This is a genomic window from Ruegeria sp. CDSC042, from assembly GCF_059610745.1.
This window is the reverse complement of sequence record NZ_JBXWOF010000009.1, coordinates 109,374-166,560: the sequence shown is the minus strand read 5'-3', so window position 1 is coordinate 166,560 and position 57,187 is coordinate 109,374. Positions and strand designations below refer to the sequence as shown.

Here is a 57,187-nt window from a genome sequence, read left to right as displayed (position 1 = left end):
TCCCTGAACTCTCATTTTATCCTCCCACTATTTTACTTTGTGTCTGTACCTAGATCGATCACGCTTGCCCCCTGAAGCCCCAGCCAAACTGCGTCGCCGCGTTTGAAATCTACCGTGTGAAAGTAGTTGGGAACCGAGACCGAGATTGGCTTTTCGGCTCCCGCAACCTGAATGTGATAGTGAATGTTCTCGCCATAGAAGGCGACGTTGCTGACAGTGCCTTGAACCGTTGATGGATAGTCTTCTGGCTTTTCAGCAGCGATTTCCAATTGTTCCGGGCGAATACCGATGTTCATGTCTTTAGAACTGGTCGCAACGTTGGGATTTCTCTCAATCTCAATCCGCCCGAAGGCGGCTGCATCGATCGACAACATATTGCCGGTTTCGCCTGATAATTGGGCAGGCAGTATGTTCATCTCACCGATGAAACTGGCCACTTGCTGATCACAAGGACGGGCGTAAAGCGTGGTTGGTGTATCCACCTGCTTGAGTCGTCCATTGAACATCACGCCAATACGATCGGACATGGTCATCGCCTCATATTGGTCGTGTGTGACCATCACAAAGGTAATGCCAAGGGATTGCTGCAGGTTGCGCATTTCAAACTGCATCTGTTCGCGCAACTTCTTGTCGAGTGCTGACAAGGGCTCGTCCAGCAACAATACTTTGGGTCGCATGATCAGCGCGCGGGCAAGCGCCACCCTTTGCCGCTGCCCACCCGACAATTCACTTGCGCCGCGATCCTGAAGACCGCCCAGCTCGACCATTTCCAGGGCCTCGGCTACGCGCTGTTCGATCTCGGCCTTGGGCGCCTTGCCCCGCAAGCCATAGGCCACGTTGTTCCCGACGTTCAGGTGCGGGAAGATGGCGTAGCTCTGAAATACCATATTCGTTGGACGGTTGTTGGCAGGCACACCTTCCATATCCTGACCGTCGATCAGCACGGTACCCTCGGTCGGTTCCTGGAAGCCCGCGATCATCCGCAATACCGTAGTCTTGCCGCATCCCGAGGGGCCGAGGAGTGAGAAAAACTCGCCCTCTTTGAGATCGAGATCGATCCCGCTGGCCGCCAGGAATGTGCCATAGCGCTTTTCGACGCCCCTGAGTTCTATGATGTTTCTGTCTGTCATCTGACCTCTGATGCGGATGAGCGGCGGCGGAAGTACTCGGCCAGCACCAAAAGCAGAACCGAGGTGAGCAGCAGGATAGAGCCCAAGGCCAAAACGTTTGGAAGCTTGGCGGGGAAACGGATCTGGCTCCAGATATAGACCGGCAGGGTTGGCTGGTTGCCTGACAGGAAAAAGGCCAGGACGAACTCATCGAAGCTGACCGTAAAAGTGACCAGCATGCTGGCTACGATACCGGGGGAAACGACCGGCAGCGTCACGCGACGAAAGGTTTCGAACACGCCGACGCCCAGATCGTAAGATGCCTCTTCCAGCGACGCGTCGAAGTCATCGAACGCGGACTTCAAGATCGAGACGGAAAATGGCAGCGCAAGAAACGTATGGCCCAGAACAACGGTCAGCAAAGACGGCTTGAGACCGAGAAACAGAAACAGGACCAGCATTGACGAGGCCACGATAATGCCAGGTATGACCAAAGGCAGCATCACCAAACCTTCAGCAGCACGCTGACCCCGAAAACGGTATCGAACAAAGGCGCGGGCAGCGAACAGCCCCATAGCAGTGGATAGAAGTGCGACGACCGTGCCGACGCCAAGTGAATTCCAAAGGGCCTGGATCAAAGTATCCTGCTCACCCAGCTTCCGATACCAGTCCAGCGTCCAGCCCTTGATCGGAAATGCAACGATTGTACCGCTGTTGAACGAGAACAACGGTAGGAAAAGAACCGGCAGGTATAGAAACACCAAATACAGGAAAGCATAGGCTGTCAGGGTCGAGGGGCGCTTCATCTGATCCTCCTCCCAAGCCGGGTAGCGGTAATGACAAACACGATGGCGACGAAGCCGACCGACAGCATCGCGATCAGCGAAAGTGTGGCGCCGAGAGGCCAGTTGTTAGCGGCCCCGAATTGCACCTGAATAAGATTGGCAATCATCTTCCCGTCCGATCCGCCGACCAGCGCTGGGGTCACGTAGTCACCGACAGTCGGAATGAAGATGATCAGGCAAGCCGCAATGATCCCTGGGATGGTCAACGGCAGTGTCACCCGCATGAAGCGTTGCAAAGGACTGTTACCGAGGTCTGTGGCGGCCTCTAACAGGCTTGGATCGATCTTCTGCAACGAGACATAGATTGGCAGGATCGCAAAAGGTGCCCAGGCATGAGCAAGCGTCAGCACGACGGCGAATTCATTATAGAGCAAGAAGTCGAGCGGTTCGTCGATCAGACCAAGCATCAATAGTGCAGAATTCATCACCCCGTTGAACCCAAGGATGAGTTTCCAGGCAAATACGCGCAGGAGGTAGCTGGACCAGAACGGAATGGTGATGAGCAGAAGCCAGATGGTCTTTTTCCGGGCCTTCATCGCGATGAAGTACGCGATGGGATAGGCCAGTGCGACAGTGACTACCGTAACTGCTCCGGCAATCCAGATCGACCTTAGCATTAAATGTCGAACCAGCGGATCGGCAAACGCGTCGCTATAGTTTTTCAGCGTCGGTGTCTTGTCGAGCGTTACGTAGGTTTGGGTCCAGAACGAATAGGCGATCAGGATCACCAAAGGCGCCGCCACCAGAAACCCCACGTATGCCGTGGCTGGTGCGCTGAGGGTATAACCCCGGGACGCTTCGCTACGAAAAATCACCCTATCTCCCATCTCGGTACTTACGAGTCTCTAATGGACGATCGTCCATTTAATGTTGCGCCAGAAAGGCCTTTCGTGTCAATCTTCCTGTGAGCCACCCATATGAGAAGACCCTAAGCTGATGGAATCATTGAATAGAGTGACAGAGCCTAAAGGAAGAAAACGTAGCTCGAAGCGCGATCCAGAAGCCAACAGGCAGCTTCTGATCAAGGCGACACTGGATACTATTGCTGATATTGGAGTCACCGATACCTCGGTCAGTCGCATCTGCGAGCGCTCAGGTCTGTCGCGCGGAATGATCCATTTGCATTTCGGGGGGAAGGACAATTTGCTGACCGCAGCGGCCCAGCATTTCAGTACCGAGTATTATGCCGAGATGGACAGAATGACCGATCTGGGCTCGGATGCATCGCCCGAAGAGCGAGTGATGGCTGTGATCGAGGCGGATCTGTCCGAAGCTTTGCTCAATCCACGAAGTACGAAAATCTGGCATGCATTCCGAGGCATCGCGAGCTCACACCCTGGTATTGCCCGATACAGCAGCACTCAGGATCCCAAACTTGTCGAGACTTTGCGGCGTGCGTTCACGGAGATAGCTCAACAAAACGGACATGATCCTAACTTGGTGAATGATGCCACTAGCGGAACGTTGGCCTTACTGGAAGGTATGTGGGTAAATTACCTTACCGATATGCAGGTTTTTTCGCGACGACGCTCTGCTGAACTTATTCGAAGATTTTTAGGCGGACTTTTTCCAGGAAAATTCAAGTTGTGAGCCTTCACGGCGCTCAGGTTTGAGATGGAAACAATGCCTCTTCCTGGAAAGCAACTACTGGTATTGGTGAGGCCTCTAGCGTCCAAGTAGCATCCATCTAGCTATTGAAAAATCTCGACGTCCGCTGTGCGCTATTAGCGGACTTTCACAATTAAACTTTGTAGTCCGAGATGCGCAACAAAGTGAGGTTTCGCAGCATTATTGACGTCGTGGTGTGGCTACGCACCCGTTGGTCCAATCTTCAAGCCGGTCGGGAATAGCAACGACTGACTTCGTTTGGCGCTTGCGATAAATCTCGACATACATGCCTCCAGCCTTTGCCGAAAAGCATACATCATCCAGAGTTTTCACACAGATTCAGTCCAATACACCATCAGCTGAAAGCAAGCATGGATGTTTGCAGCCAGAAGCTACAAGGTAGCACACGATATCCAGGACGCCGAACAATGCCTAATAAACACCAGGGACAAACGGAGGCGATAGATGTAGATCTCGCTGGAGATATTCTTCGAGTGGCGGTTTCTGGTCTTCCTAAACTAGTTTCTAGGAACGCGGCTAGCGCCTTGCTGGAGCTTCGTTCGGATCATGAACAGTTTCGGGGTTTTTTGAACCTCCCACCAAATGGAAACCACCTCATCAACTCTTGCCTACTCTATCCACCCTTTGAGCAAGGTACCGATGGGGCACTTTTTCTAGCCTCTCAGTTTGCATACGCACCATATGCCGGAACCGCACTCATGGCTGCAGCCACCATAATTGCGAGCGCGAAGCGTCAAGCATTAGCCAAAGATCAACAAGTTGTTGCTTTGGAAACAGCAAATGGTGTCATGGAAGTACAAGTAACCCGAACAGGTAGCGTTATGACACATGCCAAGTGGTTTACTGTCAAGCCCAAGCTATTGATTAATAATCAAATATTGAATCTTCCTCTAAGTGGAAACATTCCAGTTTCTCTAGTCGATGCCGGGTTGCCGTATTTGGTTGTCGATGCAGACTATCTAGGTATTTCGCTTAGTGAGCGCCAAAAATTGACCAACGCTGCAATTGAGTTAAGCGGGGCGGCTAGTAAACAATACCCGATGTCTAATTTTGGCATTGGCGGCAGCTACGGTAAATACTTGGTCATGTTCAGTTCGAAATCAGGGAAGAACCATATTAAAACTGTCTGGGCCTCTGAAAAGGGAGAACTGGCAAATTCGGCTGGGGGGACAGGCGCATTGTCTGTTGTGGTGGCGTGCGAGGGCAACGGGTCACTATCTCCCGGCAGGTCCGTGACAATCGAAGCACCGGGCGGGATTTTTGAATGCCAAGTTGTCGGTCAATTCGCCACTGTATCAGCAGAAGTTAGGATCGTTGCAAGGCATAGCTTTCCTTCTTTTTACTACGCTAATCCGTAAGGCAGCTTTTTAAATTGGGTGTTTGGGTGCAGAACCCTAACAAACCGAGCAACTGAATTCCATTCTGCCAGAACCCGTTGTGGCGCCTTAATTGCAACCCAGTGCCTGGTAGGGCCACTGAAAGCTTCGGACATTGCCGACGAGAGTATTGGGCCGACCCCCGACGAATATTCGGAAAGGCCTTCTGCGGGCAAGTTTTTCGCCCATCTTCACTAAAATCTGGGTTTTTTAGCTCAATCAGCCCAAATCGGACATTGGTCGTGGCAGTAAAGAACGACAGGAGTACACTAAAGGCACCAAAATCAGCGTGCTTTCTTGATCTTTATTTTGTCAAGCTTCGCTCTGCTCTTGGTCGATTCCTCAGAGCGCGTGAGAGCTTTGGCAATGGCCTTCAAGCCCATCCCCTTTGACACCAGTAGGTGCAATTTTTGAATTTCCTCTTGTGTCCAAGCTTGACGGTGACGCTCAAATCGTTCTGCCATGGTTTTCGTCTACCTTATCAATGTGTCTGATCTGTCATAAAGCATGGTGGTCGTGTTGACGCCAGCTCAAGCAAAATCACGAGTATCTTAGTGAAGCAGCGGTGATACCAAACGCTACAAATGACAGACCCAGCCCAAAGCGGACAATCAAGACCAAACTTTGCAATTCCGGATAGCGGACCGAACCGGACATCAACGTTTAGCGTGCCAATGTCCGGTCATTGCTCGTCAGCCTTCAAGTGGGGCTCTGTTGATGCGACTGACCTCTTCCATAATGTCGAAAACATGGTCGGCGGTCACTGTGACCCCTATCGCTTCCAGGCGCTTCAGATGCATACTTTTATAGCTTTCCAGGTATTCGCGGTTCCGAAACAGGTATGTGGACCCATAGTGATTGGTTCCATCTTCGACAGTCCAAATCTTCCAGATTATTCCTGGCTCCTCCGCGATACTCTTTGCAAGTTGCTCGGTGCCGGCGAGAAATTCTTCTGTGATCGGACCTTCATAGGTCATATGCAGATCCCAGACTTTCAGTGTACTCATGTTTAGTTTCCTTTGTGAGTTTGGGAAAGTTCAGCGGTTTTTCCCGAGTTGGTAGAAGCATAGGACCGCAAGCAAGGCGAAGAAGATGGGGTCAGACCAGCCAAACCCGGTGAAAACTCCTGTCAGGCAGGCGTAAAGCGTGATGATGACGCCAAGTAGATTGGTCCACATCAATCCTGTGAGAATGGCGATTGCAGCTTCACTGCCATGTTCAACGTCCCGAAACAGAAAGCTGATGATCCCGATGCCGCCCAGAAATATCGAGTTATGCTGTGACAGGAACACAGCGTATTGGTCGTTTAATTGCAGGCCGTAATTTGGCCAGAGGATGGCCGGGGCAAAGAACAGCGCGAGCGCGAACAACATGTAAATCACGCCATGCGCGGTCAGGAGTGTTTTGTTAGGCATGTTACGACTTTCTAAGGTTGAGGCAGTTTTTTTCGGAGTTGGTTGAGTGTCTTGATCGTCTGGCGTTTGTCCTGCACGCTGAGATCACCAAAAATCTGTTCCAGAGCTTGATTGTGGAGTGGCAGGAATTCGGCCACTTTTTGGCGCCCGGCTGCGGTCAATAACAGAACGCGCGCCCGTCTGTCGGTTTCATCGACACTCTTTTCCACCCATCCGGCTTGAACCAGGTTTTTGACAACCACATCCAGGTTGCCGGATGTAGACAGTGTCAGCCGCATCAGATCGTTGATTGACAGCGGACCCTTGTTGCTAAGTGTTTCCAGCGCGTCCCATTGTGGCGCTGTAAGGCCCGCCGAACGAAACGCTGACACCATAGCGCGCATGAACAATTGCTGACTGCGTAGCAGGGCCAGCACCAGGGCTTGGTTTTCTCGGGCTTGATTTTTATGTCTCATGCTGTGCATATATCCCTAGTTAGGGATAAATTCAAGCACTCTCCATAGAATGACCTAATCCACTCATTCGCTCGATGTGCAGCATTTGTTGGAATGACGCATAAAGCGAGCTTTCGCTGCATCTGCGCTAATGTCCGCAATCATTTCATCTCAGTTCATCAAGCAACGTTACTCTGTCACTGGAAATACATTTGTCTTCTTGACAACTCCGTAGACAAAGCTGCTGTCCATGGAGGCAATACCTCCAAGAGGATGCAGCTTTCTGCGAACGAATTTTTCGTAATCTGAAAGATCAGCCACGACCACACGAAGCAGGTAATCCGATGAGCCGGTCATAACGAAACACTCCAGTACCTGGTCAATCCGCGCAATGGCTGCTTCGAATTTCTTTACAGTCGCTTCAGTATGGCTTTCCAGTTTGACGTGAACGAATACCGTTACCGGCAACCCGTAGGCCTCGGCGTCTATGTTGGCGCTATAGCCGGTGATGATTCCATTTTGCTCGAGCAGCTTCAGCCGCCTCAGACAGGGCGAAGGTGACAAGTTCACCTCTGCTGCCAGGTCTTGATTCGTCATTCGGCCATTGCGCTGCAACGCTCGAATGATCTGTTGGTCTTTACGGTCTATTTTTTTCATAGATTAGCATATACTGCTACAAACGAGGTAGTATAAGACATTTTTGGAATATTTTGCCACTCGTGTCGTCATACTCTGCTTCTTGAAAACCAAGGAGTCACCCAATGCGCAACCGCCCCGACAGCTTCTCCACTCTTGCCATTCACCATGGCTATAACCCGATGGAAAACGAAGGCGCGTTGACGCCTCCGCTGCATCTGACCTCGACATTCGCTTTCGAAACCGCGGAAGCAGGCGGTGCGATGTTCGCGGGCGAGCAGGCAGGGCATGTTTATTCGCGCATCTCGAACCCGACTTGCGATTTGCTGGAGCAACGCATCGCGGTGCTTGAGGGGGCAGAGGCAGGATTGGCCCTGGCCTCGGGGATGGGGGCGATCACCGCAACGATCTGGACTCTTCTTGCCCCGGGGGATGAGGTCATTCTCGACAAGACGCTCTATGGCTGCACATTTTCCTTCATGCGGCACGGGCTGGCAAAATTCGGTGTGACAGTGACCCATGTGGATCTGACGGAGCCGGAAAACCTGACAGCGGCGATCAGCGGAAAAACCAAGGTGGTCTATTTTGAAACACCCGCCAATCCGAATATGCGCCTTGTAAATATCCAGTCTGTATCAGCCATTGCCCATGCCAACGGCGCCTACGTGGTGGTGGATAATACCTATGCCACGCCCTATCTGACCCAGCCAATCAAACATGGCGCAGATATCGTTCTGCACTCGGCGACGAAATATCTAGGCGGTCACGGAGATGTTGTTGCAGGGTTGCTGGCCGGATCGGCCGAGCTGGTGACTGAAATCCGCCTCTATGGGATGAAAGATATGACCGGCGCGGTCATGGCCCCGTTTAACGCGATGCTCATACTGCGCGGCCTCAAGACACTGGAATTGCGCATGGATCGGCATTGCAGCAGCGCTGCGACCATCGCCGAATATCTGGAGCAATCCGCCGGTGTGCGAAAGGTCTGGTATCCGGGACTGAGCAGTTTCGAGCAGCATGATGTCGCGCAGCGGCAGATGTCCAAATTCGGCGGCATGATTGCATTTGAACTGGATGGCGGGCTGGAAGCAGGGCGCGCGATGATGAACAGACTGCAAATGATCACCCGCGCCGTATCATTGGGAGATGCTGAAACACTGGTGCAGCACCCGGCCAGCATGACCCATTCGACCTATACGCCTGAAGAACGCGCTGCACACGGCATCAGCGATGGGCTGGTGCGATTGTCCATTGGCCTGGAGGGGATCGACGACGTGATCCACGATCTCGAACAAGCCTTGCCAAGACCCCCTGTCCGCAGCGCAGCTTAAGGAAATTGACCATGTCCATTGATCTCAAAACAATTGAACAACGTTTGCTGTGGCTGTCCCACTGGATGATCCACCATGCGAACCACATTCGGCCCAAAGCTGACGGGATCAAGGTTGGCGGGCATCAGGCGTCTTCGGCGTCGATGGTATCGATCATGACCGCGTTATTTTTTCAGACCCTGCGTCCGGAAGATCGCGTAGCAGTCAAACCGCATGCCTCGCCGGTCTTTCACGCGATTCAGTATCTGATGGGCAACCAGACCCGTGAGAAGTTGGAGAACTTTCGCGGATTTGGCGGCGCGCAAAGCTATCCTTCCCGCACGAAAGATATCGATGACGTGGATTTTTCGACCGGGTCGGTGGGTCTTGGCGTTGCTATCACCTCGTTTGCGTCACTTGTGCAGGATTATGTACAGGCCAAATCCTGGGGCGATACGCAAAAGCTTGGACGCATGATCGCATTGGTTGGCGATGCTGAGCTGGACGAAGGCAATATCTATGAGGCCCTGCAAGAGGGAAGGAAGAACGATCTGCGTAATTGCTGGTGGATCATTGATTATAACCGCCAGTCATTGGACGGCGTCGTGCGTGAAGGACTGTTCCAACGGATTGAGCAAATCTTCGACGCCTTCGGATGGGACGTTGTGCGGGTTAAATACGGCGCTTTGCAACGCGCTGCGTTTAAAGAGCCGGGCGGAGAGAAGCTGCGTCAATGGATTGATCAGTGCCCCAACCAGCTCTACTCGGCACTGACTTTCATGGGGGGCGCGGTGTGGCGCGAGCGACTGATGGAAACCCTCGGCGATCAAGGCGACGTAAGCGCGTTGCTTGATGCGCGCAGCGATGACGAACTGGCCGCTCTGATGGAAAATCTGGGTGGGAACTGCGTCACCACCATGGCAGATACCTTCGCCGCAATAGATCACGCCCGCCCGGTCTGTTTCCTTGCCTATACGATCAAGGGTTGGGGGACGCCGATTGCTGGCCATAAGGACAACCATGGTGGGTTGATGAACAAAACCCAGATGGCAAAATGGCAGAAATTCATGGGAGTTGCTGAGGGTGATGAATGGGAGCGCTTTGCCACCATCGCAGACCCGGCAGCGTTTGAAGAAATGCTGGCAAAGACGCCCTTCTTCGCCAGCGGGCCGCGCCGATACTCAGATGACGTTATCGACGTCCCCTCAGTTGAGTTGGATCCGGGTCGTGAAATCTCGACTCAAATGGCATTCGGCAAGATTCTGGATGACCTGTCCAAAGGCAACAGCGCGCTGGCCGAGCGGATCGTGACGACCTCTCCGGATGTGACCGGCACAACCAATCTTGGCCCTTGGGTCAATCGCAGGAAACTGTTTGCGCGCACCCATCAATCCGACACTTTCAAGGCTGAAAATATCCCCTCCACCGCGAAGTGGGAGTTTACACCAGATGGTCAGCATATCGAACTTGGCATTGCTGAAATGAACCTGTTTTTGCTTCTGGCGGCGGCAGGGCTTTCGCACTCGGTTTTTGGCAAAAGGCTTATTCCCATTGGAACGGTCTATGATCCTTTTGTGTCCCGTGGCTTGGATGCGTTGAATTACGCCTGTTATCAGGATGCCCGTTTCATGATCGTGGGCACGCCCTCTGGCGTCACTTTGGCGCCGGAAGGCGGGGCGCATCAATCAATCGCTTCGCCGCTGATTGGCATGTCGCAAGACGGGTTGGCCGCATTTGAGCCCGCCTTTGCGGATGAATTGGCGGTCATCATGGAATGGGCCTTTGCCTATATGCAAAAAGATGGCGAGGGAGATCCCGATGAACGCACGTGGTTGCGCGACGAGACCGGCGGTTCGGTCTATTTACGTCTGACGACCAACCCGATTGAGCAGCCCGGTAAACGCGTGGATGACGATTTCCGTCAGGGGGCCATCGACGGTGCCTATTGGCTACGCAAACCGGGACCGAACTGCGAAGTTGTCATTGCTTATCAGGGCGCGGTTGCCCAGGAGGCCATCAGGGCAGCGGGCCATATCGCCCAGAGGCGGCGGGATGTTGGCGTTCTGGCAGTGACCTCTGCCGACCGGTTGAACGCCGGCTGGACTGCAGCGCAACGGGCGCGCACAAATGGCATTCGGGGCGCTGAGGCACATATCGAAACGCTGCTGGCAGATGTGCCGCGCGACTGCGCATTGATCACAGTGATCGACGGACACCCGGCAACTTTGTCCTGGTTGGGTGCTGTTCATGGCCACAAAACGATTCCGCACGGTGTGGAGCATTTCGGCCAAACCGGGTCTATTGCGGATTTGTACCGTCATTTCCGCATTGACGCCAACGCGTTGATCCAATCAGCTGGCGAATTGTCCCATGGTCGTAAAATCCCTCCGATTGTGGCTATAGCATAGCAGCAGCAGACATTGGTTCACGTTGCTGCGTCTCTAACTATGGGCTCTCCTGTCGCCACTCTCTGCGGAGCACTTCAACTGGTGGTAAGAGCCCATTTTGCCAATTTTTCTGCAACGCGGCGTAAGTCAGCTTCCGCAAAATCGGATGCAGACTAACCGCTTGACGACAGAAAAATATCAGATTAGCCAACGTACAGGCTGTGGACGCCTGCCTCCCGCTGACTTTTGTCTTGGTTAAGTTCTGCGACGTAATTCTCTATCTACCTCTTTCCGCATATCGCGCGGATGGTAATGCGGGTCCCATCTCAAATTGCGCGATCAGGCAAGAGAGATATGGGACATGACTGATACCCCCACCAATACATTCACCGATGGGCCGCTTGGCACCATCTACTTTAGGACCGCACTCCCGATCATTTTCGTGATGGGGATGAATGGGCTTCTGTCTGTTGCAGATGCGCTGTTTCTGGGCATTTATGTAGGCCCTGATGCGCTGGCTGCGGTCACGTTGATGTTCCCGATCTACATGTTGATTGTGGCGCTTTCCACGCTTGTGGCGAACGGCATGTCGAGCCTTCTGGCGCGATCCCTTGGCGCGGGTGACATGAACGGCGCGCGTGCCACGTTTGCTGGCGCACATGGGCTGGCAATTGGATTGGGCGCAGTTCTGATAGTGTTGTTCCTTCTATTGGGCCAGCCAGTTGCATTGCTGGCCGCTGGTGGGTCAGAGACTTTGGCGCAAATGGGGTTGGTCTACCTGCGGATTACGGTGTTCTTCTCACCGCTTTTGTTCGTGTTGTCGGTAAATTCTGATGCGCTGCGTAACGAAGGGCGCGTGGGCTTTATGGCCGCGATGAGCCTGCTGGTTTCGATTGCAAACATGGGGTTCAACTACGTACTCATCGCCGTTCTGGACATGGGCGTAGCTGGGTCAGCCTATGGAACTGCGGCGGCACAAGCGCTCGCGTTTGCTATCATTTTTGCGTACCGATTGTTTGGGGAAACATCGCTGCGTCCTGCGACCTTGCTGTCCCATTCCGTATGCGGAAAATGGGGGCGGATCCTCGCACTGGGTGCACCACAAAGCCTCAATTTCATTGGACTAGCTCTCGGGTCGGCCGCGATTATCTCAGCCCTCCAATGGATTGGTCGCCCGGGTTACGCCGACACAATTACTGCTTACGGGATCATCACGCGGGTCATCACCTTTGCTTTCCTGCCACTTCTGGGCTTGTCGTTTGCAATGCAGACGATCACGGGCAACAACTATGGTGCTGAACTTTGGCAAAGGTCAGATGCAAGCCTGCGCATGGCACTTTGGGTCGCGTTTGTTTATTGCGCAATCGTGCAGGCCGTTGTGATTAGCATGCCTAGCCGGATCGCCAGCGCGTTTGTAGACGACACGTCGGTCATTGCAGAGGTTGCGCGCATCTTGCCGGTAATGACATGTGTCTTTTTCCTGTTGGGCCCGTTGATGATGATTGCGACCTATTTTCAGGCGATTGGATCTGCAGGAAAGGCAGCCCTTCTAGGGCTGACAAAACCTTATGCATTTGCGATCCCGTTGACGTTTCTGTTGCCCTTCTGGTTTGGCGAAGTTGGCATCTGGTATGCGGGTCCGCTGGCCGAAGTGATGATGTTGGGTCTTACTGTTGTAGTGCTTTGGCTCTCCGCCCAAGACCCAGAGCTAAAATGGGGCATTTTCCACACCAAAAAAGGAGTGGCGTCATGAACACGCAATTTCCGTCAGCTACGCAAGCTAAGGATCAAGCTAAGCGTTTGCGCACAAAATTGACCGAGGAAGGTGCATCGATTGGCCATGCCAAGTCCCTCGAGTTGGTCGCCCACCAACACGGGTTCCGCGATTGGAACACGATGTTTGCAGCCATCGGAAACGGACCACCCAAGGGATGGGCCATCGGTGACAAGGTCAGCGGAACGTATCTATCGCAACCGTTCACGGGGCATGTGGTCTCTATTTCGATCATGAAACCAGGATGGTTCCGGTTAGAGGTGCACTTGGATGAAGCCGTAGACGTTGTCACATCCGAAGGCTTCTCAAATTTCCGCTCGCGCATTCGTGGTGTAATTGGTCCCAAAGGACATTCTGTTGAACGAACAAGCGACGGGCAGGCGCACCTTCAAATCAATTTATGCTGACAGGGAAATCCGGTTCTTAAATTTGTCAGCGGCTGTTGGCGCGATTGAAGCCGATGGCTGTCTTGTCTTGCAACCTGTGAATATGTCGTATTAAAAATTCTGCGCAATCGACGAATGGCAGATTTTGCCGCTGCCCTGCGACGGCGGAACCTGACCTCTTACGGCGATTTTCGTGCTGCGAGCGCGCGCAGCAAAAATACTGAAGGTACAGGTTGGGCTCAGTACCGACCTCAGATGCGGCGCGGCATCTGCCAGATCCGCAGAGCTAGCATCGTAGCAGATGGCCCAAAGGAGACATCCATCTTCCTCGACGGCGCCGCAATGCAGCTTCATCAGACCGGCCATTCGCTGCGCAGCAACATCAACTGGCGGATTAAGGATCAAGTCGCGGGACAAAGCGGTAATACGTCTCATGGTACATGCGTGACTGAGTTGGGGACAAAGCCTGATATGCAGGTCGTGCCTGCGGTATTATCCTAACGTCCCGCGTAAGTTTCCGGCGGTAAGGAAATTGACCATGGTTCTGAGTTGCCTAACGCGGAATTGAAAGTATATTCTATCTGGCTCTTGTAGAGGCAGCCAAAAGGGAAATTCCTTGTCTGACCGTTTTGTTTTGTTGCTCGCATCCGTTGGGTTGTTCCCGATCGCACTGTCTTATGGCGCGATGCCGTCGGCGAGTGTGCCGATGTTGCTGGGATTTCCAGTCGACACGACAGAGCTCACCCACATCTTCCGGGCAATTATGGGGCTGTATCTGGCGATGTTGATGTTTTGGATTGCCGGGGCATTCAAGCCCGCCCTTACAAACGCCGCCCTTTGGAGCCTGTTCCTCTTCATGGCAGGGCTCGCCGCTGGCCGACTGCTGAGCTTTTTGGTCGATGGCTTGCCAAATTTCTTGCTGGTGTTCTACTTTTTGGCAGAAATCCTTTTCGCAGCTTTGGCTCTGCTTCGTTTGCGTCAACAAGGCGCGGTTTGATCAGGAGGGTCAACTTGGGTATCCGAAACACTCTGTTGGCCGCTGCGCTGGCATTAACTCCGATCTCCGCCGATGCAGATGATACACTGCAAGCCGACACCGATATTTTGTTCGAAGCAGTGGCAGAGGCGGTGACAGATGCCAAAATGGCAAGGGTGATCGAGATAGATCATGCCCGTTTGGCGGCTGTCGAAGGCGTGGAGATGCCACCGTCGAGAGTTTTGCTTTTCTCTGATCCCGGCGTGAACGCTGCCATCCTGAGCGAGAACATTCGTGCGGGGTTGGATCTGCCCTTCAGGGTGTTGTCATACGGCGACGAGGCTAAGCCGTCCTTGTCTTACACGTCCTCTGCATTCATCGCCAAACGTCACGGACTTGAGGGGTCAGCGGCCCTTGCTGCCTTTGATGAGCGCCTGCAAGCGGTACTGCGCGCGGTAGATGGCGCAGATCCGAGCCCGATTCCCACCGATGCTGTCGAGCGTGATTTTGGCATTATTGAAATTGCGTCGGCGTATGGCGTTGCCGAAACGGTTGCGCGCCTCGAAAAAGCAGTGACCGCGCAAACAGATACAATTTGGTTCGGCGAGATCGATTTTATGAAAGAAGCTGCCGCGTTTGACGTTGCCCTTCCCGCCGCAAAGCTGCTGCTGTTCGGGGGGCCAGCGCCCGGTGGAGTCGCAATGGCGGATTACCCGGCGATCGGTCTTGATGCCTTTTGCCAGAAACTGCTTGTCTATGAAGGCACAGATGGCAACGCTGTGGTTCTGTTCAACGACATCGCCGCCTTTGCACAGCTCTACTATGGTAGCTCAATCGAGCCACACGCGATGCTCAACAAACGATTAAGCGCGACATTTTCCGCTGCTGTACAGTAATTACGCGCTTATAAATTTGGGGCTATGAGGACGACCAGACGACCCCGATACGATGCAAGAAAGGATGATTCATGCAGAAACGCTTATCAATCGCGCGCACTTTCGTCGGAGCGGTCGTCGCTTCGGTTGCTGTCGCCGCAAGCGCAGTTGCTCAAGAGGACAAGCCAAATATTTTGGTGATCATGGCTGACGATGTCGGTTGGGCCAGCTTGGGAAGCTACCACCAAGGCGTCAAAAGCATCAAAACACCGAACCTGGACCAGCTTGCCGAAGCGGGAACGCGGCTGACGGACTACTACGCGGAACCGACCTGTACCGCAGGTCGCGCTGCGTTTTTGACGGGTCAGTTTCCTGTACGTGTCGGGATGCACACTGTTGGTCTTCCCGGTGATCCCGTGGGTCTGAGCAATGAAGACCCCACGCTTGCAAACATGCTAAAGGCCTTGGGGTATACCACCGGTCAATTCGGGAAAAACCACTTGGGCGACCAGAACCAGTTTTTGCCAACAACAAAAGGTTTCGACGAGTACTGGGGCTGGCTCTACCATTTGAATGCGATGGAATATACGTCGGACCCTGACTGGCCAGACGATCCCGAATTTAATGCCCAATTCGGTCCGCGCAACATCATACATGCCTTTGCAACCGAAGAACTGGATGAAACGGTGGATCCGCGTTGGGGCGTGGTCGGCAATCAGCGCATCCTGGACGATGGACCCGCGCCGCCCGAGCGTCAAAAGACGCTCGATGATGAGGTGACCGAAAAGACGATCGACTTTATTGATCGCGCTGTCGAAGCGGATACACCGTTTTTTGTATGGATGGCCCCGGCCAGAGCGCATGTTTGGACGCACCTGAGCCCCAAATACGAAGACATGCTGGGCGATGGGCGTGGGCTGCAGGACGTTGTGATGCAAGAGCTTGACGACAATGTGGGCAAAGTGATGGCGCGGCTTGACGAGTTGGGTGTCACTGACAACACAATTGTGGTTTTCACTGCTGACAATGGCCCTGAAACGATGACCTGGCCGGATGGTGGCACGACACCATTTCACGGGGAAAAAGGAACAACCTGGGAAGGTGGTTTCCGCGTTCCGGCGATTATCAAATGGCCCGGCAATGTTCCTGCTGGACGCGTTGCAAACGGCATTATGTCCGGTATGGACTGGATGCCGACGCTGGTGGCAGCGGCAGGTGGCCCTGACAACCTGCCCGAGGCGCTCTTGTCTGGATATGAAGGCTACACAGCACATTTGGACGGATACAACCAACTGTCGTATTTGACGGGAGGTGCCGAAAGCAACCGCGACGAAATCATCTACTACGAAGGCACGAGCCTTCAGGCCGTCCGCTACAGGGACTGGAAAGCCCATTTCGTAATCCAAGAGCATGGCTGGGCCGGACCAAAAGAAGAATTAAATGCGCCGATGTTGTTTAATCTGCGCCGCGATCCTTATGAAAAGGCCGCCGAAGAATCCGGGATGTATACCAAATGGATGGGGCAGAAGATGTGGGCGTTTGGACCTGCTGCGCGACTGGTGCAGCAACACCTTCAGACATTCCAAGAGTTCCCGCCGCGTGGCTCTGAGCTGGCCAATCAAAGCCAAGTTGAGAAACAGGTTTCCAGCGAAGGCGGGATGTCTCAATAACGGCTAGAAATACACAATTCAGCACTTCGCCGTGGTGACGGCGGAGTGCTCCTTCCACTATCTCTCAAGATTCTGCTTTGGGCTCGGTATCGCCGTTCGCTGCTATTCACATCAGGGACTGATTGCAGTCCGAAGCGCGCGTTATCACACGCTTCGAATCAAGCCCTTCGAAAAGGGCCTCAAACTGCGATTTGGTCATCGTCATCACCCCGTCACTGACGCGTGGCCATTCAAAACCTTCACCCCCGATCCGCTTATAGACCAGCACAAGACCCGCCCCGTCCCAAACTATGAGCTTCAGCCGGCCCGTGCGTGTCGAACGGAAAACAAATATGGCACCACAGAATGGATCGAGATCGAATTCATTCAGAACGATCGCCTCCAAACCACCCATGCCTTTACGAAAATCGACTGGCTTGGTTGCGGCGTAGAATTTAAAGTTGCCAGCTGGTGAAATCATGAATGGCTATCCATCGCGAGTGCAATTTTGACCAAACAGTTCACCGGATAATTGGCAGGAAAGGCATGGTGCTTTCCCGGTGCGCCAGAAGATTGCGATTGTCAGTTTCTGGATCACGGCCTGGCTGCGTCTCTTCGTTAATTAGAACCTTCGAAAAAATTTGTTCTTCGTTCCGCGCGACGCTATTGACCCGTGAAGATTTCACGCCTGACCTCCATTTGTAGACGAGGGATTGCGAAACGTTGCAATCCTCCAAGATGTCACCAACAGTCAGTTCACCGAGATCAAGTTTGGTTTTGACAAACCGCTTGAAGCCGGGTGGCCAGACACGGCGTCCTCCCGCATGCACCTAAATGGTGAAACCATAGACTTAGAATGATTGTGGTACTTGCCTCATTGCTGCCGCCTCTCGTTTAGACAATATGCCATGGAAACAAGAGGCAGATCAGGGGCTAATTCGGGGGTCAGTTGCAAAGTTTACGCTCAACGGATTCTACAATCCGGGCCGCCGACATTCAGCACTGAGCGGGAACATCCGGTCGCATATTGAGGGTTCGGGCATCCGTATTGAGAAAAAACCGGCGCAAGCAGCGCCGGTTTTCATAGTCTCATCCTAAGAGACTGCTATCGGTGTCAGCCGAATACACGCCCCAGTGCGCCATCGACAGCATCGGTGATTTGGTCGATGTCATCCGCGGTGGCAATCAGCGCTGGTGAGAAGCACAGAGTGTTGTTCCGACCGGGGACCGAGCGGTTAGTTACGCCGATGATCACGCCTTGCGCCATGCAGTCGGCCACAACGGCTTGGGCAAGCTTCTCATCAACTGGCTCACGGGACGCGCGGTCTGCGACCAGCTCAGCACCCAGGAACAAGCCTTTGCCGCGTACATCGCCGATGACCTTGTGCTTTTCCATCAGCGCCTGAAGGTTGCCCGTCATCCGGTCGCCCATGGCCGTGCAGTTGCCCAACAGGTTTTCATCCTCGATAATCCGCATGTTCTCGATCGCGGCGGCCGGACCGGCGGTGCAGCCCCCAAAGGTCGAGATGTCGCGGAAATAGCCCATCGGGTCCGAGGCGTCTTCTTTGAACATGTCAAAGACTTCCTCAGTAGTTACCATGCAGGCGATGGCGGCATAGCCCGAGGCGACACCCTTGGCCATGGTCACGAAATCCGGCTTCACACCATATTGCTGATACCCGAACCAGGTACCGGTGCGGCCAACGCCACAGACGACCTCGTCAATATGCAGCAGGATGTCGTACTTCTTGCAGATCTCCTGCACACGCTGCCAATAACCCTCGGGCGCTTCGATCACGCCGCCGCCTGCGGTCACGGGCTCAAGGCACAGGGCGCCAACCGTATCCGGGCCTTCGCGCAGGATCACCTCTTCGATCTGATCCGCGGCCCATTCGCCGAAATTCTCTTCGGGCGCACCGTCCAGCTCGTGCTTGCGGTATTCCATGCAATGCGGCACGCGGATGAAACCGGGGGCGAAAGGCCCGTACTGCGCGTTGCGCTCGTCCTGACCACCTGCCGACATCGCTGCCAGGGTCGAGCCGTGATAGTCGCGGTCACGGTACAAAATCTTGGTCTTCTTGCCGCCGTATTTCTTGTGGGCGATTTGGCGAACCATCTTGAACGCCTTCTCATTCGCCTCGCTGCCCGAGTTGGTGTAATACACGCGGCTCATGCCAGGCATTTTCTCGATCAGCTTTTCGGCGAACAAAGCACCTGGGATCGAGCCCGCCGAGTTGGCGAAATAGCACAGCTTCATCAGCTGGTCGTAAACCGCCTTACAGATCGATTCGCGGCCATAGCCGACATTCACAGTCCATACGCCGCCCGATACAGCGTCCAGATGCTCTTTGCCTTTTTGATCCCAGACACGCATGCCCTTACCTTCGACAATGATGCGCGGGTCGTTGGTTTCAAAGGGTTTATGCTGGATCAAGTGGTGCCAAATATGGGCGCGGTCGGCTTCGACGACGCGGGAAAGATCGTTTTCGTTGAACGTGCCGTCCATGACATGTCCTTTCAAAATTAGCGTGTGCACATCTTGCAGAGGCGGTGTCGCCTCGGCTTGTATATTCGATGGCTCAGATCAGCGTGAATGGCCAGTACAAGATAGGGCCAGATCGGGCAGGTTGGTATCGCCAGTCGGGCACAGCACAGTTATTTGGCCGCCTCAGCCCGTATTTCTACGGGTTTGTCATGGGACTATGTTTGTGTTCAATTCGCGCAACTTGCGATTTGGGAGGATCCGCAGATGACAGGGGCCAACATATATGAACGCCACTTGGATCAATGCCAGGCGAATTATACGCCGCTGTCACCGCTAAGCTTTATCGAACGGACGGCGCAGGTCTACCCTGATTACCCGTCAGTTGTTTATGGCGTCCGCCGGTATTCCTGGGCCGAAACCTATACCCGTTGTCGTCGACTGGCGAGCGCTCTGGATAGGCGTGGAATAGGGCGAGGAGATACAGTTTCGATTATCGCAGCAAACATCCCCGAACTGTACGAGGCCCATTTTGGCGTTCCCATGGCTGGCGCCGTGCTGAACGCGATTAACACCCGGCTGGACGCGCCGATCATTGCCTTCATCCTGAACCATGCGGAATCCAAGGTGCTGCTGGTCGATCCGGAATTTTCTGCGGTTGTGCAAGACGCACTTGAACAGGTTGATCACGATATTCTCGTCATCGATATCGAGGATCCCAGCTTTGATGGTGGCGAGAAACAGGGCAGTCTGACTTACGATGCGCTCTTGGCCGAGGGCGATCCCGAGTTCGCATGGTCCCTGCCAGCGGATGAATGGAATGCGATCACGCTGAATTATACCTCGGGCACCACAGGCAATCCAAAAGGGGTTGTGTATCATCACCGCGGTGCGGCCCTGAATGCCCAATCTGATCTGCTGGACTGGGGCATGCCCCGGCATTCTGTCTATCTGTGGACCTTGCCGATGTTCCACTGCAACGGCTGGTGTTTCCCTTGGGCTATGGCGGCAAATGCAGGGGTCTCGGTTTGCCTGCGGGCGGTTCGGGATGAGCCGATTTATGCCGCCTTTCGGGATGAGAAGGTCACGCATTTCTGTGGTGCGCCGATTGTTCTGAACATGTTGGCCAACGCGCCCGATCACCTTAAGGATTTCGATCACGAGATCAAAGTGATGACCGCGGGCGCTCCACCTCCGGCGGCTGTAGTTAAGAAGATGGAGGATATGGGGATCGAAGTTACCCATGTCTATGGCCTGACCGAGACTTATGGTCCGTCCGTGGTCTGCGCTTGGAAGGATGAATGGAACAGCAAAGAAGGCGAAGAACGCGCCGCTTTGAAGGTTCGTCAGGGTGTGCGGTATTCGGCCCTGTCCGGCCTTATGGTGGCCGACCCGGATACGTTGGAACCCGTGCCTGCGGATGGCGAGACGCTGGGTGAGATTTTCATGCAGGGCAATGTTGTCATGAAAGGGTATCTCAAAAACTCCGATGCCACGGACAAGGCGTTCCGGGGCGGCTGGTTCGCCTCGGGCGATCTTGGGGTGATGCATGCGGATGGATATGTCGCACTCAAGGACCGGTCCAAAGATATCATCATCTCGGGAGGTGAGAATATCTCATCGGTTGAGGTTGAGGATATCTTGTACAAGCACCCCGCCGTGATGGAGGCCGCCGTGGTCGCCCGCCCCGATGACAAATGGGGCGAAACACCCTGCGCCTTTGTTGAACTCAAACCAGATGGGCAAGCGACAGAAGCAGAGATCATCGCGTTCTGCCGGGACAACATGGCCCATTTCAAGGTGCCTAAGACGGTGGTCTTCGGTCCTTTGCCAAAGACTTCGACCGGCAAGATTCAGAAGTTCAAGCTGAGAGATCAGGCGAAGGCGTTGGGTTAAAGCTGGTCGAAGATCGACAGATCCAGATCCAGCATCTCACCCATCCAAATGGCGCGGTCGCGGTGGTCTGCCAGATGCTCGCCGGTTTCGGGATGGGTGAATATCGTCAACCCTTGCCGATTCAGCGTCAGCCAGGGAATGACCTGATCAAATGCGTCGGCTGCAAAGCCCAACTGGCAGCTCCACCTTGGATGTGGGCCTACATTGCGGGCGTGCATCCGCCCCATTGCAACTGGGAACAGGCGCACTGCTTCTTCACAGAGCTGCCGGGCGGTATCCTGCGTTTCTGCATCGAAATAGACATGGGCGTGATAGCCGATGATTTCGGGCATTGGGGCCTCCTGCATTTTGTTTTGAAGAACGTAAGGCAGGGGTCAGGCAATTCCCATTCGCATCGGCACACAGACCCTGTGCAGAGGATCAGGTGGGGGCGTGTTGATCGGGATACGCTGCGGCAAAGGCTGGGTGTTTGGCGCAAGCGGCCTCGACGCCCAGGATACGGGGCAGGTCGGTCAGATCGACCTGATAGCGGCGGGCATTGTACATCTGTGGGACCAGGCAAAGATCAGCCAGCCCTGGCTGCGGCCCAGTGCAATATGGGGTCTGTTGGAAACCGCCCAACTGGGCTTCGAACGCAAGCAGACCCGGTCGTATGAAATGGTTCATCCAGTTGCCAGGCATACCTTCCGCATTCCCACTGAGCGCGGTTGCATGGCGTGCGACTGACAAATTGCAGACTGGGTGAAGATCAATTGCGATGGTTTGTGCCAGCGCCAGTGCTTGTGCGCGAATACCGGGTTCCGCAGGAAGCAACCCCAGACCCCGTGTCATGTCCAGATAGTCGATGATTGCCAAAGATTGCGTCAGCCGCAGCCCGTCAATCTCAAGCACTGGAACCAGCCCCTGCGGGTTGCGCGTCAGATGCGCGTCAGATTTGTGATCTCCGGCGACAAGATCGACAGACACCGCACGATAGGTGATGCCAGCCAAGTTTAACGCGATCCGCACCCGGTAGCTGGCCGACGAGCGCCAATAATCATACAGAACTACGTCACTCATCGCTGGCCTCCTGTTTACGTCAGTTCTCGTTCAGCTTGGCGGCTTTCAGGGCTTCAGACAACACCTCGGCATTTCCGATATGGTTGGCTAGCACCAGTACCAGTCGCGCATTCAGCGCGTCGCTGTCGGATTTATCCAGCCCGTCATGGGCGGCGATCAGTTCAAAATAGAAATCATCTGCATTGTCCAGATTAGGGGTGAGGATCAGTTGGGTCATCTCGCTTACTCCTTACCGGTGGCCCTGCGGATCGCCTGCCGGAATGCGTTTTCTTCGTACGTATCACGGCGGGCGGCCACGTGTTGATCGGGACGGATCAGATAAACCGCGCTGGTGGCATCCCCCAGATAGCGGCGCTTGAGCGCCAGGGTCGGATCGTCCTTAACGGACAACGCCAAGCGGGTTGCCTGAACCCCGTCTTCCTCAAGAGTGTCTGGTGCGTCGGCGTCAATCGTCAAAAGGGTAAACTTGCCCGCGAGTTTCGGCAGCAGGAACGCGGCGCCGAGGGGGGCATCCGGGCACGCAGCGCCGGGACGGGTAATATCTGGCCCGTTCAGCGCATCTGCGGAATTCAACGACGAGCCCGCATAGGTACAAGGTGTGCTCAGACGGCCGGAATTCACCAGAGGGCGCGCGAATTCGTAGTGCTCGCCCAGGTCAAGAACGGCGTCGCGCAACAGGCGGGACATCTGGGATTTCGGCGTGATGAAGTCGGTCGAGCGACTGGAATAGGCAATATTCTCATCAGCGGCCTGCACCCGTTCATGGCTGTAGCTATCCAGCAAATAATCGGGCGCTTTTCCGTCGATAACCAGCTTCAGCTTCCAACACAGGTTGTCCGAATCCTGCACACCCGAATTGGCCCCACGCGCACCAAACGGGCTAACCTGATGGGCGCTGTCACCGGCAAACAGGACCCGGCCATACCGGAATCGCTCCATCCGGCGACACTGGAAGGTATAGATCGAGACCCATTCCAAATCGAATTCGACATCTTCGCCCAGCATCTCCTTGAGGCGCGGGATCACATTCTCGGGCCGTTTTTCCCGTTCCTTGTCGATATCCCAGCCCAGTTGCAGGTCAATGCGCCAGACATTGTCGGGCTGTTTGTGCAGCAGGGCGGATTGCCCCCTGTTGAACGGTGGATCAAACCAGAACCAGCGTTCGGAAGGAAAGTCAGCCTCCATCACGACATCAGCTATCAGGAAGTTATCTTCGAACACGCGCCCGTCGAAATCCAACCCGAGCATCCTGCGGGCCGGAGAGTGCGCGCCGTCACAGGCGATCAACCAGTCGGCTTCGATGTTGTAGGGGCCTTCGGGGGTCTCTACCTCAAGCGTGACATGGTCCTCATGGGTGCCGATCGCCTCGACCCTATTGCGGCCGCGAATATCGATTGGCGCGCCTTCAGCTTGGAGTGCGCGCAAGCGGTCCACAAGGATCTGTTCTAGGTGATATTGCTGCAGATTGATAAAGGCCGGATTGGCATAGCCTTGTTCTGGCTGCAAATTGAATTCATAGATCTGTCTTGTGTCGAAAAAGACCTTGCCGGTATCCCAAAGAACACCTTCCCGGACCAAGGGCTCTGCGCATCCAAGCCTGTCGGCTATGTCCAGCGTGCGCTGTGAAAAACAGATGGCCCGGCTGCCAAAGCTGACCTTGTCATTTTCGTCCAGAACGACAACCTCAACGCCCTGTTGTGCCAGATCAATAGCTGTGGCCAAGCCGATTGGCCCGGCGCCGATGACGATCACCTTGTGGCGTATTGGGGCTACGGCGTCCTGATCGGGATTTCGCGCGTAGGCGTAAAGCGGTATTTCGAAGATCTTGTTCATGGGGCTCTCCCATTGCGCTGCGCTGAGGGTCCTTTCCACCAGCCGTTCAGGCTCAGTGGTCCCGATCCCAGGGTCTCACCAATCCGTCCTGCGAAAAACGATCTGGATCAAATGCGACCGTATGTCCTTAACTCTGCAAGGCTTCCCACATCTCCAGATCTCGTTGGGCGGTCCAGATGCGTGGGGTGTCGATCCCGCGCGCCTCGTCATAGGCACGGGCGACGTTGAAGGGCAGGCAGTGTTCATAGATCGCGTAATCGGCGAATTTCGGGTCGCATTCGGCGCGCACCGCGTCCCATGCTTCTTTCAGGCTTCCTCCGCGCGCCGCGACCTTGGCTGCTGGACGATAGGTGCTGTCGACAAAATCGCGGGTGTTTTCGATGGCTGCATTGACCATGTCCTTGCCGACCAGGGCATCGCCACGGCCTGGCGCAATGGCGTCGACATCAAACCACTTGATCTCATCCAGTGTATCGCCCCAGTCGCCGAAATGCCCATCACCGCAGTAGCAGGCCGAGTGATACTCGACGATGTCACCGGTAAACATCACATTCTGATCGGGTACATGGATCACGATATCGCCTGCTGTATGTGCGCGGCCCAGATGCATCAGGTCAATCCGACGTTTGCCCAGATACACTGTCATGGTGTCGCTGAACGTGGTCGTGGGCCAGGTCAGACCGGGAATGCTTTCGTGCCCTTCGAATAGGCGCGGGAAACGCTGGAACTCACTGTCCCAATCTTCCTGTCCCCGTTCCACCACCATCGCGCGGGCCATGTCTGACATCAGGATCTGCTGCGCCCCAAAGGCGCTGGCACCCAGAACACGGACGGCGTGATAATGGGTCAGCGCCACATGCGTGATCGGCTTGTCGGTGACCGAGCGCACGCATTCGATTACCTTGTTGGCCAAACGGGGCGTCGCCTGTGCCTCGACAATCATGACACTGTCATCACCGATGATGACGCCCGAATTCGGATCCCCTTCGGCGGTAAAGGCATAAAGCCCGTCTCCTACCTCGGTGAACGAGATTTTCTTTTCCGACATGTCCCCTTGGGACGCAAATGCCTTGGCCATTTCTGGTTCCTTATCGCGAATATGGGTTTTTAAGCGCGGGCAGCACGGTTCCGGCACATTCGCCAAATCCGATCGTGTACCCTTTCCCCTTGGCCGCCCCTGTCAGGGTCAGCGTGTCGCCATCCTCGATAAAGCTGCGGCTTTCGCCGGTCTCCAGCGTTAGCGGCTCTTTCCCGCCCCAGCTGAGCTCCAGCATCGAACCGCGCTCGGGCTTTGTCGGGCCAGAGATGGTGCCGGACCCCAGCAGATCGCCGGTGTTCATCGGGCAGCCCGAGGTCGTATGATGGGCCAGTTGCTGCGCGGCGGAGTAATACATCTGACTATAGTTTGTCCGCGCAATGGTCGTCGGGGCCTTGCCGTCCGGGGCTATGGTGATCGACAGATCAATGTCATACAGCATCGGGCCGGTCTCTTTAAGGTGATCCAGCAACTCAAAATCCCGCTCGGGCGTGTCACAGCGGAAAGGTTCCAGCGCCGCCTTGGTCACGATCCATGGGCTGATCGACGTGGCGGTGGCCTTGGCCTGAAACGGCCCAAGCGGCTGATACTCCCACGCCTGAATGTCGCGGGCGGACCAGTCATTCAGAAGGACATAGCCAAAGATATTGTCGTCTGCCTCTTGTACGGAAATTGGTCCGTCAGAGGGCGTGCCCACGATGGCGCCCATCTCAAGCTCGATGTCGAAACGACGGCTGGGAAGGAAGGCCGGAAGGTCCTGATCGGGGGATTTCAACTGACCCCAAGGGCGGCGGATATCTGTTCCCGACACCACGACCGAAGACGCCCGGCCATTATACCCGATGGGAATATGCAGCCAGTTAGGGGGCAATGCATTCTCTGGTCCACGGAACATGGTGCCGACATTTTGGGCGTGGTGCCGACCGGCGTAGAAATCGGTATATTCGCTGACGGCAAAAGGCATGTGCAGCTCGGCATCTGCCTGCGCCACAAGCAAAGGCGCGACGTCCTCTTGTGCCGCGCTGCCTTCGGCCAGCAGATCCATCAGACGGTTGCGCAGGGCGGCCCAAACGGCGGGGCCTTGCTCCATCAGCGGGTTCCAGAAAGGCAGGTCGAACAGCGGTTCGTCGTCCAGAACGACCAGTCCCTCGGCCTCGGCAGCTGTGACATCAAGGATCATGTCGCCGATTGCAACACCACAATGCGGGTCTTCGCCGCCTGTCGAAAACACGCCATAAGGCAGGTTGTTCAAAGGAAAAGGGTGATCGGCAGAATTGGCCGAGCTCACCCAGGATTTCTTCAATGGCATTTTGTCTCCAAACCTCTGTCAGGGGCCAAGATTTTTCGTCGAAAAATCTGCGACCTCAATCGGAATTATTTCTTGCCCGGTGTACCGTCGAACTTTTTCTCAAGCGACGTCCAGCAGTCAATGTAATCATCCTGGAGCGGGGCCTCGGTCGCTGCAAATGATGTCAGATGCTGCGGGAACCGGGTTTCGATCATGAAGGACATCGTATTATCCAACTTATCCGGTCCAAGGTTCGAATTCGACGCGTTGTCAAAGGCATCCTGGTCAGGTCCGTGCGGCAACATCATGTTGTGCAGACTCATGCCGCCGGGAACAAATCCCTGTGGTTTGGCGTCATACTGGCCATAGATGTTCCCCATCAGTTCAGACATGATGTTCTTGTGATACCAAGGGGGGCGGAATGTATCTTCGGCCACCATCCAGCGTTCGCGGAACAGGACAAAGTCGATATTGGCCGTGCCCGGTTGTCCAGACGGCGCGGTGAGTACGGTGAAGATCGACGGGTCAGGGTGGTCAAACAGGATCGCCCCCACCGGGCAATATGTGCGCAGGTCGTATTTGTACGGGGCATAATTGCCGTGCCAGGCGACTACATCCAGCGGGCTTTGCCCAATCTTTGTGGTGTGGAACTGCCCGCACCATTTGACAGTGACGCTCGATGGTACCTCACGGTCTTCATAGGCCGCGATAGGTGCCTTGAAATCTCGTGGGTTAGCCATGCAGTTGGCGCCGATCGGGCCGCGTCCGGGCAGTTCGAATTTTTGCCCGTAATTCTCGCAGACAAAGCCGCGGGCAGGGCCCTCAAGAACCTCAACCCGATAGACCAACCCGCGCGGCAGAATGGCGATTTCCTTGGGCTCAAGGTCGATGATCCCCAACTCGGTCGCAAAGCGCAGGCGGCCTTCTTGAGGCACCACCAGCAATTCGGAATCGGCCGAGAAGAAATAGTCATTCACCATCGATTCGGTGACCAGATAGATGTGGCTGGCCATCCCGACCTGCGTATTCACATCCCCTGCTGTGGTCATCGTGCGCATGCCTGTCAGCCATGTCAGCCCATCTTGGGTATGAGCGACGGGGTCCCAGCGATACTGGCCCAGGCTGGTAACATCTGGGTCAACACAAGGTGCCGATTTCCAATAGGGCAGGTCGATCTTATCGTAGCGATGCGAATGCTTCACCGAAGGGCGGATACGATAGCACCAGGTGCGCTCGGGTGGGTTGGCGGTAAAGGCAGTGCCGCTCAGTTGTTCGCCGTATAGCCCATAGTTGCAGCGTTGCGGGCTGTTCATGCCCTGCGGCAGCGCACCGGGTAGGGCCTCGGTTTCGAAATCATTGCCAAAGCCGGGCATATAGCCCGGATGGGTGCCAGCGGGTGTACTGGCCTGGATCATTTTATGCGGGTCTGTCGGATGGTTCATCCTTGGCTCCTGCTGTTTTCTGCTTGTGAGATAATAGTTGATTTTGTAACTAACAAGCATGACAAAGACAGAAAGTACCGAAAGAGACGGGTTTGATCTGCTGGATTTCCTGCCCTATCTGCTGAACCGGGCAGCCGAGGAAAGCGCACTGGAATTTCAGCGTGTATACAAAGACCGTTATGGGATGCTGCGCACGGAATGGAGAGTGTTGTTTCATCTGGGCAATTACGGAGAATTGAGCGCGAAAGAAATCGGTCAACGCGCCCGGATTCACAAAACCAAGATAAGCCGCGCGGTCAGCAGGCTTGAGCAGCGCCGATTTCTTGTCAGAACCGTCAGCCAGACGGATCGCCGCGTTGAACATCTTGCATTGACCACGGCCGGACGGTCGGTTTATCGCGAATTGCGCGGTATTGCGCAGCAATATGATGCTCAGCTTGCCGCAATGTTCACAGAAAACGAGGCTACCTTGTTGCGCAAAATGTTGCGAAAGCTGGCTGATATGAATTGACCTCTGGTAATTCGAACCTTTCGCTCCCAGATGGAAGCCAGAGCGGACACAGGAATGTGAAATGACAGCCCCGAACCAAAACGCGGCAAAATCAAATGATCTGATCAACTGGCTGGTGACGCGGGGCCTTGAAGGTGCCGAAAAAGAAGAATTGCTGGATGGCTATTGTACCCGTCTGATTGAACTTGGTGTGCCCCTGATGCGATTTCATGCGGCGCAATCGGCGCTGCACCCGGTATATGGCGGCACCGGATACAGCTGGTATCAAGACACCGGCGGTGACTATCAGAAATTCGAGTATTCAGAAGAGACCAGAGAAGACTGGATGAGCAGTCCTCTATATGCGATATTACATCACGATCTTGACGGCGTCCATGAACGCATGGTCGATCAGAACGAGCCCAGCCGCTATCCATTGATCAATGAATTACGCGAGGCTGGTGCGACGGAGTATTACGCTAAAGGTGTGAATTTCGATCCGCGGTCGCAGACCTCAAAAAAAGCCGTAGATGGAGTCCTGTTGTCGTGGGCTTCGAACGCGCCGGATGGGTTTCGGGAACAGGATCTTGACCTTATCAATACGGCTCTGCCCCATTTGGGCCTGGCACTAAAGTCAGCCTCGAACGCGCGGATATCCAAAGATCTGATGCGCGTCTACTTAGGTCGGGATGCTGGACGGCGTGTTTTGTCGGGTGAAATTCGTCGCGGATCCCTACAGCAGATCGACGCCGTGATATGGAATTTCGACCTTGAGGGCTTTACCAGCCTCTCCGAGAATCTGCCCGGAATCGAGATCATCGATATGTTGAACGACTATCTGGCGGTTGCCGTTGGCGTCGTGCACGATAATGGCGGCAATATTCTGAAGTTCATGGGCGATGGACTGATGGCTATGTTCAATGTCGGCGAGATTGAAGAGGACGTGCAGGCGGCCCTGCAGGCGGTTCCCATGTTGCAGGACCGGATCGCCGAACTGAATGCGCAGCGCGAATCCGCTGGACTGCCGGTGGCCAACTTCACACTGGCCTTGCATGCGGGCGAAATTCTGTATGGCAATATCGGTTCTGAGACACGTTTGGATTTCACGGTGATCGGCCCAGCGGTGAATCAGGCCGCGCGTATCGCTGGCATGCATCGGTCCTTGGGGCAACGGATACTGATCTCGGATGACGTAGCCCGCGCGGCGCAGCCCTGCGATCAGGATCTGATCTCGGTCGGGCGTTATATGCTGCGCGGTGTGGCCGAGCCGAAAGAGCTGTTTACGGTTTATAATGTTGCCGGAATGCAATCAGGCGTTTGAGCGTCCGGTTTGAGCCCATTCTGTGAATTCGGTTTTCTCGCTGCGTGCGCTCGCAGCACGAAAATCTCCGCGGCCGCATCATTCTCAGCGCCGCTGCGCGGTGTGAAAACCGGCCATTCAAGCATGCCGCTGCGAGATTTACTTCCCAGATTTACAGGTTGCGGACAAAACTGCCATTGCCATTAGGCCCAATTGTGTTTGCATTCTAGCCCGGCATAAGCGGATAACATCTTTGGCGGATGTCACAGGCCACCCAACATTTTGAGTGTTGATTGGAGCCGCGCAACACAAGCATCAGAAGCAAGCTCGTCCGAATTATAAGGCAGATGTAGTCTGGTAACGTCAAATTTTCCGATAAAACCGCGACCCGAGCTACAATACCTCGTTCGGAATTGCGAATTCTGATCAACGTTGTTCTCGAGCTGCACCAGTTGGGCCTCTACGAATGTCACTGCTTTTATGGTTCCTTCTGGAACATCCATTTTTAGACAATTGAAAGCACTACCGTCGTCTCCGACAAATAGGATAATTTGCTTGTGCCCTCTAGCAGATTGCACTTGCGAATGAAGTTGTTCGACGACTTCTTGCCACGAATCTTCACACGGATTGCCAGCATTTTCTGACGCTTGGTCTGCGAAACTTGGACTAACCGAAGCGGCTACGATTGATAACCAGATAGCAAAGTTTGTTACACACAGCCAACTGTATGAACCCCGTGGCTCTTTAGTTTTTAATTTTTGCGTCACAGCTTTTGCCTGGCTTTGAGATGAACAAGCCTTAACATCGCTGAACTATAGGACCACTGCAATGACCAGTTAGGGCTGCGAGTTACAACACACTCTGGAGCTGCCGATGTACCAGAAATCGGACAATGCTGTCACTCTGTCGCAAGTTGAAATTTGAGGAAGGTCGCCCCGTCATAGTCGACTTCGCCAACCCGCCAAGCACCAAGTCTGTCGAGTGCCCGCAGGTTCGTGCGTGACGGTGGTAAAAGGAAGGTCACATACGGGATGCGTTCATCGGAAATTGCAAAGTCGATCGCCTTTCGCGAGATGCGCGGCCCGAGGCCAAACGTGTCGGGCCGCAAGACCAGTCCGAAATCCCATTCGGCTCCTTCTTTTTGAAATCCACCCCAGCCGACATATCGGTCATCGGACAAGAATGCCCAATGTCCAAGTCCGTCACGGTGCCAACACTCTTCCTTTTTGGCGACAAACCGCGCCACTGTCTCGGCATTCCAAGTAAATCTCAGAAGCGGCATATGCTCCGCGACACGAGGGTCGGACATGTGCGCTAAGATTTCGGTTGGGTCGATTTCCGACAATCGGACGAATTTTATTTCAGATCTCATTGCGGCGTCTTTCGATGTGCTCGTCTCTCATTGTCCGCTGGACGCGATATTTCAACAGCCAACTCTTTGCCTGCTGTCACGCTGGGACATACGCATTCAGTTTGTTGCCATCCAGATCCCGGAAATACCCTCCGTAGAAACCATGATCTCCGCGTGTGCCGGGGGGTCCCTCATCTGTTCCGCCAAGTTCGAGGCACTTTGCGTGAAGCGTATCGACGGCTTTTCTGTTGGTCATTTTCAAAGCGACCATCACCCCGTTTCCAACGCTTGCCGGTGCCCCATTGAATGGACAAGCAAGGCATAACGCAGGCTCGGCCCTTGAGCGGCCCCATGCGGCCATATCGCCCTGTTTCCAAAGACGGTTTGCGCCCACGCTCGAAAACAAGGCGTCGTAGAATTTCAGCGCGGCCTCGAAGTTGTTGGTTCCGAGGGTAACATATCCAATCATGCTTGATCTCCGTAATTCTGTGGTCGTCATTTTCAACTTTAAGCCCGGCTACAAAGACCCCTGGGTTGCTGCGCCAGACCGCCTAGCAAGTAAGGTCGAGGCCGGACCATGGCTCGGAATTGCCCGCACTTCAAAATTTTCGAAACGCTCGATTGCCTGCATCAATCGGGAGCGGGACATAAATCGGCCGGTCCCGCGAAACAAAAGCGCCTGGCGCATGAGGCTGCCGGCAAGACCACGGGCAGGCTCATCCGCGCAAAACGCGAGACAAAGCGCGCCGCCGGCTCGAACAACCCTGCAAAGCTCACTCAAAGCCAGGTGGGGATCGGGGACGGTTTCCAAAGCCCAAGCACACGTCACAAGATCGAACGTGCCATCTTCAAACGGCAGGGACTCCAACCGTCCTTGTATCTTCGGCACAGGAATGTCGGCACAGCGTGCAAGCATCGCTGCGGACGGGTCGAGAAGGGTCATCAAATTCGGCGGCATGCCCTCGGCGATCAGTCTACGTGCCAGGTTGCCGGTGCCGCAGCCAGCATCCAAAAGCCTCGAATTCGGCGTCGCAAGTGCACGCACCAGACCTTCCAGGGCGGCCTGCGCCTCGCCGCCTGCATGACGCAGCCAGCGATGATGAAGTTTGTCGTAGCGAGGTGCGAGCTTGTCATAAATATCAAACGCATCGTCTAAAGGCGTTTCTTCCAACATCTATTTGGTCCTATTATTCATTCATCGTGTCCGCGGTGCGCGCACGTTTTTTACGGAGAACTTGCGTCGGATTGCGGCGCGGTGTGTTCGTCCTCGGGCCACGTCCATGCGGTCCAGAGAATTGCGATTAGAGCCACGATCTCGATGACGAGGTGGAAGGTGTCATCCATGTCGGTGGGGGCCGAGGAAAGGAGCGTACCGGTTGTGACGATCGCTGCAAGAAAGGTGACAGGGCGACCAATCCTGCGGGTTAGCAGGAGCGAATAGAGCACCATCGCAATCGGCACTTGGACGAGGAAACCGCCCAAAAGCATCAGCCCTTCGGTGATCTCGATGCCGTTGTAATGGCCTGTCAGCAGCATCTCGATTTGGGACGCGAGGACAAACTGGTGAATATCGCGAAAGATGATGTTGAGCAGTATGAACAGCCACAGGGCCGACAGAAGAATACGGGGATCGAGCCGTCTCATTTTGGTGTCTTCTTTCTGTGTTTCTGGAGTTTGCCGGTATCAGGTCGAGAGCACGACCGGGTTCAGATCACCGCGCCGGATGTGCGCGTTGCAAAGGCGCGGCGGATAAGGAGTTCCGCAATCGCAAGGTTGATGGCCCACGCCCCAACCATCAGGAGGTCTCGCGAAAACCCCTGCAGTTCGGTGTCAAAGAGGGCCATTGCGACCAGAAAGAGCGCGGTTTGCGTTGAGGCCCCTTGGCCGATGGCATAGGCGCGCAGCATCGCGGCGCGGTGCGCGGCGACGTTTCGCGACCGGATCGCGACGATGGCCCATGCGATGAGGGTGACCATCGCGAGGCCGAGCGTGACCCTTGCCCCGTAAAGCACTGGTCCCTGCAGGGCATCGGGAAATGCGTAGGACACGGTCATCCAGAGCCCGGTTAGTGCGCTGATGCATCCCGCTGCCGCCACAATCCGCCCGAGGGTCCTGTGCAGGGCCGGGCGGTAGCGCCTCAGGCTCGGGAGGAATTGCACAGCCCCCACAAGGCAGAAAACTGAACTGCCGAGGATATGCAATGTGATCGGGAGGGGATCGAACACCGCACGCGGGTTCGGCGGGATGATCGCCCGAGCGCCGAGAAGTTCCGGAAGCCGGACCAGCCCTACGACTGCCGGAATGAAAGAGTAGAGGAACACGAGGGCAAGGAACGCCCATTCGCGACGGCTTATAAAGTGCATGCTTCGGTCTCTCAGAATAAGGCGTCGGTCTGCCTCAGGCGGGCTTGCGCGCGACGATAAAGGGGCTCAGTCGGTTCTTTCCGAAATACCGTGTCTGCTCGATTTCGAACCCGGCGCGGATCAGGTGTCGGGTCAATTCAGCGCGACTCAAGATGATCACATTAGGCGCGATCCGCGCGGCCATGAGCACGCGAACCATGGCTCGCATCCAGCGCGGCGCGTCCTTCAGACAAACCGTCTTTGATATGAAGTGACCGCCGGGTTTCATTTGGTGGAATGCTGCATCCAGTACGGTGGGTATGTCGTCCACCAGGTGAAGCAAGCTGAACGCGCAAATGGCGTCGAACGGTTGGCCAGGAATGTGTTGCGCCGCCTCCGCCTGAAGAAATTCTGGTGTTCCCGCGGCATCGCCACCTGATCGTGACCGGGCGATCCGGATCATCTCGGCAGAGAGGTCGGTTGCGGTCACATGAGCGACGACAGGCGCGATCTTCCTGGCTGTGCCGCCTGTGCCGCAGCCGATTTCAAGAACGCGATCGGTCGATCGAAGAAGCGCAGTGACGCATTCCAGCTTTTCTTCGTAGGCGGTGACATCGGCAATAGGTTTCTTGGCGTACTTGGGCGCATGCCGGTCCCAGAAGGCTTGGGCAGTCATGTCGGTTTCCTTTGCGCGTTGCACTTCAGGTTTGAAGCGGCGCGGATGCGCCAGTCGTAAGAAACTGCGGAATGCATTGTGTCGCTTTCGATTGCAGAGACCGGGCCGATCTCGTTTCGCATCCGGTATCATCCATGCGCTCATAAAAGGTCGATTGCTTAAATTCGTCCACCTGCTATACGCTCATGAATGAACTGGCAGGCCGTTTCCTTCGATTGGAACCAGGTACGCGCCTTCCTCGCGACAGCGGAGGAAGGCTCGTTCAGCGGCGCGGCGCGCGTGCTGAAGACAACGCAGCCGACGATAGGGCGGCAGATCGGTGCGTTGGAGGAGGCACTTGGCGTCACGTTGGTAGAACGCAGCGTCCGTGGTCTTACCTTGACGGAAGCAGGGCGCGACCTGATTGATCACATGCGCATGATGGGCGAGGCTGCGACGCTCATCTCGATGGTGGCCGACGGTAAATCTCAGGATGTCACCGGAGAGGTCACGGTCACGGGAACGGACCTCTTGTCAGCAGCGATCCTGCCGGGCGTGCTCAAGCCGTTGAGACAGATGGCGCCGGGCATCCGCGTCCGCATTCTCGCGTCGAGTGAGATGCAGAATTTGACGCAGCGCGAGGCAGACATCGCGATACGCCACGTCCGCCCAGATCAGCCGGACCTGATCGCACGGCACATGGGCGACTTTCGCGCCACTCTCTATGCCGCGACCGACTATCTCGATCGTGCAAGCCGCCCACGGACTCCGCGCGATGTGGCTGCACTCGATTTCGTCGGCAATGCCGACCCAGAGAGGCTAATGGCCCCACTGCACAACATGGGCGTGCCCGTTCGCGCAGAGAGCTTCGTGATGTCGAGCGAGAGCGGTGTCGTCGCATGGGAATTGGTGAAAGCGGGCTACGGCGTCTCTATGCAGCCCGAAACGTTGGGTGAGGCTGAATCTGGCATAGAGAAGGTCTTGCCGGATTTCCCTTCGCTTGAGTTTCCAATCTGGCTGGTCACCCATCGGGAGTTACAGACCAGCCGTCGTATCCGGATCGTATTCGACCTGCTGGCCCGGGGTCTGTCAGACGTTGCGAAGCGCCGAAGTGGTGGCGATTAACAGGTGCAAAAGCGCCGAACCCGGAGCAAGTAAGGTCGCGTGGCAATAGTTGAAGCTGCGCTTGCACGAGTTCGTTTTGTCCGATGAGTGTACGTTAATGTTGGAAATGCTGCGCAATCGATCAACTTCCGCTTTGGGGAAGCTGCAATGCGGCAACTTATCTCGCGATGAACGGCTGGTTTGGGCCGCCCGCGAGAGCGGCCCGTTGACTTTAGATCTCTATCGCTTCGGCGATTGCTAGGGCATCCTCGAGTTCGACGCCGAGATACCGGACTGTACTGTCCATCTTAGTATGGCCAAGCAGAAGCTGAACAGCGCGTAGGTTTCCGGTCTTCTTGTAGATCTGAGTGACCTTGGTTCTCCTCATGGAATGGGTGCCGTAGGCGCGTGCTTCGAGGCCGATCGACGTGACCCAATCGCGGACAATCCGTGCATATTGGCGTGTCGAGATGTACAGGCGTTCATGAAACCGGCCGGGCCAAAGGTACTCCGAACCGACCATCAGCTCATCTTCCATCCACTTCTCAACAGAGGCACGTGTGCCCTCTGATATCTCAAAGCGCACGGGTTTCTGCGTCTTGCTTTGAAGGACCGAAGCCCGTTCCTTAATCTGACCCGATGACATGACATCGGCGACCTTCATCTTCACCAGATCGCAGCCGCGAAGCTTACTGTCGATTGCCATGTTGAAGAGCGCAAGATCGCGATGATTTTCGGCAAGCTCGAGGCGAACTCGGATTGCCCAGACATGTTTTGGTTTCAGCGGTCGCTTCTGGCCGACGATGCGTCCTTTGTTCCAGGCTGGGCGAAGAGCACGAATGGCAGGTAAGTTTGGTGTTTCCATGGTTGATCCTCCGATCCGCCATGCCCGCCCACAACGACAATCCGACGTTGACTGGAAAATTTTATCACAGCATGCCGCGCTGCCTCCAAGGTCCGCGATAGAGCCCAAAGCGGAAGTCTTGGATTTTCGCTGCGCGCGCTCACAACATGAAAATCGCTGCAGCTGCTCGAATTGCAGCGATGCAAGTCCAAAGAGATAGCCGCCATTCGACCTTGGCGCAGCGAGGACTTGGACAGCAATTTGCAGGTCGAGGAAGGGCGGCCCTTCGAATACCTCGCGCGTTTCCAATTCTCTGAAGAGATCTTTTTCGAGAATTTCTGGCCGCTCCTTGAAGCAACTTGCTCAATCCAAGGAAGGCTGTAACGATACGTACCGAGTAGCGCAAACCAGGAAGCGACACAAATGGCAATCCAAGGCTATAGGGAGTTGTTCATTAAGGAAATCGACCGATCCTTAGCTTTGATACCAATTTCGGCGGAAGACACGGTCGCGATGGAAGCCGCCTTAAGTGACGATCGCCCGGTGTACGCGACTCTTTTTGAAAAGTACTTTATCGAAGCCATTCAATCTTCGACGCCGCCCACAGCTGGGTACTGGGCCAATTTTCTGCGTTTATTCATTGGAAAAATTGATCATTTTTCCTCCGATGCTGCACGAGCCGTCACGGTTTACCGGATAGCCGCGCAGGAGAGTGTCTGTCGCTTCACGCCGCTGCTTGACAGCGCCGTGTCGGTCGCCGTTCGCCTGTCGGAAACAGAGATCGATTTCTCGGACAGACCCGAAGAACTGGCGCTTGGAAACGCCTGCTTTCATCATGCCAGAGTCCTGTTGGATCTCGGCGAGGCTGACCTTGCCTACAACCTCGCGTCTATGGCCATGGATATCTTGCGAAACGCACCGGATTTCGGAGAGCCGGTCGGCAGATTTGCGCTCGCCTTGGCGGAAAAGGCGCAACGCATGCACCAGATTGCCACCTGCGCGTTTTTCCTTGCGCATGCCGTGAGAAATGCTGCGGTCAAAAACCCAATGCGGAGAGCCGAAGCCTTTGCACTGAGCGAAATCGCCGTCAGTCGTCTTGAAGGCGTGGAAGAGCCTTTTCTGAGAAATTGCCTCGATCAATTGTGGCGCTTGTTCGACCATTTTTCTGACCTTCGGCCGCTCTTGCTCACGCTGCTTCGGTTCTATTCGGAAGAAGAACGGGTAGGGTTGATGCCGCCGAATGCGGATGTCACCGAAATCTACGCGCTGTCGCGATTTGAGGACGAAGCGACCCAAACATGGAAAGACAGGCTGCCTGCCGAATTGAATTTCCTCTCGCTCGTGGATGATCGCTGGTTCGATCTGACGGCTGACGAGCTGAAGACATCGGTCTCGGCGGATTGGATCACCCGCACGATACAGCACCCGGCGATCTTCCGGTGTGTTCCGCACAATCGATCGTTCTTGCGCGACCGGTCCTTTGGCAAGCAACTATTGCAGCTCTCGCATGAAGTGACCCATGCGATCACCTTGAACGGTGGTTTAGGGTGGGCGCTGACAGCCTTGCGCACCGCGTTGTACCGCGCCGAAATGGGGCTTTGGGGCTTGGATGGCGTAGACATCACACAAGGCGATTTCATGGGGGCGTTTGTTGCGCAAAAGGGGTTGGCGCCCCGGCGCGGGACTAGCTCTCTGGCACTGCGGCAGGCGGAAATCTGCCTCGAATTAGCGGCAAAAGCGCAGATCCTGCAGGATGTCTGGACGCCCTGGCTTGAAGGTATTGCGGTTTATGCCGAAACGGCGGCTGACCCGCAGCGCGACCGGCACACCGATACTATTCTGACACGATGCCTGCGAAATCTGGTGGATTTCAATCCCGGCGAGACATTCACCTCGGAATCCCTGGCGCAATCCCATGGCGCTTTTGTCGAGGACTTTGACGCGGCCACTGCCGAAACACTGCAGCAAGAGGCCAAGTCCCACCTCGCAGCGGTGTTGCGGACAGAGAAGGCAGTCTACTTTGCCGGCTACATTGCCGTGCGATCCGTCGTAAGCGCCTGGCGCCAAACGCATTCCGCCGAGATATCCGGATCTATGGCGTTCAATCTGCTGCAGCACACTGCTCGATTTGGGACATATGAAGATGCCATCCCGGATTTGTCCTTGCCGACCGAGGAGTTTCACGTTGCGGCGCAACACATGATGAAGCGCTGGGTCTGTGGTCTCGCCGGCCTGCCGCCTGAGGACCTCGCATATTTCTTCAAGCCGCCCGATCCCGACAAGCGTGAGCCAACGACCCGGTACCGGAAAGGGCGGATCCAACCCAGCGATACAACGCCGGCCCGTGATATGGAGTTGTTTCTTGAACTGGGGCGACGGCAGCGGCGAGAAGCTCAGATGTCACTTATGACTGAGCGCCGCGAGCAGGTCGAAGACCCGCCCGATGTCCAGCATGTTGTGGCCGTCGCCACAGAAGGTGTCAAAACACTGCACGCCTTGCATTCTGATCCCGAAAGCGATGTGATCGATGACTTTGCTGTCATGTCCCGCGGATTTCTTTTGCCTATTGGCCAAACGGATGCGCTCTTTCACATCAACGTCGATCCTTACACCAGCGATATCATGCTCGGGCTTAGCTTGCGCACAACCGAGGTTCACGTGGAAACCGGCCGGTCGAGTTACAGTTCCTTCGCCAGGTTAATCTCCGCCAGGGACCTCGATGAGATCAGACGCCATTGGGATGAAACCGGCGTGCCGCGGCTGAAAGTGCGGCGCATCGTGGACATCAATGGCATGGTCTACGGCAGTCCCGAAATGGCCGGCATGCACTTTCTCACGCTGCAATATGGGGATTGGTTTTTTGTCACGGGCGCCAACCAGTTCCTCGACCAGCTGTTGCAATCCAGCCTGGCGGAGCATCCGGTTCGGAAAGATTGGGTGCGAGAACGGGTTTTGAACCATCCTGTCCGACAGTCAGAGATCGAAGTTGTCGCACGCGGACATGAAGGCGCCCGTCGTACCCTAGCTTGGGTGCAAAACCAGGACGAGTGGGTTTTGGGCGATCAACCGGTAGCCGTGCCACTCATAACATGGACAGACCGTGTGGCAGCAAAGGCCACCGGCTTGCTGGATGACGACGCGCAAAAGACTGCGCGGTTGAACCGGCAGCGAGACTGCGCGGCAGACTTGTTGCAAGCGTTGCTCTGCGATGAAAACCGGTCCCGCGCCGTCGCAAAGGGCGGCTTTGACGATATGACCAGCGATGTCACTTATCAACGCGAAGAGGTAATCGAAGCGTTTTTCCGGACAGGCATCGCACCAGCTGCTTCGACATGGCTTGAGACTGCGAAAATGCGTATTGTGACAGGAGTGACTGGCTTATTTCAAGAACGTGCGGGCCTATGGGACATCATCCCGGCGACGCCCAGATTTGAGGACAAAACATGATACCGTTGACGCTGACAGAAGACTTGCACGACGAGGCACTATCGCGTGCCACCCACTTTGGTGATAGCATGAAATACTCTGTCGGTGTCCTCAACACGGTTGTGGACACCGACGAAGACACCTGGATCCGTCGGATCTGGGACTTCGCCGAAGGCGCTATCCGGTCCGCTGTCCAATCAGGTATGGACGCCGCCGGTCCGATTATCGAGCGGACCCGGGAAAAGATTTCGGAAATGACCTCAGCGCTTGGCGAACGGGCGAATGTCGTCGTGAACGCGGTCATGGAAAAGATCAGCACCTATATCAAATCCCTGATTGACCTTGCCGTGGCACGACTGGACCTCGAAATCAAAATCGGCGCACGCCAATACCTCATGAAGAAAATCGCGATTCAACAAAAGTTTTCGGTATCCGGCACGGTGACGTCGTCTCTCGAAGAAGCCTGCGCTTTTGCGGCAAACGGTGAAGTGACCGTCGATGGAGAATACGAGCTGCAAGTATAAGTACACGCAATCCTAGGCGCTCGACACGAGCGGTTTTCAAAAAATATTGGCCAAAAGCGTTCAGAAGTGCGCTTGGGCACATCGAAGAAAATGTTGGCGGGTATGAGTAGACGCTTGAAGGAGAACTGCCACTTTACTCCGTTTTCGGATTTCGGGACCTCAGCGACACTCATAACCGAAGCAAAGATACGCCTAAAGCCAAACTTGGAAACTATCGGTGTTAAGTCACCGGTTTGACCTATTGCAAACTACAGCGCACACTCGAAGGAACTGTTGCAGTTCTTGCGTGATTTCCCATATGCTCGTCCGTTGACTTCGGACGAGCATATCAATTTTGGACCGCAGTAAATGAACGCTCTGTCCGAGTCTTGCTTCTCCAGCAGGCGCGCAGTGAGTGGTTGATTTGATATCCTGCTCCACACGCGCTTCCGAATGACCGGAAACGGAAAACTGCTGCGCCGGCGCAAGAGCCACGCTGCACCCGCGAAGGGTTGCTGCTTCAGCGACTTTCGAAAACCGAATGACCGGAAAGTCCGCGATCTGTGAGTTCGACCCACATCAGGTTATGCTCTTACGGCGAATGTCGGCAATGCGGACTGCGACCGCAGCATCGAGAGACTGGGTCGGATGTCGGCTTTGGGCCGTCCTCATCTGAGCTGGCGTGCCTGTCAGCAAGATGCTGCGGTTGCTCCGATGGAAGCTCTGAGCCCTGAGTCACGCATGCTGCAGAACGAACAAATATCCGCTCTGCAGTTCCTGTGAAGAATTGGCGACCTGTTAGAAAGTGGTCGTCTATTCGATGCCAAAAGCAAACGGCGCGCCGTCTGGATCACACAGGATGGGGTTATGGGCTTGAACGGTTTCATTCAAATCTACAGAAGCCGGACGCGCCCCTTTGGCTTCAGCAGCACGGCAGGCATGGGAGACTGAAGCAACCTTGATGCACGGGACCCAAGCTGCATTTGAACCGGTTGGCCAGGTCGCGGCATGTTGGCGTGCAACAAGATCGCCCCCAGGTCCGAGGAGTGCGAGACAATCCGTGTCCTGCTCGGGAGAGATCTGCCATCCAAAAAGGTCTGCATAGAACGCCAGCGGGAAGTCAGTCCCATTGCCGACGTACACGTCTGGGCCGAACTGCCGACGCGGAACAGGGAAGCTGTGCCGGGTCAGCGAAATCCCGACCAGAGCACCGAGCGGATCGCGCAGCAGTGCATTGCGACCGACACCCGGTACCTCGAATGGCTCACGAATGATCTTGCCTCCGAGCGTGGCGACGCGCCTGACCGCCGCGGCCACGTCGGGAACCTCGATGTAAGCGATCCAGCCATTTTCCTGCCCGGCAGGCGTCTCGGCCAACCCCGCACCCGCTTCGTCCCCGGAGAGTGCGAGGACGAAATCCTGCGCACCGCCTCCCCAGGCAAAATCCGTCGCCCGCTCGACTTCATACGTCCAGTTGGCGACGTGCTGGTAAAATGCCATCGAACACGCCCTGACCGATGTGAAAAGGTCGTGCCATACGATTTGACCCGCTTTCGACTGCGTCATCGTCTTACCTCCTGACAACTTTGATTTTCTTGACGCCGCGCACCATTTTTCCGAACGCCTTGTCGCGCGACCTGCGTTCCGCAAGGCTCGCCGAGTTGAACGCGTCCTCCGCCATGAGCTTGCGCCATCTGCCAAGCCGATGGGCATCGAGAATACCCTCATCAACAGCCTCCAGAACAGCGCATCCCGGCTCGGTTTCGTGCTGACAGTCGTTGAATCGACAGCGCGCGGCCAACTCCTGAATGTCAGCAAAGAGATCATTGATCCCGTCCGCCGCATCGGTGAGATGCAATTCCCGCATGCCGGGCGTGTCAAGGATCAGACAGCCATTGGGCATCGCATGAAGCTCACGCCGCGTCGTCGTATGCCGACCCTTCGCGTCGTCCTCGCGAATGGTCTGGGTCTCGATGGATTGGCTCTCAAGCAACGCATTGGCCAGCGTCGATTTCCCAACACCGGACGAGCCGAGGAACGCCACCGTCTTGCCGGGCTTGCACCATGGGGTCAGCTCTGTCCGGGGCGCGTCTCCACGGGCGTCAAGCGCAACCACGTCGATCATGTCCGACACCGCGCGCGCCGCGTCAATGTAGCTTTTCGGGTCCGGCACAAGGTCGGTCTTTGTGATGACGATGACAGGCGTGATCCGTGCCTCAAACGCCAGAGCGGCATAGCGTTCCAACCGTGCCACCTTGAAGTCCTGATTGCAGGACGTGACGATAAAGGCCGTATCAATGTTCGCCGCAATCAGCTGTTCCTGCCTGTCGGTGCCGGGCGCACGCCGCTTGATGAGGCTCGTGCGCTCGAGAACCCGACTGGATCGCGGGTGCGAAGGATCCAGCATCAGCCAGTCCCCGACGGTCACATCCGCTCTGGGAGGAAGTACAACATCAATGTTGTCTCCAAGGGCGTGCAGCCCACTGCGATGCACTTCGACAACGCGAACGGGAGGTGTCGATGTTAGCTCGCCCACGCTGATTTGCTGGGCGAAGAAGGGTTGCCATCCCAGTGCCTGAAGAGGGCTGAGTTTGGGGTGTGATTGGGCGTCGCGCGCGCTACGCGGAAGGAAGTCCGAGTAATCTCTTGTCATAGGGTGTGCACTTTCATGTCTCTGGCCTAGATCAAATTTGGGCACTGATGGTAGGAAACGAGTGAGCACATCAAGATTGTCCGTCAGCTACAAAGCGACGGCAATATTTCAGGTGTTGCATGTGCTCCGGGAGGCGCGCTGCCTCCCTTCCTTACCGGGACATGAAATCTCCATTACAGGTGACGTGGAGATAGGAAGAATAGACGCAAAACGCAACCGTTGACGGCTGACTTGGAACTCTTCTTCAGATATCTGTAGCGGTCGTTCAAAGGGAATAGGGGTATGTCAGATCCGTCCACAGAGCGTGAGTTTGATCTTGCCCTGATGTTGCTTATGCGGCGAATGACCGCAAAGCGGGCTGCGACTGCAGCATCAAGAACGCCTGCTGGGTGTCCGCTTGGGGCCGGACTGACCGTGCCCAGGTCGTTTATCGCATAGATGCTGCGCTGTCTCCGAGGTCCGTAGTGAGCCCAAAGTCACGAATGCTGCAACATGCATGAATGTCGGCTTTTGGTCACGCAGTAGCCAAACACAAAAATTGGTTTTCAGATCGTAAGGTCTATTGTGATCTATTATGTTCTGTCCCTGCTTCATCTACCCAAAAGGAAAGTGGGTTTGCCTTCACACCATCCAACATCCTCAACACTTCTGCCTTCCATCCCGCTTTGGTCTGTAATGCCAATTGGGACGGTGGTCGGTGGTTTGGTTCGAGGATGGCATACTCATATCTGAGCGGTTTCGTAAAGGGTAAGAAAACCACTTTGCCATTCGAGAAGTTAAGTTCACGCTCAGTCGCAACTGTCAGCGGATCTACGATGCTGCAACACTGTCCTGAACTCACAAAGGGGATTAATGGCAGAAAGTACTGGCAAGTTACCGTTGGGTTGTATTCAGCGGCAACATTTTCAAACTCCTGCCGGATTTTTCGTTGAAACGGGTGTGAAGGATGCAGGCCGCCCATTGGCGTTCTATCCAGGTCTGATAAGGCCAAGCTCTGGCGCGATGATAGCGGATGATCGCGATCAAGGGCACAGAAGCAATCTGCCTGGATAAGCTCGGCGGAGTATTGGGGTTCTTTACCGGTTGAATGCTCGAAGTCAGCAAAGCCGAAGTCGATGTTTTGTGATCCCGCAAGCTCCATAATCTGAGGTGAGCTGCGAGTGGAAAGTGTTATGCGAATTTCGGGGTTTTCGCCAACTGACTGGCTTATGAAACGCGGGAACAAAAAGGCAGATGGACCAGGCATCGTTGCAATATTCAAGCTTCCGGCATGCCCTTTGATGAGACCTTCCATGGTGTTGGAGATCGACGCGAGGCGGTCAAGAATGCCTGTCGTTTCTGCCAAAAGATAATGCGCTTCGGGAACCGGCACCAAACGCCGTCCTTTACGTTCGAACAGCATCAGGCCCAGAGATTTTTCAAGGTTTTTCAACGCAAGACTGATTGCAGGCTGCGTGCGATTTAGTTTCTTGGCGGTTTGAGAGATGGAGCCGGTCTCCATCACCTCACGAAATACGGTTAGCTGAGTTAGGTTCATATTCTTAAACATAAGCAAAACTTTAGTTTAGTGAAATATAACAAATTTGTATTTATGAAGTTTGTCTCTACGCTTGCAGGATCGAAGTTTGGGAAAACCAAAACCGAAATTCCAACAAGGGAGATGACAATGAAAATTGTAAAATGCTTGACTGGTCTAGCATTGGCGGGCGCGCTGGCCGCACCTGCGCTGGCGCAGGATCCGACCTTTTTCCGTATCGGCACCGGTGGTGCTGGCGGCACCTACTTCCCCATCGGTGGCACCATCGCCAATGGTATCTCAGCGCCTCCGGGCTCACGCCCGTGTGAAGAAGGTGGCCAGTGCGGTGTTCCGGGGCTGATCGCAATTGCGCAATCCACCACCGCGTCGGTCTTCAACAACGCTGCCGTTGAAAACGGTGAGCTTGAGGCGGGTCTTGCTGCAGCTGACGTCACGCGTTCGATGTATATGGGCGAAGGCAAATTCGAAGGCAAACCGCATCCGAAACTGCGCATCGTGGCCAACCTGTTCCCCGAAGACCTGCACCTTGTTCTGCCGGCCGGCTCGACGATCAACGATCTGAGTGATTTGGAGGGCAAGCGCGTTGGTATCGCGCAAGCTGGTTCTGGCACGCAGGTAGCCGTTTTGCAGATGCTCGATGCCTGGGGTGTCAATCGTGACAACATGGACGAAGCCGAGCTTAACAACAGCCAGAGCGCCGAGCGGCTGGCCGATGGTCAGCTTGATGCCTATTTCTATGCCGCAGGCTGGCCGGTTGCAGCGATGGTGCAGCTGTCTTCGACCAAAGGTATGAATCTGCACTCGTTCAGCGATGAGGATCTGGCCAAAATCAATGAGATTATTCCGGCTTATATCCCTTCGGCCATCCCTGGCGGTGTCTATGAAGGTATTGACGCTGATACGAAGACCCCCGCAGTAAGCGCGATGCTGGTTGTATCCTCGGACCTGTCCGATGATCTGGTCTATCAGATGACCAAAGCTCTGTGGAATGACAATACTCGCAAGCTGCTGGATAACGGCCATGCCAAGGGCAAGCAGATCACACCAGATACGGCGTTGGACGGCGTGGAGGCGCTAGGTGTTCCGCTACATCCGGGTGCCGAGAAGTTCTACAAAGAAGCCGGGCTTCTTCAGTAACTCTTTCTCCCGAAACTTAATTGTCCGGTGCTCAGATCTGAGCACCGGGTACTCAAAATACGCGCAATCAGGGGGCCATCATGTCCGAGACACAAAAGCTTGATGACCACGAGCTGACAGCCGAGGAACTGGCTGCAATCGAAGAACAATTCGACGAAGGCGCCGCCGTCCGGCAGGTAACTCCGACAACCGGAATTGTTCTGCGCTTCGTCGCCCTGATCTTTGCATTCTACGAATTTTTCACAGCCGGGTTTGGCCTGCCTGCCGATCACTGGCACATGGGCATTTATCTGGCCCTGTTGTTCATTCTGGTCTACGCGACAATCCCGATTATCGGGGCCAAAAGCCTGTATGCGCTTAAAGTAAGCCGGTTTCGCATAGGCAACATCCCACTATACGACTTGGTCTTCATGGTGCTGGGGATCATCGCAGCGCTGTATGTTGGCGTCGCCTGGCGCGGCATTGCTTTTCTGGGTATCGAGGAACAGACGTTCCGCATGGGTAACCCCAATAGCTATGACGTGATCTTGGGCGTTATCATTATCCTGCTTGTGCTGGACATCGCGCGCCGCACCTTGGGTTGGGTGCTGCCCCTGATCATCTGTGTGTTTATCTCATATGCCCTGCTGGGGCCGTATTTCCCCGGATTGCTGCAACATCCCGGCGTGAACTTCAAAACCTTCGTGTCGTCGATGTATTTCCCGCAGGAAGGCATCTACGGCGTCACCCTTTGGGTTGTTTCGACCATCGTGTTCCATTTCGTGCTGTTTGGCGTGATCGCGCAACGCACGGGATTGGGGCAGCTTTTCATCGATAATGCTACTATTTTGGCGGGCCGCTATACCGGCGGTCCGGCAAAAGTGTCGGTGGTATCGTCGGCCTTCTTCGGCACGATCTCAGGTTCTTCGGTGGCCAACACCGTATCAACCGGCGCGCTGACAATTCCCAACATGAAGCGTCTAGGATACCCCGGCCACTTTGCGGGCGGCGTCGAAGCAGCATCTTCGGCTGGGGGACAGATCACGCCGCCAATCATGGGGGCCGCCGCCTTTATCATGGCCGAGTTCCTCGAGGTTCCATATACCACGATCGTGATTGCAGCGATCTTTCCAGCCCTTCTGCACTATGTTGGCGTCTTTGCCGTGGTGCACCTGATGGCGCGCAAGCTGAACTTGAAAGGTCTGACCAAAGAGCAGCTACCTCAGTTCAAGGCAGTTTGGGCCGAAGGCTGGGCCAATATAGTGCCGCTGATCGGATTGTTGGTGGTCTTGTTCACTGGATATACGCCCTTCATGTCGGCCTTTTGTGGAATCTCGCTTGCCGTGATCGCGGGCATGTCGCGCTTGAGGCAACCGCCGACATTGATCTACGCGGCAGCGTTCCTCAGCTTTGTACTGTGGAAGTTCTCAGACGGCGGCTTTGACCTGACCATGACAACAATCCTGTGCGGATTGACGGTGGTCGCAACTATGAACCCTCAGAAACGCATCGAAGTGCCCGAGATGCTACAGGCGGTAGAATTGGGTGTGAAATACTCGCTAGCCGTGGGCGCCGCCGCTGCTGCGGTCGGTATCGTGGTAGGCGTGATCAACACCACTGGCATCGGGTTCCGCATCGGTTTCATGGTTACACAGGGCGCAGGCAACCTGGCATCGGATCTGTACAACATGATCTCGTTCGGCAGCTTCCAGTTCTTTGCGATGGAAGACTTACAATTGTTCATCTCACTGGTGTTCATCGCCGTCGTCTGTATCTTGATGGGCGCGGGCATTCCGACCACCGCGCTGTATATCATGCTGGTGTCAGTGGCGCAGCCTGCGCTGGCGCAACTGGGTGTTCCACCCATCGCCAGCCACCTTTTCGTACTCTACTATGGTGTGGTGTCCGAAATTACACCACCGGTCTGTACTTCAGCCTATGCCGCAGCTGCCATTGCGAACTCGAACCCGTTCCGAACTGGTCTTTCTGCCTTCACCCTTGGATTGGGCAAAGTGATAGCGCCTATGGCCTTTGTTTATGCGCCGGTGCTGCTATTCGTGTCCTCAACCGGGTTTAACCTGTGGGAGTTCACCTATACCGCGACCAGTTGCATCGCCGGGGTTATTGCCCTGTCGGCGGCTGTGGTTGGGTATTGGTTGAGTCCGTTGAATCTCGCATCGCGCGTTCTGTTGGCCATCGCTGGGATTATCTTTGTCGCGCCCAGCCTGACTTCTGATCTGATCGCGCTGGCCGTGGCATCACCTGTCATCGTCACCCAACTGATCGCCCGCAACCGCAGTCACTCACCAGCGTGAAACCATGACAGAACAAGTGACCATTATCGGCGCAGGGATCGTCGGCATTTGTTGCGCTTTGTCGCTACAAGAGCGCAGCATTCCGGTTCGGCTGATTGACCGCGGTCAACCGGGGCAGGAAACTTCTTTCGGGAACGCAGGTGTAGTGTCGCCGTGGTCAATCATTCCGCAAGCGATGCCGGGCATATGGAAATCACTGCCCCAGATGCTACTGGACCCCAAAGGCGCGCTTTCGGTCAGAACCAGTTTCTGGCCAAAAATGATCCCCTGGGGGCTGCGGTTTTTGGGAAACTCTGGCGAAAGATCAGTGCGCGAAATCTCGGACGCGATGGAGCTTTTGTGCCGCCCTTCTATCGACCTGTATCGTCGTCATCTCCAAGGCACCGGGCACGAAAACCTGATCACTGACAGCTACTATATTCACGCTTTTCGCCACCGGAAGCAGGCTGATCTGAATGGGCTTGGATATCTGATCCGTCAGGAAAAAGGAGGCGATCTGGAGCTTGTCGATGGTGCTGAATTGCATCGCCTGGAACCTGCACTGTCAGAAGAATTCAAAGCCGCGATCGTGATCAAAGGTCAGGCACGCGTAACCTCACCAGGACGTCTGGGGGCAGTTCTGGCTGAAAAAGCACGCATGCAAGGGGCCGAGATCGTACAAACCGAAGTCTCCAAGTTGATCCAGACCCAAGATGGAAGTTGGCAGATTACAACATCACAGGATACGCTGCACGCCCCCAGGCTCATACTTGCGGCTGGGGTGTGGTCCGCCGACCTGCTGAAACCGTTTGGGCTGTCAGTGCCCCTTGTTGCCGAGCGCGGCTACCACGTTGAATTCCCGAACCGTTCAGTCCAATTGAACAACTCGGTCATGGATGTGGACGCAAAGGTCGTCGCAAGCTCGATGCTGGGCGGCCTGAGAGTCGCCGGCACGGCCGAATTTGGCAGCGTCGATGCGCCCGCTGATCCGCGCAAGAAAGAAATCCTGACCGAACAGGCAAAGGCGATGTTGCCAGACCTCGAAACAAGCGAGGCACGATTCTGGATGGGTCGACGGCCATCATTTCCGGACAGTTTGCCTGCAATCGGGCCGATCAACGGCTCAGACGGGCTGTATGCCGCGTTCGGACATTCACATTACGGGCTAATGATGGCCCCGAAAACTGGTGAGCTTGTGGCGGATCTTGTGTCCGGTCGCAGCCCGAACGTCGATATGGCCCCGTTTTCGTTGGCCAGGTTTTGAACACTCAAGTTAGAAGGGTCTGATAACAATGCCAATTTACCAAGGCGGTCAGAATATATGCGGCGCGTCGATCGGTGTTCTGTGCCTTGAAAGTTATTTTCCAAAACCGCCGGGCCATATCAAGAACCCATCCAGTCTGCCATTTCCGGTCCTGTATGAGATGATCGACGGCGTGACTGTCCCGACCTTGCTGAACAATCCTACGCCCGAATTGCTGACCCCCTTCATTGAAGGAGCCAAGCGGCTTGAGGCTGAGGGCGTTCGTGCCATCACCGGCAGTTGTGGCTTCCTGGCCCTGTTTCAAAAAGAGCTGGCAGCGGCGGTTTCCGTTCCTGTTTTTGCATCCAGCCTGATCCAGGTGCCGCTGGCTTATCACATGACCGGGGCCAGCGCCCCAGTGGGCGTGCTGACTGCGGATGCATCGGCACTAACGCCCCAGCATTTTGAAGGTGTCGGTGCAGCCGGTGTTCCTGTGGCAGTGAAGGGCTTGGAAGGTACATCAGAATTCGCCGAGGTGATCTTGCGGAACGCACGAACGAGGATGGATACTGATCTGATCGAAGCCGAGGTCTTGGATGCCGCTCGCAGTCTTATGCTTGAAGCTCCGGATATTCGGTCATTGGTATTGGAGTGTACAGATCTGCCGCCATATGCCACGCGCCTTCAGGAAGAACTGCGGCTTCCCATTTTTGACCTTACGACACTGGCGCATATGGCGCATTCTGTAGCCGCTCGGATACCTTACTCTGGAATGATGCCGTGGCAGCGCTGACCGCGCCGTGCCGTAGGTGGGTTGGAATTGAAGTAGACCTCAGCTGGTCAATCAAGGTACCTGTGGCCCTGCAACAATCCCCCGATCCATAGGAGTTTGAGTGCCCGTTGAACTGTACATCCTGATGACCGCTATTTGCGTTGGCGCTATGCTGCAAGTCGGGGTTGGCATCGGATTTAGCATCATTGCGGGGCCACCCATGATGATTATGCTTGGCACGCCGACGGCGGTTCCCATTTTGCTTCTGCTAAACACCGTTGTGTCAGCGGTGGCAACGGACCGGCATGTTCTGAAAAACAATCGGCGGATAATCGTCACTGCGGTCATTGGATGCTGCGTTGGAGTGGCTGCTGGCCGCATTGTTTATCCCCTTTTGAGCGAGGCGTTTGTTCTCGCCCTGACGGCCTGCCTGTTGTTAATCGGCTTGATTACAACCTTGCTCCCCTTGCGTGGCTCAATTGGAAACGTCGGGTTTTCAGCTGTTACCGGATTGTCCGGACTTGCAACTGTATGGGCGGCAACCCCGGGTCCACTTATGGTGTTCGGTTTGATTGCAAAGGGTCGGTCCGCCAAAGAGGTGGCAAAGCTGGTTCAACCAATAGCGCTGGTGGCATATGGCATCGCATTTTTGTTGCACAATCTGTCCGGGGCACAATCAATCTCGTATGGGTCGTCAGTATGGGGGTTCCTCGCCATAACCTTGATCGGAAGTTTACTTGGCCGTGCGACAGGTTCCTACTTGCCACAGGCGGTCGTCATAGCAGCGATCCGCGTGGTTTCACTGATCGCTTGCTGTGTTCTGTTCTATCGCGCCTATATGACGGCTTAATCTCAAAGGTCACACGATGATACGAAACGAAAATCTGCACAGATTTCCACGTGCCCAACTCATGTCTGGCCCAACACCTTTGGAGCACCTGGACAACCTATCGGCCGAGCTGGATATCGATCTCTGGCTGAAACGTGATGATCTGACCGGGCTTAGTTTTGGCGGTAACAAAACACGGCAGCTTGAATTTTATCTTGGAGATGCGCAGCAAAAAGGTGCTGATACCATTCTGATCACGGGCGCCGTTCAATCCAATTTTGTGCGATCTGCAGCCGCCGCAGCGGCCAAACTGGGTATGCAATCGGTGCTTCAGTTGGAAGAGCGTGTGCCGGACATGGGATCAGAGTATTATGCGTCCGGAAATGTACTCCTGGCACAAATCCTGGGTGCCGAGCAAATGAGTTACCCCGAGGGCGAAGACGAATCCGGAGCGGACGCGGCATTGCATGCACGCGCCGACGAATTGAAAGCCCAAGGTTGCACACCTTACGTTATTCACCTTGGCCTGCATTATCCACCCCTAGGAGCCCTGGGTTATGTCGTCGCTGGGCAGGAATTGTACCAGCAGATGCCAGATTTCGATGCGGTCGTTGTCCCGTCAGGCAGCGGCGCAACACATGGCGGTTTGGTAACCGGATTGGCGCTGGAAGAAAGCATTGCCTCGGTGTTTGGGATTTGCGTGCGCCGGGATCGCGAAAAGCAAAAGGCTCGAATGAAAACCGTTCTGCAGAATCTTGCGGACTTGCTGGAAATCGACGCAGGTTTTCTACAGGATAGGATTGATGTTTGGGATGAAGCCTTGCCGCCAGGCTATGGCAAAGTGAATGCCAAAACACGCGCTGCTTTGGAGAAAATGGCCCGAACCGAAGGGGTTTTTCTAGACCCGGTCTATTCTGCCAAAACATTCGCCGGTTTGCTGGACCTGATCGAACGTGGAAAGATAAAACCAGGTGAGAAAGTCGTTTTGCTGCACACGGGCGGGTTGCCCGCACTTTTCGGGTATCAAAAAGAGCTAGTAGGCAACCCGGCTTGAGGTGTCCAAAGCACAAATCCGGATCAGGACCCTGCTTGGCTGTACTTTTAGTACCCAAACGATTTTTTTAGCCCGTTCCGGCTCGATTTGCGAATACGCAAGGTCAGCTTTGGTTCGCGAGTGGCAACTGAGTTCTTCGCTGGGAACGGCAGGATTGTTGCGCGATCTGTGAATTCGCATGACGAACGATCTTGCGAGCGCAGCGAGAGGCCGAAGCCGCATTGCTGCGGCGGCACTTACGATGAATGTCTCCTTCGGGCCGTGCGCGACGGCCAGGTTTTCGTCTGAAAAAGGTGAAGTTGTACTGCCTGTCGATGACCGTAACGAGCTCGAATTGTCGAATGCTGCGGAGCAGTGTTAATGTCTGCAAACGATGCTCTGGAAGCCGAAATGACCAAACACCCCAGTCAAATGAACGATGAAAGACCCACCATTCTCTGTGCTGCAGGCTTTGGTGACAATGCGAGCATGTTTGAAGGTTTGGCTGACACCCACCTCGCCAATAGCTATCGTTTGCTACCCATCAATCTTCCGGGATTTGGCGCTCAGCCTCTGGCAAAGGCAACAACTCTTGAAGCACTTGCACAAACCGTCGCCGACAAAGCGATCAAGCACGGAGCTGAGATCATTGTCGCTCATTCGGTTGCTTCAATCATAGCCTCCCTGGCTGCCAAAAGGGCCGACTGTCCTTTGACAACCATTATTTCTCTAGAGGGTAATATCACCGCCGAGGATGCCTATTTTTCTGGAACTGCCGCGGACTACAGTGATCCGGTTGCGTTTCGTGCAGCTTTTCTTGAGCGGCTTGATGAAATGGCGAAAACGGCACCAATCATCCGACGGTATCGTAATGAAGTTTCGAAGGCTGATACTCTGGCGCTGTGGCAACTCGGCACCGACGCACGGCGTTTTTCAGCAAGCTGCGTGCCCGGCGAATTTTTGCAGAAAGCGGCAAATGTGATTTATCTCTACAACCCTGATAACTGTCCGGATAGCACCGTCCGTTGGTTAGAAGAAAACAAGATGGATCGGATCGTTCTCGATAATGCCACACACTGGGCGAGCGTTGATCAGCCCGAAAGGCTTGCAGAAATGATTGCTGAGGCACTCCGCCGATAGGCGAATGCAGCCGTTCACAATTGGATAGATGAGAGTTGGCATTGTTTTGGCTTTCCGCAAGAAACGGGTCGCGGTGTCGGGGGCACGTCAGCTAATCCGTTAGGTGATAGTTAGTGACGGAACCAGAAGACATGACAAACCAACCCATGCCAGCAATGGATTTTACAGCCAGCGTCATGCTGCTTCTGCTCGCTGCTGTTTGGGGCGGGTCCTTCTTCTTTGGCGAGGTCGCACTGACTGAAGTGCCCCCGCTGACAATAACGCTGCATAGGGTGATCTGGGCTGTCCCTATACTGGCACTCATCGTCCTATTCAAAGGATTGAGAGTTCCACGTGCCCCTCGGGTATGGGGCGCTTATCTCGTTATGGGAGCGCTCAATAACGCTATTCCGTTCTCGCTGATCTTCTGGGGGCAAACGCAAATCGACAGCGGGTTGGCTTCAATACTCAACGCAACGACGGCAATGTTTGCAGCGGTCGTGGCTGGCTTGCTTCTAAAGGATGAGCCGCTGACTCCGAAGAAAATAGCAGGTGCCGCCCAGGGTATTTTAGGGGTGGCCTTCATTATGGGACCAAGTGCATTGACTGAGTTCAATCCGAGTAATTTGGCGCAGTTGGCTATCCTTGGGGCGACGCTCTCGTATGCTTTTGCCGGTGTCTGGGGTAGAACTGCTCTTTCAGGCCAACCACCACTTGTGAACGCACTTGGCATGCTGATCAGCAGTACAGCGCTTATGATCCCGATTGTTCTCGTGATGGATGGCCCCCCAAGCTTCGCTCTGTCTGCTGGTGTATGGGCAGCGCTTATTGGGATGGCCGCTCTATCAACAGCGCTGGCCTATGTACTTTATTTCGCAATCCTTGCGCGCGCCGGAGCCGCCAATCTTCTTTTGGTTACGCTGCTGATCCCACCGTTCGCTATCGGTCTTGGTGTCACGTTCCTTGGTGAAAAGATGGAGCCGGAAGCTTGGGTCGGGTTCGCCATCATTGCTCTTGGCTTTGCTGTAACAGATGGGCGGCTTTTTTCCCGCTTTGTCAGGCGCAAGTCCCAACAAGCAGAATGAGGCGCTTTCTGGAATACCTTTGACCACCACATTACGGAGTGACGACCCCCGTCGTCACCAACTGACCAGGCCAAGCGTCGGGTCTATTTTTGAGTAGCGGACATTCAGCAGGGGCAACCGAATGGCTGCAAAGTCCGCAAACAGTGAGCATAATGGCCTTCTGGCTTTGCACTCGCGGCGAAGGGCAGTAATGCGGGCTGCGACCGCAGCATGTAAGTTGGCTGAGGGATGTCGGCTCTGGGCCGCTTGCGGTCTTTGATCCTAGACAGGCGAAGGGCAACTTCGTCCCGCACTTTGCGAGTTCAAGCAGCCTTTGATTTTGCGCTCGCAGCGAACGGCAGGTTCGACGGGCCGCGCCGCAGCATGGAGATTATGGCGTGAAGGTTCGGAATGGGCTGTCCGCATGATCAGTTATAGGTGGGGCAGGAGCCCTTTCTGCAACGGCACCGGGGTCTGGTATGAGCCCAAAGCGGACCAAGTAAATTCTGATTTCAGCCTTATAACAATCGTCCCTAAGGTGTGTGCCAGATTGGCGATGTGTATGCCCTCTCTTGTATCGACCGTGGGGTTTCGTCAGGGATCTCCGTTCCGAGCACTTTGGCATCGTATGTTGTCCAACGTGGCGTTGGTATTGCCAACACTCTGGCATAGTAGAAAGAGCTTTGTTCCGGATCGTAATCGGGGTCTTCCCAATACCCGGATAGAATTGCCTGACCAATATCGTTTGTCCAAGTAGCGCTCTCAACGTCAACCGTGTCGCCAACGGGTCCGCCACACTTCGCGTTCACTAGTTCGCGCCCGCCGCAAGATATATCGTAAACGCGTTCCGAAGTTGTCCCGTTGCTATTTAACCACCCTTTGACGATCTGAATGCGGTCTAGATTGGCTCCATCGGGACGCCTCCTTCATATCCATACGCGGCAAAATCAACACGCGGCAGGTCCGTATCTTCAAAATCGTATCCGGCAAAAACGCGAATGCGCATGCGCGGACCTATGGTTGCGTAGACTTCTTTCCGAGCAAGAGCGTGCCAAATGGCCTCGCGTGTGTTTTCTCTTGCCCAAACTGCCGCCATTCCCGACGCCGAAGATTGCCATGCATATTGGGCAACCTTCTCGTCGCCACCGATGCCGCCCACGACTTCTTCGAAACGGATCGGGTTCGCAGTGGGTTCAACGGCATCGTTAAGTTGTTGCCCAAACTCAGTCGTGAGAAGCGTGGCGTCTTTCGGTGCCAACAGCGGCGCGAGACCCAAGTTCTCAGCGTGATCGGCAACCACCAAAAAGTCCAATGGTCAGCGCAGCCTAGCTTCGACACCGGTGCTGGATATCACCACCTCGTCCTTGGCAAAGCGGTACGCTTCTTCAGGGCCTAGCACATTGTCGATCATACCGGCATCTGCAGAGTCGGACGTATGCAAATGAGTGTCGCCAAAAAAGACCTGATTGGGAAAGCTCTGCCGTGGATAAGGTGAATACTGCCTGTCGCCGCGTTGAGTGCTCGGGATGTCCTCGGCATGGGCGCAAAAAGCAAGCAAATTGGTAAGAACAGATGCAAAACGGATCATTTTCGACCTCATCTATTGCACGAATGATGCTACGTTAAATGCATATTTCTACGACTCGTTCCTGTTCTTCGAAATAATTAAATTCTATCTGCCGCACTAAGCCGTTGGCTAGGTTCAGCGGGGCGGAGGTGGAAGCACCTTCTTCGACTGGAGCACCTGAAGGATGTCAATAATCGCTTCAGTACTCGTTTCGATTGAACCTCGGAAGAACAGTCCGATGCCACCTTCCCCTAACTCCCGTGTGCCACCGGCGTCGTAAGTTGGCGAGAGAGAGACAAGTTCGGGAGGTAGTTCTGGGCATACTGGGTTTCTTTGAAGTATTGCGTTCGCGGTCTCGATGAATACCTGCCGAACCTTTTCGACATTACCCTTTGCATCGGACGACTCGGTGAGTTGATCCGGAGCAAGTCTCAGGTCATCCAAACGGAAAAAAAGGCAGTCATCTTTGAATTCGGCCGAAGCGGAAGCACCCACCGTCAAACCACCAGCGAAAGTGTTCTCGCCGCGTATAGATCCACCGCCGCTGCGGCTTTCGCATCGGAAAAGCTCTGCTTCGATCCTCCCACTTAGCGAAATCACTGTATCGTCGGCACGGGCCGTTGCTTCGGTCACGCCGATCAGTGCGTTGCAGACATCTACAAACGCGGCTCGTTTGAGTTCCTCTACAAGTATTTCGTTTGCTCGGCGTAGGTCTATGACACTTTCGATTGAGATCCTTGTCGCGTTCACATCTTTTAGTCTCAATGCCAGATCAACGGGAAACTCACGATCTCCTAGCTTGACGTCCCCGTTTGCTTCGAAGGTAACCTCTTCAGCCAGCAGCGCGGATCCGAAAAGCCCGGCAGTAGCTAGTATCAGAAGAAAGATCCGATCCATCATCCTGCCCCCCCAACAATACCGCGAGATTGCATAACCGCCAGGAGTTCCATCATCGTCATCGCACTGGTGTCGATTGAGCCGCTCAACGCAACACCGATGCCACCGTCACCAATTTCTCGTGTACCGCCGGCGTCGAGAACCGGATTCAACGAAGAAAGCTCCGAAGGCATCTCCGGACAAATCACATTCTCTTCGGTGAACTCCTTTGCCTTGGTGAGAACGACCTCCTCGACACGCTCCGTGAGGCCAATTAGGTTAACCAACCCGCCGACAAACCCAGTAGGTTGAAGCACGACGTCGGCAAGATCAAAGTGAACGCATTGATCTTGAACATTGGCGCGTGCCGCTGCGGCGATCCCAACAGTCGTCGAGATAAAGCGAACTCCACGCCCGTTGGTGCCCTCGGATTCTTCGTTTCGACAACGATAAAGCTCGACGTCCACTGAGCCTACGAGTTCAATGAGATCACCGCTGGCGCGGGCATCGTCGAGTTCAAAGTCAACATTCAAAGAGCAACTTTGTTCCAGAGTACCCGACAGAAGTGCGGGCGCTTGGACTTGGATTTCTCGCAGATCTAAGAGCCCCCGGAAACCTAGGCGCGTTGACGTCACACTGCTGATGCCCGCGTTAAATGTGTAAGGTAGGTTTTTCCCACGAGCGGGAATCTTGTTTGAGATGCTAAATTGAACTTCCCCGGCGTAGTCGCTTGGCGACGCATTCTGTGCACTGGGTCGAGCGTTCAACTCGGACTTCAAAAGTTCTGGGTTCGTGGTTGCGCAGGATGCGAAGAACAGCAAACACACAAAGGCAAAAGGTACGGTTTTACGCGCCCCAAGTTCCGCCAAACTCCATTGTAGTTCTATTCCCATTACCCTTTGCTCAACCTCACCGTTGAATATCAACCCTAACGTACAGCGTCACGGCGAAGGTCAACAGTTTGCACCACGAAAATATACTGGTGCGGTGTTGTGTTGTCGCAACGACTTGCAGTTGACGCGGGTCCTTTGAAACTTCGAGCATAAGCTCTGCCCGCAAGACTTTTCTCCCGCGTTAAGCCCTGAGCAGGTGCAAATGTATTCGGTTTTCTTCCAATATTGCGAGGGTGTGCTTTCGATTCGTCGCCATGCCAGCACTTCTCATCAACAGACCGACTCCTAGGCGACACAATGTGTTTTACTCTCGACACAGGGTGCTTTTCACCTCCACAA

At 55.0% G+C, this 57,187-nt stretch carries 54 protein-coding genes and 1 pseudogene (1 of these 55 running past the window's edge); 23 read left to right on the top strand and 32 right to left on the bottom strand.

The annotated features are described in order from the left end of the window. The 4 genes in view from AC2FHX_RS17205 to AC2FHX_RS17190 are tightly spaced (at most 17 nt apart) and all read right to left on the bottom strand, a layout consistent with a single transcriptional unit that may run on beyond the window. Nucleotides 1-15: the 5' portion of an extracellular solute-binding protein gene (locus AC2FHX_RS17205; RefSeq protein ID WP_281973932.1), read on the bottom strand. It extends 1,047 nt beyond the left edge of the window; 15 of the gene's 1,062 nt are visible here — the first part of the coding sequence; its start codon is at nt 13-15; its stop codon lies off the left edge, out of view. 17 nt (nt 16-32) lie between these two features. Continuing rightward, the gene (locus tag AC2FHX_RS17200; RefSeq protein ID WP_496692077.1) at nt 33-1,130 is read right to left on the bottom strand and encodes an ABC transporter ATP-binding protein; all 1,098 of its coding nucleotides are present in this window, start codon (nt 1,128-1,130) and stop codon (nt 33-35) included. Further along, nucleotides 1,127-1,915, bottom strand: coding sequence for an ABC transporter permease (locus AC2FHX_RS17195; RefSeq protein ID WP_496690593.1), 789 nt, complete (start codon nt 1,913-1,915; stop codon nt 1,127-1,129). The genes AC2FHX_RS17200 and AC2FHX_RS17195 overlap by 4 nt, the downstream gene beginning before the upstream one ends. Continuing rightward, on the bottom strand, nt 1,912-2,781 hold the full coding sequence (locus tag AC2FHX_RS17190; RefSeq protein WP_496702811.1) for an ABC transporter permease: 870 nt from the start codon (nt 2,779-2,781) through the stop codon (nt 1,912-1,914). Before AC2FHX_RS17190 ends, AC2FHX_RS17195 begins: the two co-directional genes overlap by 4 nt. Nucleotides 2,782-2,890: 109 nt before the next feature. On the opposite strand from AC2FHX_RS17190, the gene AC2FHX_RS17185 reads away from it, so the two are divergent. Together AC2FHX_RS17185 and AC2FHX_RS17180 are read left to right on the top strand one after the other, a co-directional pair. Continuing rightward, entirely contained in the window at nt 2,891-3,544 is a 654-nt protein-coding gene (locus AC2FHX_RS17185) for a TetR family transcriptional regulator C-terminal domain-containing protein (RefSeq protein WP_496692080.1), read from the top strand. A gap of 446 nt (nt 3,545-3,990) precedes the next feature. Then, nucleotides 3,991-4,941, top strand: a complete 951-nt coding sequence (locus AC2FHX_RS17180) for a proline racemase family protein (RefSeq protein WP_496702813.1) — start codon at nt 3,991-3,993, stop codon at nt 4,939-4,941. Between the two features lie 710 nt (nt 4,942-5,651). Here AC2FHX_RS17180 and AC2FHX_RS17175 read toward each other — a convergent pair. The 4 genes from AC2FHX_RS17175 to AC2FHX_RS17160 form a co-directional block, all read right to left on the bottom strand. Continuing rightward, nucleotides 5,652-5,966, bottom strand: coding sequence for a monooxygenase (locus tag AC2FHX_RS17175; protein WP_496702815.1), 315 nt, complete (start codon nt 5,964-5,966; stop codon nt 5,652-5,654). Between the two features lie 30 nt (nt 5,967-5,996). Next, nucleotides 5,997-6,374: a hypothetical protein gene (locus tag AC2FHX_RS17170; protein WP_496702817.1), complete on the bottom strand. Its 378-nt coding sequence runs from the start codon at nt 6,372-6,374 to the stop codon at nt 5,997-5,999. An 11-nt stretch (nt 6,375-6,385) separates the two neighbouring features. Further along, complete coding sequence (locus tag AC2FHX_RS17165; protein WP_496702819.1) at nt 6,386-6,829, bottom strand: MarR family winged helix-turn-helix transcriptional regulator; 444 nt, start codon at nt 6,827-6,829, stop codon at nt 6,386-6,388. Between the two features lie 168 nt (nt 6,830-6,997). Next, nucleotides 6,998-7,456, bottom strand: coding sequence for an Lrp/AsnC family transcriptional regulator (locus AC2FHX_RS17160; RefSeq protein WP_281973936.1), 459 nt, complete (start codon nt 7,454-7,456; stop codon nt 6,998-7,000). Between the two features lie 113 nt (nt 7,457-7,569). Here AC2FHX_RS17160 and AC2FHX_RS17155 point away from each other — a divergent pair, with 113 nt between their 5' ends. From AC2FHX_RS17155 to AC2FHX_RS17140, 4 genes are all read left to right on the top strand, one after another. Further along, a complete protein-coding gene (locus tag AC2FHX_RS17155) occupies nt 7,570-8,775 on the top strand; it encodes a methionine gamma-lyase (RefSeq protein ID WP_496702821.1) in 1,206 nt (401 codons plus the stop codon). Between the two features lie 11 nt (nt 8,776-8,786). After that, complete coding sequence (locus tag AC2FHX_RS17150) at nt 8,787-11,162, top strand: thiamine pyrophosphate-binding protein (RefSeq protein WP_496702823.1); 2,376 nt, start codon at nt 8,787-8,789, stop codon at nt 11,160-11,162. A 340-nt stretch (nt 11,163-11,502) separates the two neighbouring features. Continuing rightward, a complete protein-coding gene (locus tag AC2FHX_RS17145) occupies nt 11,503-12,894 on the top strand; it encodes an MATE family efflux transporter (protein WP_496702825.1) in 1,392 nt (463 codons plus the stop codon). Continuing rightward, nucleotides 12,891-13,322, top strand: a complete 432-nt coding sequence (locus tag AC2FHX_RS17140; RefSeq protein ID WP_281973536.1) for a glyoxalase superfamily protein — start codon at nt 12,891-12,893, stop codon at nt 13,320-13,322. The genes AC2FHX_RS17145 and AC2FHX_RS17140 overlap by 4 nt, the downstream gene beginning before the upstream one ends. A gap of 90 nt (nt 13,323-13,412) precedes the next feature. Here AC2FHX_RS17140 and AC2FHX_RS17135 read toward each other — a convergent pair whose 3' ends face one another. Beyond that, complete coding sequence (locus AC2FHX_RS17135) at nt 13,413-13,736, bottom strand: hypothetical protein (RefSeq protein ID WP_496692087.1); 324 nt, start codon at nt 13,734-13,736, stop codon at nt 13,413-13,415. 181 nt (nt 13,737-13,917) lie between these two features. On the opposite strand from AC2FHX_RS17135, the gene AC2FHX_RS17130 reads away from it, so the two are divergent. The 3 genes from AC2FHX_RS17130 (at nt 13,918) to AC2FHX_RS17120 (ending at nt 16,822) form a co-directional block, all read left to right on the top strand. Continuing rightward, complete coding sequence (locus AC2FHX_RS17130; protein WP_496702829.1) at nt 13,918-14,298, top strand: DUF4345 domain-containing protein; 381 nt, start codon at nt 13,918-13,920, stop codon at nt 14,296-14,298. A gap of 14 nt (nt 14,299-14,312) precedes the next feature. After that, nucleotides 14,313-15,173, top strand: a complete 861-nt coding sequence (locus AC2FHX_RS17125; protein ID WP_496702831.1) for a DUF302 domain-containing protein — start codon at nt 14,313-14,315, stop codon at nt 15,171-15,173. Nucleotides 15,174-15,244: 71 nt separating this feature from the next. After that, a complete protein-coding gene (locus tag AC2FHX_RS17120) occupies nt 15,245-16,822 on the top strand; it encodes an arylsulfatase (protein ID WP_496702833.1) in 1,578 nt (525 codons plus the stop codon). 106 nt (nt 16,823-16,928) lie between these two features. Here the strand turns inward: AC2FHX_RS17120 and tnpB are convergent, their stop codons facing one another. Then, entirely contained in the window at nt 16,929-17,282 is a 354-nt protein-coding gene (tnpB, locus tag AC2FHX_RS17115; RefSeq protein ID WP_496702835.1) for an IS66 family insertion sequence element accessory protein TnpB, read from the bottom strand. A gap of 633 nt (nt 17,283-17,915) precedes the next feature. Next, complete coding sequence (locus tag AC2FHX_RS17110; RefSeq protein ID WP_281995847.1) at nt 17,916-19,307, bottom strand: aminotransferase family protein; 1,392 nt, start codon at nt 19,305-19,307, stop codon at nt 17,916-17,918. A gap of 243 nt (nt 19,308-19,550) precedes the next feature. On the opposite strand from AC2FHX_RS17110, the gene AC2FHX_RS17105 reads away from it, so the two are divergent. Continuing rightward, entirely contained in the window at nt 19,551-21,179 is a 1,629-nt protein-coding gene (locus tag AC2FHX_RS17105; RefSeq protein WP_496702837.1) for an acyl-CoA synthetase, read from the top strand. Here the strand turns inward: AC2FHX_RS17105 and AC2FHX_RS17100 are convergent. The 7 genes from AC2FHX_RS17100 to hmgA all read right to left on the bottom strand — a co-directional run bounded on the left by AC2FHX_RS17100 (nt 21,176) and on the right by hmgA (nt 27,837). Next, entirely contained in the window at nt 21,176-21,511 is a 336-nt protein-coding gene (locus tag AC2FHX_RS17100; protein WP_142639094.1) for a DOPA 4,5-dioxygenase family protein, read from the bottom strand. The genes AC2FHX_RS17105 and AC2FHX_RS17100 overlap by 4 nt on opposite strands. An 88-nt stretch (nt 21,512-21,599) precedes the next feature. Then, entirely contained in the window at nt 21,600-22,238 is a 639-nt protein-coding gene (maiA, locus tag AC2FHX_RS17095; RefSeq protein WP_496702839.1) for a maleylacetoacetate isomerase, read from the bottom strand. A gap of 19 nt (nt 22,239-22,257) precedes the next feature. Beyond that, nucleotides 22,258-22,455, bottom strand: coding sequence for a DUF2783 domain-containing protein (locus AC2FHX_RS17090; RefSeq protein ID WP_271951493.1), 198 nt, complete (start codon nt 22,453-22,455; stop codon nt 22,258-22,260). A gap of 5 nt (nt 22,456-22,460) precedes the next feature. Continuing rightward, the gene (locus AC2FHX_RS17085; protein ID WP_496702841.1) at nt 22,461-24,071 is read right to left on the bottom strand and encodes an FAD-dependent oxidoreductase; all 1,611 of its coding nucleotides are present in this window, start codon (nt 24,069-24,071) and stop codon (nt 22,461-22,463) included. A 127-nt stretch (nt 24,072-24,198) separates the two neighbouring features. Continuing rightward, nucleotides 24,199-25,149: an MBL fold metallo-hydrolase gene (locus tag AC2FHX_RS17080; RefSeq protein WP_496702843.1), complete on the bottom strand. Its 951-nt coding sequence runs from the start codon at nt 25,147-25,149 to the stop codon at nt 24,199-24,201. 10 nt (nt 25,150-25,159) lie between these two features. Then, nucleotides 25,160-26,416 carry a fumarylacetoacetase gene (gene fahA, locus AC2FHX_RS17075; RefSeq protein WP_496702845.1) on the bottom strand — a complete coding sequence of 419 codons (1,257 nt, stop codon included), beginning with the start codon at nt 26,414-26,416 and terminating at the stop codon, nt 25,160-25,162. A 65-nt stretch (nt 26,417-26,481) separates the two neighbouring features. Continuing rightward, nucleotides 26,482-27,837 carry a homogentisate 1,2-dioxygenase gene (gene hmgA, locus AC2FHX_RS17070; RefSeq protein ID WP_496702847.1) on the bottom strand — a complete coding sequence of 452 codons (1,356 nt, stop codon included), beginning with the start codon at nt 27,835-27,837 and terminating at the stop codon, nt 26,482-26,484. A gap of 58 nt (nt 27,838-27,895) precedes the next feature. Between hmgA and AC2FHX_RS17065 the strand changes: the two genes are divergently transcribed. Both AC2FHX_RS17065 and AC2FHX_RS17060 read left to right on the top strand, forming a co-directional pair. Beyond that, nucleotides 27,896-28,348 carry a MarR family winged helix-turn-helix transcriptional regulator gene (locus AC2FHX_RS17065; RefSeq protein ID WP_142639108.1) on the top strand — a complete coding sequence of 151 codons (453 nt, stop codon included), beginning with the start codon at nt 27,896-27,898 and terminating at the stop codon, nt 28,346-28,348. A 61-nt stretch (nt 28,349-28,409) separates the two neighbouring features. Next, nucleotides 28,410-29,648 carry an adenylate/guanylate cyclase domain-containing protein gene (locus AC2FHX_RS17060; RefSeq protein ID WP_496702849.1) on the top strand — a complete coding sequence of 413 codons (1,239 nt, stop codon included), beginning with the start codon at nt 28,410-28,412 and terminating at the stop codon, nt 29,646-29,648. Nucleotides 29,649-30,525: 877 nt separating this feature from the next. On the opposite strand, the gene AC2FHX_RS17055 is transcribed toward AC2FHX_RS17060, so the two are convergent. The 6 genes from AC2FHX_RS17055 to AC2FHX_RS17030 form a co-directional block, all read right to left on the bottom strand. Further along, nucleotides 30,526-30,999: a GNAT family N-acetyltransferase gene (locus AC2FHX_RS17055; RefSeq protein ID WP_010443838.1), complete on the bottom strand. Its 474-nt coding sequence runs from the start codon at nt 30,997-30,999 to the stop codon at nt 30,526-30,528. A 76-nt stretch (nt 31,000-31,075) separates the two neighbouring features. Further along, nucleotides 31,076-31,447, bottom strand: coding sequence for a VOC family protein (locus tag AC2FHX_RS17050; protein ID WP_496698885.1), 372 nt, complete (start codon nt 31,445-31,447; stop codon nt 31,076-31,078). 48 nt (nt 31,448-31,495) lie between these two features. Then, a complete protein-coding gene (locus AC2FHX_RS17045; RefSeq protein ID WP_496698887.1) occupies nt 31,496-32,152 on the bottom strand; it encodes a methyltransferase domain-containing protein in 657 nt (218 codons plus the stop codon). A 50-nt stretch (nt 32,153-32,202) separates the two neighbouring features. Continuing rightward, nucleotides 32,203-32,622 carry a DUF6326 family protein gene (locus AC2FHX_RS17040; protein WP_496702851.1) on the bottom strand — a complete coding sequence of 140 codons (420 nt, stop codon included), beginning with the start codon at nt 32,620-32,622 and terminating at the stop codon, nt 32,203-32,205. A 62-nt stretch (nt 32,623-32,684) separates the two neighbouring features. Beyond that, the gene (locus tag AC2FHX_RS17035; RefSeq protein WP_496698890.1) at nt 32,685-33,341 is read right to left on the bottom strand and encodes a DUF2306 domain-containing protein; all 657 of its coding nucleotides are present in this window, start codon (nt 33,339-33,341) and stop codon (nt 32,685-32,687) included. Nucleotides 33,342-33,375: 34 nt separating this feature from the next. Then, a complete protein-coding gene (locus tag AC2FHX_RS17030) occupies nt 33,376-33,996 on the bottom strand; it encodes a class I SAM-dependent DNA methyltransferase (RefSeq protein ID WP_496702852.1) in 621 nt (206 codons plus the stop codon). 189 nt (nt 33,997-34,185) lie between these two features. Here AC2FHX_RS17030 and AC2FHX_RS17025 point away from each other — a divergent pair, with 189 nt between their 5' ends. After that, nucleotides 34,186-35,100, top strand: coding sequence for a LysR family transcriptional regulator (locus tag AC2FHX_RS17025; protein WP_496702854.1), 915 nt, complete (start codon nt 34,186-34,188; stop codon nt 35,098-35,100). Nucleotides 35,101-35,311: 211 nt separating this feature from the next. Here AC2FHX_RS17025 and AC2FHX_RS17020 read toward each other — a convergent pair whose 3' ends face one another. Next, nucleotides 35,312-35,944, bottom strand: coding sequence for a tyrosine-type recombinase/integrase (locus AC2FHX_RS17020; RefSeq protein WP_496702856.1), 633 nt, complete (start codon nt 35,942-35,944; stop codon nt 35,312-35,314). Between the two features lie 612 nt (nt 35,945-36,556). Then, on the bottom strand, nt 36,557-37,084 hold the full coding sequence (locus AC2FHX_RS17015; protein ID WP_496702858.1) for a hypothetical protein: 528 nt from the start codon (nt 37,082-37,084) through the stop codon (nt 36,557-36,559). Nucleotides 37,085-37,105: 21 nt separating this feature from the next. Here AC2FHX_RS17015 and AC2FHX_RS17010 point away from each other — a divergent pair, with 21 nt between their 5' ends. Both AC2FHX_RS17010 and AC2FHX_RS17005 read left to right on the top strand, forming a co-directional pair. Continuing rightward, nucleotides 37,106-39,370, top strand: a complete 2,265-nt coding sequence (locus tag AC2FHX_RS17010; protein WP_496702860.1) for a hypothetical protein — start codon at nt 37,106-37,108, stop codon at nt 39,368-39,370. Further along, entirely contained in the window at nt 39,367-39,873 is a 507-nt protein-coding gene (locus AC2FHX_RS17005; protein ID WP_496702862.1) for a hypothetical protein, read from the top strand. The genes AC2FHX_RS17010 and AC2FHX_RS17005 overlap by 4 nt, the downstream gene beginning before the upstream one ends. A gap of 792 nt (nt 39,874-40,665) precedes the next feature. Here the strand turns inward: AC2FHX_RS17005 and AC2FHX_RS17000 are convergent. The 3 genes from AC2FHX_RS17000 to AC2FHX_RS16990 form a co-directional block, all read right to left on the bottom strand. Continuing rightward, nucleotides 40,666-41,418 carry a VOC family protein gene (locus AC2FHX_RS17000; RefSeq protein ID WP_496702864.1) on the bottom strand — a complete coding sequence of 251 codons (753 nt, stop codon included), beginning with the start codon at nt 41,416-41,418 and terminating at the stop codon, nt 40,666-40,668. Between the two features lie 4 nt (nt 41,419-41,422). Beyond that, the gene (gene rsgA, locus AC2FHX_RS16995; protein ID WP_496702865.1) at nt 41,423-42,505 is read right to left on the bottom strand and encodes a ribosome small subunit-dependent GTPase A; all 1,083 of its coding nucleotides are present in this window, start codon (nt 42,503-42,505) and stop codon (nt 41,423-41,425) included. Nucleotides 42,506-43,064: 559 nt separating this feature from the next. Beyond that, nucleotides 43,065-44,054, bottom strand: coding sequence for a LysR family transcriptional regulator (locus AC2FHX_RS16990; protein ID WP_496730965.1), 990 nt, complete (start codon nt 44,052-44,054; stop codon nt 43,065-43,067). Between the two features lie 117 nt (nt 44,055-44,171). On the opposite strand from AC2FHX_RS16990, the gene AC2FHX_RS16985 reads away from it, so the two are divergent. The 8 genes from AC2FHX_RS16985 to AC2FHX_RS16950 all read left to right on the top strand — a co-directional run bounded on the left by AC2FHX_RS16985 (nt 44,172) and on the right by AC2FHX_RS16950 (nt 53,533). Beyond that, nucleotides 44,172-45,179: a TAXI family TRAP transporter solute-binding subunit gene (locus AC2FHX_RS16985; RefSeq protein ID WP_496702867.1), complete on the top strand. Its 1,008-nt coding sequence runs from the start codon at nt 44,172-44,174 to the stop codon at nt 45,177-45,179. Nucleotides 45,180-45,259: 80 nt separating this feature from the next. Then, nucleotides 45,260-47,473, top strand: coding sequence for a TRAP transporter permease (locus tag AC2FHX_RS16980; protein ID WP_496702869.1), 2,214 nt, complete (start codon nt 45,260-45,262; stop codon nt 47,471-47,473). Nucleotides 47,474-47,477: 4 nt separating this feature from the next. After that, nucleotides 47,478-48,716: an NAD(P)/FAD-dependent oxidoreductase gene (locus AC2FHX_RS16975; RefSeq protein ID WP_496702871.1), complete on the top strand. Its 1,239-nt coding sequence runs from the start codon at nt 47,478-47,480 to the stop codon at nt 48,714-48,716. 28 nt (nt 48,717-48,744) lie between these two features. Continuing rightward, entirely contained in the window at nt 48,745-49,488 is a 744-nt protein-coding gene (locus tag AC2FHX_RS16970; RefSeq protein WP_496697294.1) for an aspartate/glutamate racemase family protein, read from the top strand. A 100-nt stretch (nt 49,489-49,588) separates the two neighbouring features. After that, nucleotides 49,589-50,317, top strand: coding sequence for a TSUP family transporter (locus tag AC2FHX_RS16965; protein ID WP_496697293.1), 729 nt, complete (start codon nt 49,589-49,591; stop codon nt 50,315-50,317). A gap of 61 nt (nt 50,318-50,378) precedes the next feature. After that, nucleotides 50,379-51,350, top strand: a complete 972-nt coding sequence (locus AC2FHX_RS16960) for a D-cysteine desulfhydrase family protein (protein WP_496702873.1) — start codon at nt 50,379-50,381, stop codon at nt 51,348-51,350. A gap of 360 nt (nt 51,351-51,710) precedes the next feature. After that, nucleotides 51,711-52,469 (top strand): alpha/beta fold hydrolase, encoded by a 759-nt coding sequence (locus AC2FHX_RS16955; protein ID WP_496702875.1) that lies wholly within the window; start codon nt 51,711-51,713, stop codon nt 52,467-52,469. 113 nt (nt 52,470-52,582) lie between these two features. Beyond that, nucleotides 52,583-53,533 (top strand): DMT family transporter, encoded by a 951-nt coding sequence (locus AC2FHX_RS16950; protein WP_496702877.1) that lies wholly within the window; start codon nt 52,583-52,585, stop codon nt 53,531-53,533. Nucleotides 53,534-54,045: 512 nt separating this feature from the next. Here AC2FHX_RS16950 and AC2FHX_RS16945 read toward each other — a convergent pair. The 3 genes and pseudogenes from AC2FHX_RS16945 to AC2FHX_RS16935 all read right to left on the bottom strand — a co-directional run bounded on the left by AC2FHX_RS16945 (nt 54,046) and on the right by AC2FHX_RS16935 (nt 56,848). After that, nucleotides 54,046-54,923: pseudogene (locus AC2FHX_RS16945) on the bottom strand (DUF3604 domain-containing protein). Between the two features lie 291 nt (nt 54,924-55,214). Continuing rightward, nucleotides 55,215-55,979: a hypothetical protein gene (locus AC2FHX_RS16940; protein ID WP_496702878.1), complete on the bottom strand. Its 765-nt coding sequence runs from the start codon at nt 55,977-55,979 to the stop codon at nt 55,215-55,217. Further along, nucleotides 55,976-56,848: a hypothetical protein gene (locus AC2FHX_RS16935; RefSeq protein ID WP_496702880.1), complete on the bottom strand. Its 873-nt coding sequence runs from the start codon at nt 56,846-56,848 to the stop codon at nt 55,976-55,978. The genes AC2FHX_RS16940 and AC2FHX_RS16935 overlap by 4 nt, the downstream gene beginning before the upstream one ends. Between the last annotated feature and the right edge of the window lie 339 nt (nt 56,849-57,187).

Bases quoted from the DNA above. Each gene is read 5' to 3' on its own strand.
- AC2FHX_RS17120 (WP_496702833.1), top strand. From the start codon at position 15,245: ATGCAGAAACGCTTATCAATCGCGCGCACTTTCGTCGGAGCGGTCGTC.
- AC2FHX_RS17030 (WP_496702852.1), bottom strand. From the start codon at position 33,996: ATGACTGCCCAAGCCTTCTGGGACCGGCATGCGCCCAAGTACGCCAAG.
- AC2FHX_RS17175 (WP_496702815.1), bottom strand. From the start codon at position 5,966: ATGAGTACACTGAAAGTCTGGGATCTGCATATGACCTATGAAGGTCCG.
- AC2FHX_RS17035 (WP_496698890.1), bottom strand. From the start codon at position 33,341: ATGCACTTTATAAGCCGTCGCGAATGGGCGTTCCTTGCCCTCGTGTTC.
- AC2FHX_RS17190 (WP_496702811.1), bottom strand. From the start codon at position 2,781: ATGGGAGATAGGGTGATTTTTCGTAGCGAAGCGTCCCGGGGTTATACC.
- AC2FHX_RS17040 (WP_496702851.1), bottom strand. From the start codon at position 32,622: ATGAGACGGCTCGATCCCCGTATTCTTCTGTCGGCCCTGTGGCTGTTC.
- AC2FHX_RS16980 (WP_496702869.1), top strand. From the start codon at position 45,260: ATGTCCGAGACACAAAAGCTTGATGACCACGAGCTGACAGCCGAGGAA.
- AC2FHX_RS17065 (WP_142639108.1), top strand. From the start codon at position 27,896: ATGACAAAGACAGAAAGTACCGAAAGAGACGGGTTTGATCTGCTGGAT.
- AC2FHX_RS17110 (WP_281995847.1), bottom strand. From the start codon at position 19,307: ATGGACGGCACGTTCAACGAAAACGATCTTTCCCGCGTCGTCGAAGCC.
- AC2FHX_RS17085 (WP_496702841.1), bottom strand. From the start codon at position 24,071: ATGAACAAGATCTTCGAAATACCGCTTTACGCCTACGCGCGAAATCCC.
- AC2FHX_RS17020 (WP_496702856.1), bottom strand. From the start codon at position 35,944: ATGGAAACACCAAACTTACCTGCCATTCGTGCTCTTCGCCCAGCCTGG.
- tnpB (WP_496702835.1), bottom strand. From the start codon at position 17,282: ATGATTTCACCAGCTGGCAACTTTAAATTCTACGCCGCAACCAAGCCA.
- AC2FHX_RS17055 (WP_010443838.1), bottom strand. From the start codon at position 30,999: ATGAGATCTGAAATAAAATTCGTCCGATTGTCGGAAATCGACCCAACC.
- rsgA (WP_496702865.1), bottom strand. From the start codon at position 42,505: ATGACAAGAGATTACTCGGACTTCCTTCCGCGTAGCGCGCGCGACGCC.
- AC2FHX_RS17090 (WP_271951493.1), bottom strand. From the start codon at position 22,455: ATGACCCAACTGATCCTCACCCCTAATCTGGACAATGCAGATGATTTC.
- AC2FHX_RS17000 (WP_496702864.1), bottom strand. From the start codon at position 41,418: ATGACGCAGTCGAAAGCGGGTCAAATCGTATGGCACGACCTTTTCACA.
- AC2FHX_RS17100 (WP_142639094.1), bottom strand. From the start codon at position 21,511: ATGCCCGAAATCATCGGCTATCACGCCCATGTCTATTTCGATGCAGAA.
- AC2FHX_RS17050 (WP_496698885.1), bottom strand. From the start codon at position 31,447: ATGATTGGATATGTTACCCTCGGAACCAACAACTTCGAGGCCGCGCTG.
- AC2FHX_RS16960 (WP_496702873.1), top strand. From the start codon at position 50,379: ATGTCTGGCCCAACACCTTTGGAGCACCTGGACAACCTATCGGCCGAG.
- AC2FHX_RS17145 (WP_496702825.1), top strand. From the start codon at position 11,503: ATGACTGATACCCCCACCAATACATTCACCGATGGGCCGCTTGGCACC.
- AC2FHX_RS17080 (WP_496702843.1), bottom strand. From the start codon at position 25,149: ATGGCCAAGGCATTTGCGTCCCAAGGGGACATGTCGGAAAAGAAAATC.
- AC2FHX_RS16940 (WP_496702878.1), bottom strand. From the start codon at position 55,979: ATGATGGATCGGATCTTTCTTCTGATACTAGCTACTGCCGGGCTTTTC.
- AC2FHX_RS17015 (WP_496702858.1), bottom strand. From the start codon at position 37,084: ATGGTCGAACAAGCGCCACAATTGATCGAGGCAATTTCTCAGAAAAGG.
- AC2FHX_RS17105 (WP_496702837.1), top strand. From the start codon at position 19,551: ATGACAGGGGCCAACATATATGAACGCCACTTGGATCAATGCCAGGCG.
- AC2FHX_RS16990 (WP_496730965.1), bottom strand. From the start codon at position 44,054: ATGTTTAAGAATATGAACCTAACTCAGCTAACCGTATTTCGTGAGGTG.
- AC2FHX_RS17155 (WP_496702821.1), top strand. From the start codon at position 7,570: ATGCGCAACCGCCCCGACAGCTTCTCCACTCTTGCCATTCACCATGGC.
- AC2FHX_RS17180 (WP_496702813.1), top strand. From the start codon at position 3,991: ATGCCTAATAAACACCAGGGACAAACGGAGGCGATAGATGTAGATCTC.
- AC2FHX_RS17025 (WP_496702854.1), top strand. From the start codon at position 34,186: ATGAACTGGCAGGCCGTTTCCTTCGATTGGAACCAGGTACGCGCCTTC.
- AC2FHX_RS17045 (WP_496698887.1), bottom strand. From the start codon at position 32,152: ATGTTGGAAGAAACGCCTTTAGACGATGCGTTTGATATTTATGACAAG.
- AC2FHX_RS17060 (WP_496702849.1), top strand. From the start codon at position 28,410: ATGACAGCCCCGAACCAAAACGCGGCAAAATCAAATGATCTGATCAAC.
- AC2FHX_RS16985 (WP_496702867.1), top strand. From the start codon at position 44,172: ATGAAAATTGTAAAATGCTTGACTGGTCTAGCATTGGCGGGCGCGCTG.
- AC2FHX_RS17005 (WP_496702862.1), top strand. From the start codon at position 39,367: ATGATACCGTTGACGCTGACAGAAGACTTGCACGACGAGGCACTATCG.
- AC2FHX_RS16975 (WP_496702871.1), top strand. From the start codon at position 47,478: ATGACAGAACAAGTGACCATTATCGGCGCAGGGATCGTCGGCATTTGT.
- AC2FHX_RS16955 (WP_496702875.1), top strand. From the start codon at position 51,711: ATGTCTGCAAACGATGCTCTGGAAGCCGAAATGACCAAACACCCCAGT.
- AC2FHX_RS17140 (WP_281973536.1), top strand. From the start codon at position 12,891: ATGAACACGCAATTTCCGTCAGCTACGCAAGCTAAGGATCAAGCTAAG.
- fahA (WP_496702845.1), bottom strand. From the start codon at position 26,416: ATGCCATTGAAGAAATCCTGGGTGAGCTCGGCCAATTCTGCCGATCAC.
- AC2FHX_RS17135 (WP_496692087.1), bottom strand. From the start codon at position 13,736: ATGAGACGTATTACCGCTTTGTCCCGCGACTTGATCCTTAATCCGCCA.
- AC2FHX_RS16935 (WP_496702880.1), bottom strand. From the start codon at position 56,848: ATGGGAATAGAACTACAATGGAGTTTGGCGGAACTTGGGGCGCGTAAA.
- AC2FHX_RS17165 (WP_496702819.1), bottom strand. From the start codon at position 6,829: ATGAGACATAAAAATCAAGCCCGAGAAAACCAAGCCCTGGTGCTGGCC.
- hmgA (WP_496702847.1), bottom strand. From the start codon at position 27,837: ATGAACCATCCGACAGACCCGCATAAAATGATCCAGGCCAGTACACCC.
- maiA (WP_496702839.1), bottom strand. From the start codon at position 22,238: ATGAGTGACGTAGTTCTGTATGATTATTGGCGCTCGTCGGCCAGCTAC.
- AC2FHX_RS17170 (WP_496702817.1), bottom strand. From the start codon at position 6,374: ATGCCTAACAAAACACTCCTGACCGCGCATGGCGTGATTTACATGTTG.
- AC2FHX_RS17150 (WP_496702823.1), top strand. From the start codon at position 8,787: ATGTCCATTGATCTCAAAACAATTGAACAACGTTTGCTGTGGCTGTCC.
- AC2FHX_RS17195 (WP_496690593.1), bottom strand. From the start codon at position 1,915: ATGAAGCGCCCCTCGACCCTGACAGCCTATGCTTTCCTGTATTTGGTG.
- AC2FHX_RS17185 (WP_496692080.1), top strand. From the start codon at position 2,891: ATGGAATCATTGAATAGAGTGACAGAGCCTAAAGGAAGAAAACGTAGC.
- AC2FHX_RS17200 (WP_496692077.1), bottom strand. From the start codon at position 1,130: ATGACAGACAGAAACATCATAGAACTCAGGGGCGTCGAAAAGCGCTAT.
- AC2FHX_RS16970 (WP_496697294.1), top strand. From the start codon at position 48,745: ATGCCAATTTACCAAGGCGGTCAGAATATATGCGGCGCGTCGATCGGT.